Below are 57,671 nucleotides of genomic sequence, written 5' to 3'. Positions count from 1 at the left end.
CTTTATCTTTTGGAAGATTCGGAAAAGGCACATTTTCGTACTGAATTTTTGGTGGATTTTCCAAAAAAGCATTCACTAAATTCTGAATTCGGCTGTCGTCAAAAAAATCATCTCCAACAATTTCATTGGTTTCGTCTTCAACCCCCACCACAATATAAGAATTATTACTAGGATTGGAATTAGAAAGCGCACAGATGTGCTTTAAAAACTTGGCTTTCCCTTCTTTAGTGTGTAAGTTCAATTGCCGCTTCTTATCATAAAAACTATTCTCATCATGATGAGCTAAAAGATTTTTGATAAGAAGTCGCTTGTTGATCATTGTTTTGGTTTGCAGTCTCAGTCTCAGTTTACAGTGCTGTTCTGCGACTGAAAACTGCGACTGAAAACTAAATTAAGGCACTTTATTTCCCATACTTTCCGTCCAGATAGCAAACCAATCTTGTTTGTCTAAAACTAATGATTTTGCTTTCATCAATTGCTGAATTCTTCCCGAATTAACCGTTCCTGCCACTGGAGAAATTCCAGCAGGATGTTGCATAATCCAAGCCAATAAAATAATATCAGAACCTATATGATATTTCTCCACCAACTTAGCCAAAAGCTGACGCAATCTAAAGGTTTGATCCGTATTTTCTCTAAAAACCGTTCCTAGCGGATTCCAAGCCATTGGTTTAATATTGTGAATTTGCATGTAATCGAAACTTCCGTCTAACATCGCTTCATGATGGGTTGCCGAAAATTGCACTTGGTTAAAAGAAATTTCGGTTTTCTGACGTAATAATTCGGTTTGAGAAGATGTAAAATTTGAAACTCCAAAAGATAGAATTTTTCCATCTGCTTTTAATTTAGAAACCGCTTCTGCAATTTCATCAGCTTGCATTAACGGACTTGGACGATGAAGTAATAATACATCCAAATAATCGGTTTGTAAATTTTTTAATGAATTTTCGGCTGACCAAATAATATAATCTTTAGAATATTCGTAATGTTTAATCCAATTGTTAGGTCTATTTTCAGTAGTATATTGAATACCACATTTAGTAATCAACTGAATTTTTTTGCGATCAATTTTACTTTCAGAAAGCGCTTTTCCAAAGGCAGCTTCAGTAGTATAACCTCCATAAATATCCGCATGATCAAAAGTGGAAATACCATTTTCAACAAATAAATTAATTAAATGAGTAAACTCTTTGGTATTTAGGTTTTTATCCCAAATACCCCAATTCATAACTCCTGCAATAACAGGCGATAATTTTATAGGCATAATAGTTGTATTTTAAATTTTTTCTTAAAATTATAAAATAGAATCATAAAACACTCATAAAATCAACCTTTTTTATGCATTTTTAACGCAATGTTAACAACTTAAAACCAAAAAAAAATTCAATTTGCAGCGTCAAAAAATGTTGTTAATTTCACAGCGTAAAAATTTAACCAAAATGGAAGAAAATATAGCCACCTTAGACATTAGAGCAATTAATGAAAAGATTGAAAGAGAAAGTGCTTTTATAGACTTACTTACAATGGAAATGAATAAGGTAATCGTAGGTCAAAAACACATGGTCGAACGATTATTAATAGGTTTGTTAGGTCAAGGACATATTTTATTGGAAGGTGTTCCTGGATTGGCTAAAACCTTAGCCATTAATACGCTTTCACAAGCTGTTCATGGTTCGTTCAGTCGTATTCAGTTTACACCTGATTTGTTACCTGCCGATGTAGTAGGAACTATGATTTACAACATCAAACAAAATGACTTTACCATTCGTAAAGGACCTATTTTTGCCAACTTCGTACTAGCAGATGAGATTAACCGTGCGCCAGCAAAAGTACAATCGGCTTTGTTAGAAGCCATGCAAGAAAAGCAAGTTACCATTGGTGACGAAACGTTTAAGTTAGACAAACCATTCTTGGTAATGGCAACGCAAAACCCTGTTGATCAAGAAGGAACCTATCCATTACCAGAAGCACAAGTTGACCGTTTCATGCTAAAAGTGGTGATCGATTATCCAAAAATGGAAGAAGAGCGTCACGTAATTCGTCAAAATTTAAAAGGTGCTTTTGAAAAAGTAAACCAAGTGGTTTCGTTAGAGCAAATTTTAAGAGCGCAAGAAGCCGTTCGTGAAGTATACATGGACGAGAAAATCGAGAAATACATTTTAGATTTAATTTTCGCAACACGTTATCCTGAAAAATATAAATTAGAAAGTCTAAAACCATTAATCAGTTTTGGAGCTTCGCCTCGTGGAAGTATCAACTTAGCCACTGCTGCTAAATGTTACGCTTTCATCAAACGTAGAGGGTATGTAATTCCAGAAGACGTTCGTGCTGTAGTGTACGATGTATTACGTCACAGAATTGGAATCACCTACGAAGCAGAAGCTGAAAATGTAACCACAGAAGACATTATTAGCAGAATTGTTAACGAAGTTGAAGTGCCTTAATTTAGTTATCAGTGTTCAGTCTCAGTGTTCAGATAATTCTATTCTTAAACTGCGACTGTTAACTGCGACTGCCAACTAATAGAAATGGATACCAAAGAAATTCTAAAGAAAGTTCGAAAAATTGAAATCAAAACCCGAAGATTGAGTGATCATATCTTTTCGGGAGAATATCACACGTCGTTTAAAGGACGCGGGATGACGTTTTCAGAAGTGCGCCAATACCAATACGGTGATGACGTAAGAGCTATCGATTGGAATGTAACCGCACGCTATAACGAACCTTTCGTAAAAGTATTTGAAGAAGAACGCGAATTAACCATGATGTTGATGGTAGATATTTCGGGTTCAGAAAGTTTTGGTACAAAAAATCAACTAAAACGCGATATGGTTACTGAAATTGCTGCCACATTAGCGTTTTCGGCAACTCAGAATAATGATAAAATAGGTTTGCTTTTGTTTTCGGACCAAATCGAATTGTTTATTCCACCTAAAAAAGGAAAATCGCATGTTTTACGAATCATTCGCGAGTTAATCGAATTCGAATCGAAAAGCAAAAAAACCGATTTATCGCAAGCTTTGAAATATTTATCAAGCGTTTTGAAAAAGAAAGCCATCGTGTTTTTAATTTCCGATTTCATGGTGAAAGATTACGAACACACGTTGAAAATCGCTTCAAAACGACATGATGTAACCGGAATTCGAGTTTTTGACCAAAGAGAAGAAAGTATTCCAAATATTGGTATTGTAAATATGTTAGATGCTGAAACAGGCGAAACGCTTTTAGTTGATACCACGTCAAAAAAAGTGCGAATGGATTACGAAAAATACTATCGTGAAAACGTAAATTATTTCAAAGATATTTTTTCAAAATGTGGAGCAGGAACGATTAGTTCAAGAGTGGATGAAAGCTATGTAACCAAATTATTAGGTTATTTTAAAGCGCGTAATTAAGAAAAATGAAAAATAAACTTTACTTATATATTGCTTTATTGTTCGGATTTTTTGGGTTTGCCCAACAAATCTCGACTTCTATTGACTCAACTCAAATTAAAATTGGATCGCAATTCAATTTAACCATCAAAGCAAAAGTAAACGCAAAAGATAAAGTCGTTTTTCCAGATGGGAAGTTTTTTGGTGCTTTGGAAATATTAGAATCGTATCCAATTGACACAGTTAAGAACGACAACCAATACGAATTAATCAAAAAGTACGGGTTAACCCAATTTGATTCCGGACGCTATGTAATTCCTAAGTTATTGGTGAAAATCAATCAGAAAGAATTCCGTACCGATTCACTTTCGATTTTGGTAAACGATGTAAAAGTTGATACTACAAAGCAACAAATGTACGACATCAAAGACATCATCGCCACCGAAGAAAAACCGATGAGCGAATGGTGGAAACTTTTGATTTTATTGGTTTTGATTGTGGCTTCTGGATTTGCATCGTACTTCATCATCAAAAGATTACAAAAAGACAAAGAGCAAAAAGAAGAATTTTTCGCTTCGCCAATTGAAAAAGCGATTGCGTATCTTCAAAACTTAGATAAAAAACAATTAGTACAACGCGGTGATGTGAAAGAATACTATTCTGAAATGACCGATATCACCAGAACGTACATCGAAGAATCCATCCATATTCCAGCAATGGAAAGTACTTCTAGTGAATTGCTAGAAGCCTTAAAAAAAGCAATTGCCGACAAAAAAATGTTTGTCAATCGTGAAGAATTAGACAAATTCAAGAAAGTGTTAGAAAATTCTGATTTGGTAAAATTTGCTAAATCGCAACCGCTACCTTTCGAAATTGAAACCGATAAAAAAATCATCGATAAATTCTTATTGGTAATTGACAAAGCTTTACCACGAACCGAAGATCAAGCGGCTATTTTATTTGCAGAGGAAGTACGTAAGAAAGAAATGCAAAAGCAAAAATTCAAACGTTTGGTGATGTCAATCGGAATTTCCGCTTTTTTATTGGTGGCTTCAATCGTAATTTTTGCTTACACTGTGGGATTTGATTTTATCAAAGACAATTATATTGGTCACTCAACAGAAGAATTATTGGAAAAAGAATGGATAACTTCCGAATACGGAGAACCAGCAATAATTATTTCAACACCAAAAGTGTTAAAACGAACCATCGATGAGAAAATCCAAAATAACTTACCAGAAAACGTAAAAGCAACCAGTCGTTTTGCATACGGAAGTATTATTGATAATTTTTCAATTGTTTTAAATACAACAGCCTTCAAGGACACTACAAAAATAGATTTAGATGTAGCTCTGGAAACTGATTTGCGAGAATTAGAAAACTTTGGAGCTAAAAATATTATCGTAAAAACGGGTGAATTTGAAAATGTAAAAGGACTTTCGGGCAAAAAAGCATTTGGAACCTTTACTGCTTTTGATCCAGTAAGAGAAGAAGATGTAAAAATGGAATACGATATTATGGTATTATCTCAACCTGGAGGTGCTCAAGAATTCTTCTTTATTTTCAAAGAACAAGATGAACACGCAAAAGAGATTGTAGAAAAAATTCAAAATTCAATTGAACTAAGAAAACCTAAAAAATAATGGGAAAAGTATCTTTTTTAAATCCGGAATTTTTATGGTTGTTTTTGGTGATACCAATAGCAATAGGTTGGCTATTTTACAAAAGAAACCAACTTTCGGCAACGGTAAAAATGAGTTCATTAGAGCCATTTAAACAAAATAGAACGTTCTTAGCTAAAGCCAAACCCTTTTTACACGTGTTGCGAATTTTAGCTTTAAGTTCTATCATAATCGCCTTAGCCCGACCAAGAAGTGTTGACGTAACTTCAAAATCGAAAACCACTAAAGGAATCGATATTGTAATGGCAATTGACGTTTCGAGTAGTATGTTGGCCAATGATTTAAAACCAAATCGGTTAGAGGCGCTTAAAAAAGTAGCTTCAACCTTTGTACAAGATAGAATTAACGACAGAATTGGATTAGTTGTTTATGCGGGTGAAAGTTATACGAGAACTCCTGTAACTTCAGATAAAACCATCATTTTACAATCGTTAAAAACTATTGAATACGATGATTCTATTATTGCTGATGGAACCGGAATAGGTGTTGGTTTAGCAACCGCAATTAATAGAATTAAAGACAGCAAAGCGAAAAGCAGAATCATCATTTTATTAACGGATGGTGTAAACAATTCAGGAACTATCGATCCTAGAACCGCTTCTGAAATTGCCAAAGAATACGGCATTAAAGTTTACACTATCGGAATTGGAACTAACGGTCAAGCCTTGTTTCCTGTTGCAAAAGATAATAATGGAAAGTTAGTATTTAGAAAAATGCCTGTTGAAATTGATGAAAGCTTAATGAAAGAAATTGCTAAAACTACTGAAGCAAAATATTTTAGAGCTACATCAAATAAAAAATTACAAGCCATTTACGACGAAATCAATAAGTTAGAAACTACCGAAATTGATGAAAAGAAATTTTACAACTACGATGAGAAATACAAAACGTTTGTATTAATCGCTTTTATATTGTTAGGCGTTGAGGTATTATTACGAAATTCAGTTTTTAGAGGAATCGTTTAGAAAGAAAAACAATGTTTGAATTAGAAAGTCCAATATATTTTTACTTATTAGCGCTATTACCCATAATAGTGGCACTTTTTCTATTCAATTTGTTTTGGAAAAGAAAAAGACAAGCTGTTTTTGCCGATCTGGAATTGTTTAATCAATTGGCACCAGAAAAATCGAGTTTTAAACCTGCTTTAAAATTAGGAGTTTTGTTATTAGCATTGGCTTGTATTATTATTGCTTTGGTGAACCCAAAAATGGGAACAAAAATGGAAACGGTAAAACGTCAAGGAATTGATATTGTGTTTGCGGTTGATATTTCAAAAAGTATGCTTGCCGAAGATGTTGCACCAAACCGATTGGAAAAAACCAAGCAAATCGTTTCGCAAATCATTAACCAATTAGGAAACGATAGAGTTGGAATTGTAGGTTATGCCGGAAGTGCCTACCCAGTTTTACCCATGACCACTGATTACAGCATTGCAAAAATGTACTTGCAAAGCATGAATACCAATATGGTGTCTTCGCAAGGAACTGCATTTAGTGATGCCATTCAATTAGCTGTTGATTATTTTGATGTTAAAGATACCAGTAAGTTAATTGTCTTAATTTCAGATGGAGAAGATCATGGTGATGGAGTAGATGATGCAATTGAAATGGCAAAAGAAAAAGGAGTTCGAATTATAAGCATTGGTGTTGGAACTGAAAAAGGAGGTCCAATTCCGCTTCGTGATGACAAAGGAACTATCGCTTCGTATAAAAAAGATCAAGAAGGACAAACAGTAATTACGAAGTTATATCCTGAAGTTTTAAAGAAGTTAGCCGATAACACAAAATCAAAATATATTCTAGGAACCACTACAAAAAATGTGGTTGAGGAAATAAAAAAATCCTTAGATAAAATTGAAAAATCTGAATTCGAATCACAACAAATTGCCGATTTTGAATCGCAATACCAATGGTTTTTAGCTTTAGGATTTTTATTGTTGTTAGTAGATGTTTTCCTTTTGGAGAAAAAAACAGCATGGGTGCAAAAGTTAAACTTATTTAATGAAAAGAAACATGCGTAAGATAGTTTACCTATTAGTAGTATTACATTCTTTTTTTCTTTTTGGACAAGAAAAAGACAAAAATTTGTATAATGGAAATCAGTCCTTTAAAGAAAAAAAATACGCTGATGCTGAAGCTGATTTTCGTGTAACCGAATCGAAAAAATCACCTAAAAAAGCCACTGCGGGATATAATTTAGGAAATAGCGTATATCGTCAAAACCAACAAGGTGAAGCACAAATCAAATATATTCAAGCCTTAGAGCACGCAAAAACAAAAGAAGAAAAACACCGAATTTATCATAATTTGGGCAACACATTCATGTTAGAAAAAAAATATGATTTAGCGGTGGATGCTTATAAAAACGCGCTTAGAAACAATCCGTATGACGAAGAAACGCGTTATAATTATGCATTGGCAAAAAAGAAAAAGAAAGAAAATCCACCTCCAAAAAACGATAAGAAAGATAATAAAGATAAGAATGGTGGCGGAGGCAATCAGAATAAACCGCAACCAGAAAATAACAAAAACGACAAAGGGAATAATAACAAAGACCAAGACAAAAATAAAGGCGACGACAAGAAAGAAAATCCTAGTGATGGAGATAAAAAAGAGGATAAAAAAGAAAATCCAAAACCAAGCGGAGCCGATAAACAACGCATCGATAATATTTTAGATGCGGTTAATAATGCTGAAAAGAAAGTTCAGGACAAAGTAAATGCAAAGAAAGTAAAAGGGCGTCCCGTTTCTAATGAAAAAGATTGGTAAAAAATGAAAAAGATATTTTTAGTTTTATTCGTATCCATTTTTTATACCACTGTTTCCGCTCAAGTTAAATTTGAAGCGCAAACAGAAAGAAGTTCGTATGGACTAAATGAACGTATTCAATTGGTTTTTACCATAAACAATGAAGGAGATAATTTTGAACCGCCAAAATTTCCTAGTTTTAAAGCAGAAGGCCCTTTCATTAATAGAGGAAATCAAACTGCGATTACGATTGTAAATGGAAAAGTAACACAAAAAAGAGAAATTTCTACTCAAGTTATTTACTATTTAACACCTACTAAAAAAGGGACATTCACCATTGGTGCTGCTTCAATTGAATATGATGGAACGGTATATAAATCGGCACCAATAAAAATCACGATTACTGATCCTATTCAAATGCCAACGTATCCAGGACAGCAACCTACTAATGTCAATTATGGAGAAGGAATTCATCTAGTAGCCGAATTATCCACAAAAAATCCGTTTGTAAATGAACCAGTTACAGTAGTTTACAAATTATATTTCGAACCTCGTTCGACTGTTGGGAATTTCAGAAATTTCAAAGCGCCAAAATATGATGATTTCTGGAGTCAGTATATCGACATGAAACAATTGCGCGCTGAACGTGGAAAATACAATGGAAAAGATTATAGCATGGTGGTGCTTCGAAAAGTAATTTTATATCCATTAGAAGCAGGCGCTAAAACTATAGAACCATTTAAAATTGATTTAGATGCTGAGGTACCAACAGGCCGTCGCGATTGGTTTGGTGAATATGAAATGCGAGTAATTGAAAAATCTCTTTCTACAGGAACGCAAACTATAAATGTAAAATCACTTCCTGAAAAAGGAAAACCAGAAAGCTATTCAGGCGCTGTTGGAAATTTTGATTTTAATGTAATTCCATCCAAAACAAAGTTAAAAGCAGGCGAATCTTTAGATTTAGAGGTAAGTGTTTCGGGTAAAGGAAATTTAAAATTATTTACGTTACCAAAACCTGTTGCCCCTAGTGCTTTGGAAATGTACGAACCTTCTCATACCGAAAATGTACAAACACCATTAACGGGAATGACGGGTAAAATTTCGGATAAATACACCATAATTCCTCAATTTAAAGGAAAATATACCATCAAACCATTAACGTTTTCATATTATGATTTGGCAAGTAAATCCTATAAAACGATTACTTCAAAAGAAATAACAATAGAAGTTGAAGAAGGAGATGGAACAGTAGTAGCCAATGTGCCAAGTTCGAACAAACAAGTCATCGAGAAAAAAGAAGTATTCCAATACAATAAGCTGAAAACCGAGTTTGTTTCAAAATCAAGAGAAGATTTCTTAGGTTCAGGATTGTTTTATAGTTTGTTATTTGCACCATTATTATTGATTCCAATTGTGATGATTGCTAGAAAACAAAAAGAAGCTAAAGATGCCGACGTGGTTGGAAACCGAGTTAGAAATAATAACCGATTAGTAAAGAAATATTTGTCGGAAGCGAAAAAACAAATGGGCGACAAAGTACCGTTTTATATGGCTATGGAAAAAGCATTGCATAATTTCTTAAAGGCAAAGCTACATATTGAAACGGTTGAAATGAGTAAAGAAAATATTGTAGAGTTATTGCAACAAAGAAATGCTTCAGAAGAAAGTATTAATCGATTTATAGAATTAATGAACGATTGCGAGTTTGCTCGTTATGCTCCAGCAACCGATATTGCCATGACCAATGATTTTGAACGAGCTGTGGAACGAATTTCAGAACTTGAAAAACAAATCTAACCACAAAGGACACAAAGAAGGCACAACGAACACCAAAAAATGAATTATGACGGAACAAGAAATTTCTAAAATAGTATTTGATTGTGCTTTACGAGTTCATAAAGCATTAGGTCCGGGTTTACTTGAAAGTGCATATGAAGAATGTTTATATTACGAGTTAAAAAAATCGAATCTTAAAGTTGAAAAACAAAAACCATTACCTCTAGTTTATAAAGAAGTAAAGTTAGATGTTGGTTATAGAATAGATATTATTATTGAAGATAAATTTATTGTTGAAATCAAAGCAGTTGAAACATTAAACGAAGTTCATTTAGCACAGTTATTAACCTATTTAAAATTGACCGATTGTAAATTGGGGTTGTTAATTAATTTTAATGTCAAACTTTTAAAAAACGGAGTACAAAGAGTCATCAACGGAATATTATAGCTAAAGCTTAGTGACCACTTAAGTGGTTAATTTTTGAAATAAAAGCATAGTGCTCATAGTGCCTTCCTTGTGCCCTTTGTGGTTAAAAAAGATTAAAAATGAAAAAATACATTCTCCTTTTCATATTCACATTTCAATTCGCCAATGCAAGTGAATCCATTGATGTTACCTTCAAAAAAGCAAACGATTTATACAACAAAGGCGATTATGAACAAGCTTTACAATCTTTTGAAAGTATTGTAAACCAAGGCAACGAATCGGCCGATTTATATTTTAATTTGGCCAATTGCTATTACAAACTAGGAAAAGTAGCGCCATCGATTTACAATTACGAAAAAGCATTGCTTTTAAACCCAGATGACGAAGCCATTCACATCAACTTATCTTTTGCGCAAAAAATGGCAATAGACGACATTAAAGTGCTTCCAGAAGTCGGTTTTAAGAAAATGGTAAAAGAGTTCACAAGCATATTTCATTATGATACTTGGGCTTGGAATGCTGTTTTTATGGCTTTATTGACTTTGCTTACTTTTCTTGGATATTATTTTGGAAATACCGTGTTTTTAAAACGCACTTTTTTCAGTTTGTTTCTATTGTTTTTAGTCGGAATTGGCGTAACCGTTTTTTCGGCTTTTTTACAGAAGAAATATGATGCGAATTACAATCCAGCCATCGTTTTTGCAGAAGCAACAACTTTGAAAGCCGAACCAAAAAACAGTTCTGAAGATGTGGTAACGCTTCACGAAGGAACAAAAGTCTTCGTCTTAGAAGAATTAGGCAACTGGAAACAAGTTGAACTAACCGACAAAACCAAAGCGTGGATTGACAAAGAAGCGATTAGGGAAGTGAAGGAATAGTGTTCAGTGTTCAGTTGAAAGTGTTCAGAAAATAGGATGAAAGAACCAATCGTTTTTGAAGCAAAAGGCTATCCAATTATTAAAGTATATACTGATTACTTTGAGATAAAAGCTATTGATTATTGGGAATTTAGAACTTTTAATTTTTCAGAAGTAAAATCAATTGAAATAATTGATTCAAGAAAAAAATGGTATTTTCAATTGTACCAAATTTTATTTTTCAACGCTCGAATTTTTGCTAAAGAAGAACCTATTTTATTTAAAATTACCTTACAAAACGAAGGTAATTGGGAATATTTAAGTTCTAATAAATATAATGAAGATTTTAATAAAATAATAAGACTAATAAATAGTAAAATTTAATTTTTACTTTCCTCCTCTGATGACTGCAATTGTTCACCATCACCATTATCCTTTTTACTTTTACCTTTTGCCTTTTCACTTATTTCAGTATACCACCCTTCAATCGTAGGATAAATCGCTTTTGAAATATTCTGAATTGGATTATAAAAAATGGAACTCTCTTGTGTCTCTTTTGAAAGCAGCATGTTGTCAATATTGATTTTCTCCAAAATAAAAAGCACAACACTCAACGCTAAAATGGTTTTCAACAAGCTAAAAATCACACCGGCTAATTTGTTAATCCAACCTAAAAATGCAAAATCTGCTAATTTGGTTAGAATTTTTGCGCTTAAATGAATGCCAATTACTACCAATAAAAAAGTAATGATAAAAGCTGTGATTTCTAAATATTTTGGATTCCAAGTTGGGAATGTTTCTGAAAAAAACGCACCCACAAAACCTGAAAACTTAATGGCAACATAAACTCCTAATATCAAAGCCACAAAAGAAGCTACTTCAACAAAAAGTCCGTTTTTCAACCCTTTATAAACCGCAAAACCTAATAAAACCGCAAAAACAATATCAATAAAACTCATTTGAAAGAAAATAGAATAAAGAACAAAGATAAAAGAATTGTTGAAAGTGGTTTTCTGTTGTTATCTTTGCAAGAAATTTGGTAATTGGTTATCGGTAATTGGTCATTGGAACCCATCACCCATCACCCATCACCTTAAACCCAAAAACATGTCAAGAGACGAACAATTAAAACAGCGTTGGGAAAGCGTTGTCACTATATTATCAAATAAATTCGCAGATGGTGAAACCCTTGATTTAGAGGGAATCATCTATTTAATTGGCGTACAAGAATTAGGAAAAATTCATGCTACTTTCAAAAAAGACGAAAAAGTAAACCTAATGCATATTGCCATTTGTCGTTTGTTAGAACCTTACGGTTACTACGAATTTGAATATTTCGACAACGATGGTTGGCCGCATTATAAAGTAAAAGAAGAATTACCACCACTAAAAGCAGGCGAACAAGCCGTACTAATGAAAGAAGCGATAGTGAGTTACTTTTTAGAGAAAGAATTGATAGATTAGTTTTCAGTCGCAGTCGCAGTTGGCAAATTTGTAAATTCTGAAAACTGTGACTGAGACTGTTTACTTTCATTAAAAATCCATAAATTTGCACCTTTATACAACGAGTGATGATAGAAACGATTAAAGCCCATATTGAAGAAGTAAAAGCTTTTCAAACCGATAATAAAGAACAATTAGAAGCTTTCCGAATCAAGTATTTAGGAAGTAAAGGCTTGTTGAAAGACTTTTTTGCCGAATTCAAAAATGTTCCAAACGAACAAAAGAAAGAATTTGGTCAAGTAATCAACGAATTGAAAACTTCGGCAGAAGAAAAGGTAAAAGCCATTCAAGATGCTTTAGAAAATAAAGAAGAAGCAAAAGGAATTTACGGCGACACAACGCGTCCGGGAGAAGCAATGAACATTGGTTCGCGCCACCCAATCTCTATTGTAAAAAATCAAATGATTGATATTTTTTCAACCATTGGTTTCAACGTGTCTGAAGGTCCAGAAATCGAAGACGATTGGCACAACTTTACAGCATTAAATTTACCAGAATATCACCCAGCAAGAGATATGCAGGATACGTTTTTTATTCAAACGAATCCAGATGTTTTATTGCGTACCCATACGTCATCAGTACAAGTGCGTTACATGGAAAACAACAAACCGCCAATTCGTACAATTTCTCCAGGAAGAGTGTTCCGTAACGAGGCTGTTTCTTCGCGTTCGCACTGTATTTTTCATCAAGTGGAAGGATTGTATATTGATAAAGACGTTTCCTTTGCCGATTTAAAACAGACGTTGTTGTATTTCACGAAAGAAATGTTCGGAAAATCAAAAATTCGTTTACGTCCTTCGTATTTCCCATTTACAGAACCAAGTGCTGAAATCGATATTTATTGGGGATTAAAAACAGAAACCGATTACAGAATCACCAAAGGAACCGGTTGGTTAGAAATTGGTGGTTGTGGAATGGTAGATCCAAACGTATTGAAAAACTGCGGCATCAATCCTGATGAACATACTGGTTTCGCTTTCGGAATGGGAGTAGAGCGTATTGCCATGTTGTTATACCAAATTGGCGATATCCGTATGTTTTACGAAAACGATGTGCGTTTCTTAGAGCAATTTAAATCATCAATTTAGTCATTGCAAGGAACGAAGCAATCTCACTTACTATTATGAAAAAAGACATTATCATCCCAAAAGTTGAAGGCGTTCACATTGTAGCTTTTCAAGAATGGAACGACGATTTTATGGAGAATTCTTGGTACGCTTACTTAGTAAACGATACCGATAATTTATTGGAAATGGCTATGGTAGTTTCTCGTGCATATGGTTTAATCAATGGAGAAGAACGCAAAACAGGAACATTCCGTCATGCGTTTGCTAAAGTTGAACCAAGAACCGCCGTTAAAGTTGAATTGTTAGAAAATAATGTTTTACAATTGAACAACGAATTCCTATTGTCGTATTTCGCAAACGGACAATTATACGATAAAACCTTCGTGTTCCGAGTAAACACCATCAACGAAAAAGCTACTGCCGATTTGCCAATCATAAACAAAAGAGGCGTTTTCGCGAATTAGATTTTAAAAAGATTACCGCAGATTCGCAGATTAAATACTAAATCTGCGAATCTGCGGTTTTAATTTTTATCTTTTCGATAATCCATAAAATCTGAGTTATCAGACGTAAAAAAAGAAAATATTTTTACCTTTAAGAAATTTTTTCAACACCACAACATGAAACCATTTCTTATCGCTTTAGCCTTTTTAACTACTACTATTTCCCAAGCGCAAGATTATGCCAAACATGTAAATCCATTTATCGGAACAGGAGGTCATGGACACACGTTTCCTGGAGCTACTTTGCCATACGGAATGGTGCAATTGTCTCCTGATACTAGAATTGACGGCAGTTGGGATGGTTGTGGTGGTTATCATTATTCCGATAATGTGATTTACGGATTTTCGCATACGCATTTGAACGGAACCGGTGTTTCGGATTATGGCGATATAATGTTGATGCCTACAATGGGGGAACCTTCATTTGATAACAAAGTGTATTCTTCTACTTTTTCACATGCGAATGAAAAAGCTTCCGCTGGATTTTACTCCGTAAAATTAGACAAACACAATATCGATGTGCGTTTAACTACTTCAACTCGGGTAGGTTTTCATGAATATACGTTTAATAAAGCAGGACTAGCCAATATTATTTTAGATTTGAATCATCGAGACAAATTATTAGAAGGAAGAATTCGAGTAATCGATGATAAAACTATAGAAGTATTACGAAGAAGTGAAGCTTGGGCAAGAGATCAATATGTTTATGCAAGAATCGAGTTTAATGTTCCTTTAGAAATGACTTTAATACCTAAAAAAGGGGTAGATTTTCTTAATGAATTAGAAAATAGCGGGGTGTTCTTTTTCAAAAAAGTCAAAAAAGGAGAAAAAATTCTCGTAAAAGTATCACTTTCACCAACAAGTTATGAAGGAGCTAAATTAAATAGTTCTGAAATTAAACATTGGGATTTCGATAAAGTTCATAAAGATGCTATTGCGGCTTGGAACAAAGAATTATCAAAAATTGAAGTCACATCTGATGATAAAGATAAATTAGCGATTTTCTACACGGCTTTATATCACACCATGATGCAACCAAATATTGCACAAGATTTAGACGGAAAATATCGCGGTAGAGACAACAAAATTCATGTTGCAGAAGGATTTGATTACTACACGGTTTTTTCGCTTTGGGACACGTTTAGAGGCGCGCATCCGTTGTATACTTTGATTGATAAAAAACGTACAGCTGATTACATCAACACCTTTATCAAACAATATGAACAAGGAGGAAGATTACCGGTTTGGGAATTAGCTTCCAATGAAACGGATTGTATGATTGGCTATCATTCGGTTTCTGTAATTGCTGATGCGATGGTAAAAGGAATAAAAGGTTTTGATTACGAAAAAGCCTTTGAAGCGAGTAAAGCTTCTGCTATGCGTGATGTTTTAGGCTTGGATGCCTACAAGAAAAACGGTTTCATTTCGATTGACGACGAACACGAAAGCGTTTCTAAAACTTTAGAATATGCTTATGACGATTGGTGTATTGCTCAAATGGCAGCAATTTTAGAAAATCATGAAGATTACCAATATTTCATGAAACGCTCTCAAAACTGGAAAAACATTTTCGATTGGGAAACCGGTTTTATGCGTCCAAAGAAAAATGGCGGTTGGGACAAACCTTTCGACCCAAGAGAAGTCAATAATAATTTTACCGAAGGTAATTCGTGGCAATATTCTTTTTTCGTACCACAAGATATTGAGGGAATGATTCAAGCTTATGGCGGACCCGAAAAATTTGAAGCCAAATTAGACGAAATGTTCAACAGCGAAAGCAAAACTACCGGTAGAGAACAAGTAGATGTTACCGGTTTAATCGGACAATATGCACACGGGAACGAACCAAGTCATCACATGGCGTATTTGTACAATTATGTAGGAAAACCAGAAAAAACGAATGAAAAAGTCAAGTATATTTTAGATAATTTTTACACCAATACACCCGATGGTTTAATTGGAAACGAAGACTGCGGACAAATGAGCGCTTGGTATGTATTGAGTTCGATGGGAATGTATCAAGTAACACCTGGAGGAAATGCTTGGGATAAAACAAAACCTTATTTTGAAAAAATTAAATTAAACTTTGAGGATAATACATCTATTGTAATTTTAAAAGATTCAAAAGTCAATACAATTGAATATTTCGATTCGGAGGCTATAGAAATATTAGCATTTGCAGCTGATCCTACTATTGTTGAGGTTCCAGTAATTCAAGCTGAAAGCAAAGCTTTTAAAGATAAATTGAAAATTGAAATGAAATCTCAAAATAATGATAAAATATACTATTCATTCACAAATACAGAAGATTTTGTAGAATATACTTCGCCTTTTGAAATTTCTAAATCAATAAAAATTTACGCTTATTCAATCAATAAATATAGAGAATTAAGTAACACCATTTCTGCAACGTTTTTCAAAAAACCAAACAATTACAGCATCAATATTAAATCGGTTTACAATCCGCAATATCATGCCGGTGGTCCAGAAGGGTTGTTAGATGGTATTTTAGGAACCGAAAACTGGAGAAAAGGCGATTGGCAAGGCTATCAAAGTCAGGATTTTGAAGCGGTGGTGGATTTAAAAGAAGTGAAAGAGTTAAATTCGTTTAAGGCAAATTTTCTACAAGATAGTCGTTCTTGGATTTTGATGCCTACTTATTTGGAGTTTTTTATTTCAACAGATAATGTCAATTTTACTTCTGTTGGAAGTCTTGATATTGCTAAAAATAGTGGAATTGATCCTAAAGATGAAAATTCATTTACTAGAGAATTTGGAGTTCTTTTAGACAAGAAGAAAACAGCACGTTACGTAAAAGTAATCGCAAAAAACTTTGGTAAATTACCAGATTGGCATCAAGGTGCTGGTGGTGATGCCTTTATTTTTATAGACGAAATAACAATTGATTAACAACTTGGCGCTCTTTTTAGTTTTATTTTTACAATAATAAAAAAATGAAAAATGAAAAGAGCGCTTTTTTGTATTGTATTTTTAGTTTTATCAGGCACCATTTCGGCACAAGTTGTTTTTGAATCTTCTTTACAAGAGGCATTTATAAAGGCTAAAGAGCAAAACAAGATTGTTTTTATCGAATATTACAATTCCGATTGTCCGGTTTGTAAACGATTAGGCGATTTACTTAAAAACGATTCTTTAGTAGCGGCTTATTACAACAAAAATTTCATCAGTTATGCCATGGATACCAATGGTGCTTTAGCTGAAGATGAGGAAACCTTTTTAAACCAAGCGAATTTACATTTTACTAGTGTTCCGGTGCTTTTGTATTTTGATGCTAAGAAAAATTTTTTGCATCATAGTGGTGTTAATGTTGATACCGATCATATTATCAATGAAGGTAAAAAAGCAAAACATCCCGATTATAGAACTTCAAGTTTAAAAGCTAAATACGATAAAGGTGATAGAACTGTTCGAACACTTTATGCTTACTGTGATTTTTTATTGATTCATAAAGACGAAACAATGTTAAAAAAGGTATCTCAAGAACTTTTTGAATCGTTTAAAAAAGAAGAATTACCTACTAAAAAAAGCTATATTGTTTTAAAACAAGTTATTATATCAACAGATAACGGTTTTTTTCAATATTGGATAAACAATTTGGATAATCTAAAAGATTTTGAAACAGGCTATAAAGCCGGAACCGAAAAATCGTATTTAGAAAAAATCGTACTGAAAGAATTGAACGATCCAACCATAAAAAAATGGGATACCGCTAAAAAAGAAAAATACAAAGAATATATCCTAAAGTTAAAAATTACAGATAATCCGGAAGTCTATTTCGAATAAGAGTTAATCCTTGTCAGGAAATACCAAAGAAGCGATTACAGACAATAAAAGCGTGCATCCTACTACCATTAAAGAAAACGAAGTTTCAATGTGGTAAAATGGCGCTATTATCATTTTGATTCCAATAAAAGCCAAGATAAAACCTAAGCCGTATTTCAACTTGCTAAACATATACATAAAGTTGGCCAACAAGAAGTACAACGAACGCAATCCTAAAATCGCGAAAATATTAGAAGTGTATAAAATAAACGGATCGTTGGGAGCAATAGCAAAAATGGCTGGAATACTATCAACCGCAAAAAGCAAATCTGTAAATTCTACAATAGCAACAACAACAAATAAAGGGGTAGCTAACTTAACTCCGTTTTCAATAGTGAAAAATTTATCGCCATCAAATTGATGGGTTACATTGAAAAATTTGTAAACAAACTTGGCTCCCGGGCTTTTGGTAAAATCTTTGCTTCCTTCGTCTTCTTCTTGACTAAAAGCCGATTTAATTCCGGCAACAATTAATATCAATCCAAAAACGGTTAGTAAATAATTGATTTTAACGGTTTGTCCAAAAAGTTCCATTTCGGGCAAATAGGTGTAATTCAAAATCCAAACACCAGCAAAAATAAAAATGGCTCTAAAGACCAAAGCACCAATTACTCCCCAAAACAAGACTTTGTGTTGGGCTTCTTTTGCCACATTAAAATAACCAAAAACTAAGATAAAAACGAATAAATTATCTACCGAAAGCGCTTTTTCAATCCAATAAGCACCTTGAAATTGCATGAATTTTTCGGCCCCCATGAAATGATAAATAATACCACTAAATCCCATGGCAAGGGAAATCCAAATCACTGACCAAATGGCGGCTTCTCTGTTAGAAACCACATGACCTTTTTTGTTTAAAACACCTAAGTCTAACACCAACATTGCTATAATAGTGATAGTAAAAGCGGTGATGATTCCAGGATGATCAACCAACTGATCTATTGAACCTGTTTTTAATGAAAACAGCATGTATTAATTTAATTTATCCGTTAAGGCTTTGAAAACAGTTTTAGCGTCTTTGTTTTCGTATAAAATTTTGTAAACAGCATCAATAATTGGAGTATCTGCTCCGTATTCTTGATTTAATTTATACGCACTTTTTACAGCATAATATCCTTCGGCAACCATACTCATTTCCATTTGAGCTGATTTTACGGTGTAGCCTTTTCCAATCATGTTTCCAAACATTCTATTTCGAGAAAATACCGAATATCCAGTTACCAATAAATCGCCCAAATATGCCGAATTATTGATGTTTCGCTTCATGCGATGTACTTTTCGGATGAATTTCTTCATTTCGCGAATTCCGTTACTCATCAATACTGCTTGGAAGTTATCACCATAGCCTAATCCATGAGCAATTCCGGCTGCAATAGCATAAATATTTTTTAAAACGGCCGCATATTCAGTTCCAATAATATCATCTGTAGTTTTGGCGTTGATGTAGTGCGAACTTAAATTTTTAGCCACAAATTTGGCTTTTTTCTTATCACTGCAAGCAATTGTTAAGTACGATAAACGTTCCATTGCCACTTCTTCCGCGTGACATGGACCCGTAATAACACCAATATTTTCAAAAGGAATATTATATTTGGTATGAAAATGTTCACCTACAATCAAACTCGATTCTGGAACAATTCCTTTAATTGCAGAAAAAATAACTTTTTCTTCTAAACTCTCAGTTAAACTTTCTAGTTCTTTACTCAAAAAAGCAGATGGAACTACAAAAATTACATAATCAGCATAAGCTACTGCTTCGTTGATATCGTTTGTAAGTTTTAATTTATTGGTGTCAAACGCAACCGAACTCAAATAGTTTGGATTGTGTTTTTGGTGTTTTAAATGTTCTATAGCATAAGTACTTCGCATGTACCAAGCAATTTCGTCTTGGTTTTCACAAAGCATTTTCGCAATTGCAGTAGCCCAACTTCCTCCTCCAATGACGGCAAATTTTGGCTTTTTTTCCATTTTACGATTTAATTTAGAACATCAAAAATAGGCATTTAAAAAGGATTTACAAAAAACGTTTGCGAAACTCTTTTTAATACAAAGGCACGAAGAAAAACTCCGCGCCTTTATTATGATGAATAGGTGCTTTTAATAACTCATTTCTACAATAGCTCTCACTTTTTCTAAGGTGATGTTTTGCTTTTCACCCATCGCTTTCCAACCTCTTTCTTCGAAACGATTTACGATAAAATCGGCCGTTTTTTCAATGTTTTCAGCGTTTTCAGAAATTTTGGTTTTCATGCCCATTTTGTGGAAGAACTCAACTGTTTTTTCAATTGCTTTTTCTGCAATTTCTTCGGTTGAATTACCTTGAATATTCCAAACGCGTTGCCCGTATTGTGCTAATTTGTCTTTTTTCGTGTCGAACATTACGCGGTATAAATTTGGACCAATGATTGCCAATGTTCTCGCATGGTCAATTTCGTATAAAGCGGTTAATTCATGACCAATCATGTGCGTTGCCCAATCGGAAGGAACTCCTTTTTGAATTAAACCATTCAACGCCATAGTGGCACTCCAAACAAAGTTGGAAGCCAATTTATAATCGCTCGGATTTTCTACTACATCTGGACCAATTTCAATTAGCGTTTGTAAAATACTTTCAGCAATTCGGTCTTGCAACAAAGCATCATGCGTATAGGTTAAATATTGCTCCATTACGTGTGTGAACGCATCTACAACACCATTTTGCAATTGTCTTTTTGGTAACGAAGTAATGACTGTTGGATCTACAATTGAGAATACTGGAAATAAAGCGCTTCCGCCCAAAGTAAGTTTCTCTTGTGTGGCTTCAATAGTAACTACAGCTCCTGAATTCATTTCTGAACCTGTTGCTGGTAAGGTTAAAACCGTTCCAAAAGGAATAACTTTGGTAACATCTTTGAATAAAATTCGCTTTTTTAGAATATCGGCTTCATCGCCTTCAAAATTCACAGCTGCCGAAATAAATTTCACGCCGTCAATTACGCTTCCACCACCAACAGCTAGGATAAACCCGATTTTTTCAGCACGGATAATTTCAACGGCTTTCATTAAAGTTTCAAAACGAGGATTCGGTTCAATGCCACCAAATTCTATGATATTATGATTGGGTAGAGCGGCTTTTACTTGGTCGTAAACACCATTTTTAAAGATACTTCCGCCTCCATAAGCCAAAAGAATTTTAGCGTTATTGGGAACTAAATCAGTTAGTTTTGCAATTTGTCCTTTTCCAAAGACATAGTTTACAGGATTGTATAATTCGAAGTTTAGCATAATTATTGTCATGCTGAATTTAGTTCAGCATCTATGCAAAGTTAAGCAATGAGATTGGGAACGAATGGTAAAGGAATGTTAAGGCTTTAATAATTTAGCAATTTCAGTGTGGTTGTTTGCAATGTAAGTTATCAAATATTGATGATCCTCATTTTCAAAAAAGACATACCAAGTTGTTCTTGAATTGCTATTATAGAAGATGTATTTTGAACCTAATGAATAAAGAGGTAAAGGCGTATTTTTGTATGGAAAATTCGAAATGTTTTCTTCAATAAAATCAATGATTTTATCTTTATAATCAATGGCATTTTCTAGATATGAAAAGTAATTTTCCTTGTAAAGGATATAAATTAATTCGTTTAAAAAATGTTCTACTTCGGGTTTGAATAAAACTTTTACTTCTTCCATTCTAAACTTTTAAGAAAAGAAGTTGTTCGTTTTTTTAATTCTTCAGCAGTGATGGCAGTTTCTAATTCCTTCTTGAAATTAAAAGTTTTATGTTGTTTTCTAAAATTATCCAATTGATTAATTGTGGTTTCATCTTCTACAGAAGATAACCATTTTAACAATTCCGATTTTTTAGATACAACACTCATGTTTTCAATTGTTTATTCAAAAATACAAAATTTTTCAAGAAATAGATTTGTTAGTTTCAAATTTCTTATTGAAATAATTCAAGTTTTTTAAGATTTCATCTTTATCACTTTGAAAACTGAATAAGCTGTACGTTTTTTTTCCTTTAGCTTTTGAAAAAACAATCAATTCATAGTAGGTAATATGTCTCGAAGGCTTTACTAAAGCGCCAAAATCATAAATATCATCCCAATCATATTTGATATTCTCTATTTCAAAACCTATTTTATCAATTTTAATTTGCTTACTTTTTCTTTTTAAAGTAAAAAAGTAACCAAGAGTCATTACAATTACAATAATAATTATGGCAGAATAGGTGATAATTGATTCTTTAAATCGAAAAGAAACGCCAATTGCTGCAGTTCCTGCTAAAACAAAATTTCCAATACTCGATTTTTTACTTTCAAAAATAATTTCTTCTTTTTCAGTTGTTGAAACACCAAATTCAGTTGAACGCAAAAAGTAATCTTTATTGAAAAGTTTATCTTTTATTGAGTTACCTTTTTTGGGTAAATTTTCGATTTGTTTTTCAAAATCAGTATTCATATTCTATTTAAGTTTACTTCTTATAAAACAAATTATGCTCCACATATTCCCAAACTTTATTCGGCAACATTGGCACTACATTTTTACCGTTTTTAATGCTTTCGCGAATGAAGGTTGAAGATAATTCAATTACAGGCGCACCCACTCGGTGAATTTTTGGATGATTTATAAATTGCTCATCAATTTCGCCTGAATTTAATCGCGGATAGACATAAATATGGTGGTTTTGCAGAATGACTTCGTAGTTTTTCCATTTGTGGAGCGAGTTCAAATTGTCTTCTCCCATTATTAAAGAAAACTCATGTTTTGGAAACTTTTCTTGTAAATGCGCTAAGGTATTTACGGTATAATTTGGTTGCGGTAATTTGAATTCGATATCCGAAGGTTGGATTTTCGGGAAATCTTCTGTTGCCAAATGTACCATGTGTAAACGATGGTAATCATCTAACAAAGTACTTTTCTTTTTATGTGGATTATGCGGTGTAACCACCATCCAAATTTGGTCCAAATCAGAATGCTCTGCCATGTGATTGGCAATAATTAAATGCCCAATGTGAATGGGATTAAACGTTCCGAAATAAAGACCTATTTTCATTTTGTTACACAGAGTTTCACGAAGTTTTACACAGAGTTTCACGAAGTTTTACACAGAGTTTCACGAAGTTTTACACAGAGTTTCACGAAGTTTTTGTGCTACTTTGTGCTATACTTTTTATTTACTAATAAAATCCTTTACCAATTTGTACGCTTCTTCTTTTGCCACATCTAAATCGTAATTTTTGATGATGGTATCAAATTGAGGTGCAGTTGCTAATTCAACGTGTGCTTTTGCAATTCGCATGTTGATTTTGTCGTCACTTTCCGTTGAACGTTGTTTTAATCTGCGTTTAAGTTCGTCAACGCTTGGTGGTTTTACAAAAACAGCTAACGTTTCTTCAGGAAATTTTCGTTTAATGCGCAAACCTCCAGCTACATCAATATCAAAAATTACATGTTTCCCTTGTGCCCAAATGCGTTCCACTTCCGTTTTTAAAGTTCCGTAGAAATTATCGGTATACACTTCTTCCCATTCCACGAAATCTTCTGATTTAATGTGTTTTTTGAATTCATCCCAAGAAATGAAATAGTAATCTTTTCCATCAACTTCTTCTCCTCGAGGGGCACGCGTTGTACACGAAATCGAAAATTCTAAATTCAAATCGGGTTGGGCTAATAAATGTCGTACTATAGTGGTTTTTCCTGAGCCTGATGGCGCAGAGAATACTAATAATTTTCCTTTTTGCATTGTGTTGTTATTTTTGCCACGGATTAAAGGATTATAACGGTTTTAATCCGTGAAAATTTGTGTAATCTGTGGTTTAAACTATAAAACGTTTAATACCTGTTCTTTGATTTTTTCCAGTTCATCTTTCATCATCACTACCAATTTTTGCATTTCGGAATGATTGGATTTAGATCCCATGGTATTGATTTCTCTTCCCATTTCTTGTGTAATGAAACCTAATTTTCTTCCGTTAGCTTCGGTTCCGTTTAAGGTTTCTAAGAAATAGTTTAAATGGTTGCCCAAGCGTACTTTTTCTTCGGTAATATCGTATTTTTCTAGATAAAAAATCAATTCTTGTTCAAAGCGATTTTCATCTACATTTACTTGTAATTCTTCTAAAGCTGTTCTTAAACGAGTTTTTACAGTTTCAATGCGTTCGGCATCGTAAGAAACCGCTTCATTCATTAAATTATTGATGTTGGCAATTCGTAATTGGAATTCTTTTTCTAACGAAGCACCTTCATCTTTTCTAAAATTAGCGATGTTTTCCAAGGCTTCATCAATCACGGTTTGGATTTGTTTCCATTCGTTTTCATCTATTTCATCGCGCTCGGTTTTTAATGCGTCGGGCATGCGAACTGCCATTTTCATTAATTCCGTTTCATCTGCAGTTGGAATCACGGCTTTCATTTGATTAATGTAGCCTTTAACAATTGGCACATTGATTTTTGAAGTCGTTTCTTCACCAGTAACTTCCACATAAAGCGAAAAATCAACTTTTCCACGCTCTAAACGTTGCGAAATTTGATTGCGTAGACCCAATTCCATTTCACGGAAAACGGATGGCATACGTGTATTTAAGTCTAAACCTTTACTGTTTAGCGATTTGATTTCTACGGTAATTTTTTTGGTTGGTAATTGCAAAGAAGCTTTCCCAAAACCCGTCATGGAGTGTATCATACGTTATAAAAATGTCTTCAAAGATATGAAAAAGTTTTCAGTCACAGTCCCAGTTTTCAGTCCTAAACTGTGACTGTAAACGAATACTGCCTACTTTTTCTGCGTTACTAAATAAACACCAACAAATATCAACACAGCTGATATCAATTTTACTAAACTCAAGTCGTCTTTTCCTAAACTTACGGCGAAAATAGTGGCAAAAAGTGGTTGTAAATAGATAAAAACTGCTACGGTTGTGGGTTTTAGTTCGCGCATGGAAACTAAATTCAGTAAATACGTTAAGAAGGTTGAAAACACCACTACAAAACCAATTTTCCAAATAATATCTATTGGTAAATTAGCAAAATCCACTGCTTGAAATTCGTTCCAACCAAAAGGCAACACCATCAAGAATCCAAACGTATAAATCCATTTTACAAAGGTGAAGGCGTTGTATTTATCCATTAATTTCTTAACGATAATTAAGTAAAATCCGTAGGAAACGGCATTAACGAAAACCAATAAATTCCCTAAACTTGCATTGGTCGCGTTTACCAATGATTTTCCGTACAAAATCAACGTTACCGTTCCAGCTAAGCCTAAAATGATTCCTAAAACTTTTCGGTTTTCCATGCGTTCTTTCATGATGAAAGCGGATAAAACGAGGACGATCATAGGTGTAGTGACCATTAAAACGGCTCCCATAATAGGCGATGTGTAACTCAATCCTTTGAAAAAAGTCAGCATGTTGAAAGCTACCCCGAAGAATGCCGCTGCAACAATACGAGGAAAATCAGCTTTTGCAATTTTTTCTTTTGGTCCAAAAAACGAAATCATCCAAAACAATAAAACCGACCCACCAACACGCATCACAATAAATCCGAATGCATCGACATATTTTGGCATAACATCTTTGGCAATAGTAAAAGTAACGCCGTAAATGATGGAAACTAGGGTAGCGGCAACTAGTGCCCAAGCTCTTTTACTCATTCGATAAAAATTCAATGACTTTTTGAACTGTTTTTGGACTATTACCCACAAAAATAGTTTCGTTATCCATAATTACTGGGCGCGCCAAGAAAGTGTAATGTTCTAAGATGTAACGTTTAAAATCGGCTTCCGTTAGCACTTCATTTTTTAAGCCCATTTCTTTGTAAAGCTTGGCTTTCTTGCTAAAAAGAACTTCATAACTTTTGGTCAAAGTATGCATTTCTTCTAATTGTTTTACGGTGATAGGTTCTTCTTTAATATCTTGAAAAAGAAATCCATCAGTATTTGGTAATGACTTGATGATTTTTTTACAAGTATCACAAGTTTTTAAGTAATATATTTTCTTCATCTTAGGTAAGATTAGCAATTTTAAGATTTGATTTGCAAAAATAAGGTCTTTTCAATTCTAAAAATCAGTAATTTTATAAAAAAATTATTCATGGAAACAACTTTTACAATTTGGCAAACAGGCCGAGGATTATTCAAGAATTTTTTAGATAATTATTCATTAGAACAATTAAATACAATTCCAGATGGTTTAACTACTAATTTAATTTGGAATGTGGGTCATATTATTGTTTCCCAACAAAAATTGGTTTATGCATTATCAGGATTACCAATGCATATTTCGGATTCTTTTTTTGAAAAATATCAAAACGGTTCCCGTCCAGATGGGAAAACTACACAAGCAGAAGTAGATGAAATTAAAAGTTTACTTTTTAACATGGTTGAAAAAACGAAATCTGATTTTGAAGCAGGTGTTTTCAAAGAGTTTCATCCGTACCAAACCAAAACAGGTTTTTATTTGGGAACTTTAAATGAAGCAATGGAGTTTAACAATTATCATGAAGGGATTCATTTAGGAATTATGATGTCGATCAAAAAATTTCTTTAATCTTATTACCTTTGTAAAAATTTTTAAAAATGAAATTCAATACAAAAACAATACATGGTGGTCAACATCATGAAAAAGTAACAGGAGCAGTTATGCCACCTGTTTTTCAAACTTCGACTTACGTACAATCAAGTCCTGGAAAACCAGTAGGCGATTACGAATACAGTAGAGCAGCCAACCCAACAAGAACCGCTTTAGAAGATGCTTTAGCAAGTATTGAGAATGGAGCAAAAGGTTTGGCTTTTTCTTCTGGATTAGCTGCAACTGATTGTTTGTTACGCATGTTCAAAGCAGGAGATGAAATCATCGCTATGGATGATTTATATGGTGGAACTTACAGATTGTTCACCAGATTATACAAAGATAGCGGCATCAAATTTCATTTTGTGGATATGAATGATTTGGAGAAATTCCAATCGTTAATCAATGAAAACACAAAATTGGTTTGGGTGGAAACACCAACAAATCCATTAATGAAATTGGCGGATATTGGAGCAATTGCACAAATTACTAAAAAGCACAATATTTTATTTGCTGTAGATAATACCTTTGCAACACCATACTTACAAAAACCTTTGGACTTAGGTGCCGATATTGTGATGCATTCGGCAACTAAATATTTGGGAGGACACTCCGATGTTATTGCTGGAGCTTTAATTATTAAAGACAAAGCTTTAGGAGATGAATTACATTTCAAACAATTTGCAACAGGAGCAACTTTAGGTCCGATGGATTCTTTCTTGGTTTTAAGAGGAATCAAAACGTTGCATTTACGTGTACAACGCCATTGTGAGAATGGTGAAAAAGTAGCAGCATATTTAAACAATCATCCTTTAGTAGAAAGAGTGTATTATCCTGGTTTAACTTCACATCCATTTCATGAAATTGCTAAAAAACAAATGAGTGGTTTTGGAGGAATGGTAACCTTTACATTTAAATCAGGAAAAAAAGAAGATGCTATCAAATTCTTAGAGAATTTAAAAGTGTTCACTTTGGCTGAATCTTTAGGAGGAGTAGAATCATTAGCGAATCATCCTGCATTAATGACACACGCTTCTATTCCAGAGGATAAAAGAAAAGAAGTGGGTATTTCAGATGATTTAGTTCGTTTGAGTGTAGGTGTTGAGGATATTGAAGATTTGCTTGCAGACTTAGAACAAGCATTAAAATAATTCTAGAAACATTGTCAATAAAAAAACCGGATTCATAGAATCCGGTTTTTATTTATTATTTGATTTTTATTAGTCTAAGTAATAAATGTAACCAACGTGGAACCATAAGTTCCAATCGTTTGCTTTGTTTTCAGTGTAAATTTTTGGATCAGGATTCAAACCATCCACCCAGTCAGAAAAATAATATTGCCATCTTAATTCAGCAAATAAATCTGAAAGTTCTGTTAATTTGTATCTAGTTCCAATACTTGAAACAACTGACCAAGTACTACCACCTTCAGAAGATGTAGCACCATAATATTTAATAGGTGTAGAAAGAGGAGTTTCTAATGGTCCTAATTCTGAATATGTTCCGTTTTGAAAAAATGAATAATGAGCACCAAGTCCAATGAAAGGAGCCCAAGCGCCATCAGTAGCAGTAAACTCACGAATACTTAAAGGGAAAAACTCCAATTGCATACCAATATCAGTAACTTTAGCCTCTCCTTTCATAGCTCTTAATTGAGCAGCAGTGAAAGAGTTTCTGTCAACCCATTTTCCAAAGTGTTGTAATTGTGTACTGTTGTATGATAATTCGGTACGAACTTTAAAGTGATCATTAAAATAAGTCTCAGGCGTATAACAGTTACATTCTGCACGGTAAGCAAAATTCATATAGTGTACTAAACCAATACCAAATCCAGTGTTTCCAGCATTAGTTTCAAAGTCATGTCTTACTCCAAAATCAGATTGAAAAGCAACTCCTCCTATAAAAGCACCAACCTCATGAGAGAAGCCAAATTGAGCCATCATGGAGAAATTTACTCCTAAAAGCATTATTAGTAGGGTTTTAATTTTTTTAGTCATTTGTAAAAAATTTCCATTATCGGACAAATATATAAAAACAAAACACACTTCAAAAAAAAAAGATTGTTTTTCTGAATATTAATTAGGAGAACCTATTATTTTTTTATCACAACAGTCATAATTTTTTACTAAAAATATAACAAGTAACTTTTATAATGTATATTTGTCGACTTAAATTTTTAGGAAAAACTATTATTTAAGTAAAAAACACATTAATTGTATAAGTTTATTTACAAGTTTTAAAGAATAATGGAACAAAAAATTAATGATTTTATGGCTCTTGTTGAAGCCAAAAATCCAAATGAGCCTGAATTTTTACAAGCAGTTAGAGAGTTTGCTGAAACAGTTATGCCTTTCATTGCTAATGAAAAAAAGTACGATGGAAAAAACGTGTTGTTACGAATGGCAGAGCCAGAACGATCAGTTATTTTCAGAGTGCCATGGGTTGATGATAAAGGAGAAATCCAAGTAAATAGAGGATTTCGTATCCAAATGAATTCTGCCATCGGTCCTTATAAAGGGGGAATTCGATTCCATCCAACAGTAAATCTGTCGGTATTAAAATTTTTAGCCTTCGAACAAGTATTCAAAAATAGTTTAACTACACTTCCTATGGGTGGTGGTAAAGGAGGTTCTGATTTTGACCCACAAGGAAAATCAGATTCTGAAATCATGCGTTTTTGTCAATCGTTTATGACGGAGTTATGTCGTCATATTGGTCCAGATTTAGACGTTCCTGCTGGAGATATTGGAGTAGGTGCTAGAGAAATCGGATATATGTTTGGTCAATACAAAAGAATCAGAAATGAATTTACTGGAGTATTAACTGGAAAAGGTTTAGCTTATGGAGGTTCATTAATTCGTCCTGAAGCTACTGGTTATGGTGTGGTATATTTTACACAACAAATGCTAAAAACTGTTGGAGAATCAATTGAAGGAAAAACTGTTGCTATTTCTGGTTTCGGAAACGTAGCTTGGGGTGTAGCATTAAAAGTAAATGAATTAGGTGGAAAATTAGTTACAATTTCAGGACCTGATGGTTACATTTATGATGCAGATGGAATTTCTGGTGAGAAAATTGATTTTATGCTAGAAATGAGAGCAAGTGGAGATAATAGAGCAGAAGCGTATGTAGAAAAATTCCCAACAGCTGTTTTCCATAAAGGTAAAAGTCCTTGGGAAGCAAAAGTAGATGTTGCTATTCCATGTGCTACTCAAAATGAATTAAACGAAGAAGATGCTAAAAAATTAATTGCTAATGGTGTAATTTGTGTTACCGAAGCGGCTAACATGCCTTGTACCTTAGAAGCTATTAAACAATTCTTAGATGCAAAAGTTTTATTTGCTCCAGGAAAAGCGGCAAATGCCGGTGGAGTAGCAGCATCTGGTTTAGAGATGACGCAAAACTCTATTCGTTTAAATTGGACAAGTGAAGAAGTTGATGCTCGATTAAAAGACATCATGGTTGGAATTCACGGCCAATGCAAAAAATATGGTACTGAAGAAGATGGTTATGTAAACTATGTAAAAGGAGCCAACATTGCTGGTTTCGTTAAAGTAGCTGATGCTATGTTAGCACAAGGTGTAGTATAATCATTCACTATAATAGTATAAAAAGCTCTTTTGGTTATCCAAAAGAGCTTTTTTCTTTACTAATTATATCAAAACGCAAATTAATTTCGTTTGTAGTATATTTGTATTAAATACTTGTAATGAAAAAGACAATTTCAATTTCACTTTTTTTTGTTTTCCAAATCTTTTTTGGACAACAGTCTACTCAGTTATGGAAAGGATATTTTTCTTATAATGAAATTGTAGATGTTGAATCTGCAACCGATAAAGTATTTGCAGCAACACAAAATGCTCTTTTTTCTAAAGCAGTAGCATCAAGTGATTTAGATATTTATAATTCCATAACGGGTTTAAAATCAGATGTTATTACTTCAATTCATCATTCCGATTTGTTTAATAAAACCTTTGTAGGAAATGCCAATGGGCTTCTATTAGTTCAAAATGCTGACGGATCAGTGACAACAAAAGTGGATATTATTGAAGAAGTTCCTGTTGCGCCGAATAAGAAAAAAATAAACGATTTTTATGAGCATGAGGGGCGATTGTACTTAGCAACTGATTACGGTATTTCGGTTATTGATTTAGCAACTTCAGAATTTATCATTACTTATTTTATAGGACCTTCAGGTGAAGAAACAGAAGTTTTACAAACTACCGTATTAAATAATGAATTGTACGCTGTTACTAGAAGTTTCGGTATTAGAAAAGGAAATTTAAATAATCCTAATTTATATGATTTTAGTCAGTGGCAAACTTTTGATGCCAATTACTGGAATGGAATAATAACTTTTAACAATCAATTGGTTGCTACCAATATTAACGGAAGAACTTATCGCTATAACAGCTCGGTTTTTCAAGAAATTTTAAACCAAAATCAATTGAGTGTAAAATTAAAAACGAATAACACCCAAATAATTGTTACCACTCAAAATCATGTGTATGTGTTGGATCAATCATTAAATACGGTTGCACACATTACTCAAATACCTGATTATGCAGTGCAATTTACAGCAGCATCAGTTGTAAATGGCACACTATATATAGGAACTTTAAAAAGTGGTTTGTTTTCTACTATGTTAAATAACCCAACAGAATTTATTCAAATGTCTCCTAATGGACCTCTTCAAAATTATACTTTCAGAGTAAAAAAAGGACCAAATAAGCTGTGGGTGGTTCATGGCGATTATACCCAACAATTTAATCCTTATCCTTTGGATGAATTAGGAATTAGTATATTTAATTCAGAACTTGGTTGGATTAACAAACCTTATGAAGATTTATTAGAAGCTAAATCACTATCTGATATTGCGATTCATCCTACACGACCTAATGAAGTTTATGTTACATCGTATTTTTCTGGAATGTTGAAATTTTCAGGTGACCAAGTCGAAATACTAAACAATACGAATACAGGTCCTAACGGTCTTGAATCTTTGGTTATTCCTGGAAATCCTTCTTATGTTGATATTAGAATTAATAGTCCTGCTTTTGATAAAGATGGTAATTTATGGGTAACCAATGGATTGGTAAACAAAGGAATAAAAGTTTTAAGAGCTAATGGCCAATGGCAATCTTATGATTTAACCGGAATAACAGCCAATTTAGATACCGGAAGATATGGTTCAATGGCTATTGATAAAAACAGTACTAAATGGATAGCAGCTTATAATGATGGGGTTCTCGCTTTTAACGAAAATTATAACAATAAATTTATTGTAATTACTCAAGATAATGCAGACCTTCCTACTGCAGTTGTTAATTGTGTGGCAGTTGATAATCGTAATCAATTATGGATTGGAACAGCTGCAGGATTACGAATTTTATCTAGTGTGGATAGATTCATTAGCGAAACAGAATTAAGTGTTTCTTCCATAATTATTCAAGAAGGAGATTTAGCGCAAGAATTGTTTTATCAACAACCTATCCTAGATATTGCAGTTGATGGTGCTAATAGAAAATGGATTTCAATAGCCGATGGCGGTGTTTTTCTTGTTTCTTCAAATGGGCAACAAACAATTTACAGATTTGATAAAAGCAATTCGCCTTTGCCAAGTAATAATATTGTGGATATAGAAATTGATGGTGTTTCTGGTGAAGTGTTTTTTGCAACAGATAAAGGATTGGTTTCTTTTTTAGGAACTTCAACAAAACCAAGTGATGGATTAGGAGAGGTATATGTGTATCCAAATCCGGTGCGACCTAATTTTACTGGAACTGTAAAAATTAGTGGATTAACCGATAAAGCCAATATTAAAATTACAGATATCGAAGGGAATTTAGTACACGAAACCACTTCATCTGGCGGAACTATTGAATGGGATACAACTGCTTTTGGAAAATATAAAGTAGCATCAGGTGTTTATATGATTTTTGTGGCATCTCAAGACGGATTAGATTCTACAGTTAAAAAGGTAATGATTGTCAGATAATGCTAGTTAAAACTAAAGCTATCGTAATTTCGGCCTTAAAATATCAAGAAAAAAGCTTGATTGTTAAATGCTTTACACAATCCGATGGTTTAAAAAGTTATTTTGTTCCAAGTGCTTATTCCAATAAAAAAGCGAATCAAAAAATCGCTTATTTTCAGCCGTTAACCATAATTGAAATCGAAGCCAATCACAAAAATAAAGGCACACTCGAACACTTCAAGGAAATCAAATTAGCACATAGTTTTCATTCGATAAATACGGATATTGTAAAAAGCACAATTGTCATTTTTCTATCCGAAATTCTGCATCACAGCATACACGAAGAAGAGAAAAACGAAAACCTTTTTTCCTTTTTGGAAACCGCTTTACTTTGGTTAGACACACATGAAGAAGCGGCCAATTTTCATTTGATTTTACTCATGGAAATGACCAAGTTTTTAGGTTTTTATCCTGATGTTTCCGAAATAGATTTCGATTTTTTCGACGTAAAAGAAGGTTTTTTTACTCCATTTCAATCGGTAAACACACTTTCGGCGCATGAAACGCAATTGTTCAAACGATTAATCGAATTAAAATTTGATTCTAGTCAGAAAACTTTTGCCGGAATAGAACGCCAAATCTTGCTAAAAATTCTTTTAGATTTCTATATGTTACATCTTGAAGGCTTCAAAAAACCAAAATCCTTAGAAGTTTTAAAAGAAGTTTTTTCATAAAATAATAAAAAATCATCTTTCTTACTAAATTTTCAATAAAAGTCTATTCTCTTTTGTCTATTTTCTGTTCTCTTTTATGAAAATTCATTACTTTCGCAAATTGATTTAAGAAAGCGACAAAATGAGTACAAAATTTACTGAATACAAAGGACTTGACTTGCCAACAGTAGCATCAGAAGTTCTTGATTTTTGGAAAAAAAACAACATCTTTGAACAATCGGTAACTTCTCGTGAAGGAGCAACTCCTTACGTGTTTTTTGAAGGACCACCATCTGCAAACGGATTACCTGGAATTCACCACGTAATGGCGCGTGCAATTAAAGATATTTTTTGTCGTTACAAAACTCAAAAAGGCTACCAAGTTAAGCGAAAAGCAGGTTGGGATACGCACGGATTACCCGTAGAATTAGGTACTGAAAAAGAATTAGGTATCACTAAAGAAGACATCGGAAAAACGATTTCGGTAACAGAATACAACGAAGCGTGTAAAAGAACCGTTATGCGTTACACCGATGTATGGAACGACCTAACTGAAAAAATGGGCTATTGGGTTGATATGGAAGATCCTTATGTGACGTACAAATCCAAATACATGGAAACAGTTTGGTGGTTGTTAAAACAAATTTATAATAAAGATTTACTATACAAAGGCTACACGATTCAGCCTTATTCTCCAAAAGCGGGAACAGGTTTGTCATCTCACGAGGTAAACCAACCAGGTTCTTATCGTGATGTTACCGATACAACGATTGTTGCGCAGTTTAAAGCAAAAGACGAAACGTTACCTAGCTTTTTACAAGGTTTTGGAACGGTTCATTTCTTGGCTTGGACTACCACTCCTTGGACGTTGCCATCAAATACAGCTTTAACCGTTGGTCCAAAAATCGATTATGTTTTAGTAAAAACTTTTAATCAATATACTTTTGAACCAATCAATGTTGTTTTAGCTAAACCTTTAGTTGGAAAACAATTCGGAGGAAAGTATTTTGTAGTTGAGTCAGAAGAAGATTTTGCTAATTATAAATCTGAAGATAAAAAGATTCCATACCAAATTTTAGCAGAAGCTAAAGGTGCTGATTTAGTTGGAATCAAATACGAGCAATTATTGCCATTTACATTACCATACCAAAACCCAGAAAATGCATTCCGTGTAATTTCTGGTGATTTCGTTACTACGGAAGATGGAACTGGTATCGTTCATACTGCGCCAACATTTGGTGCTGATGATGCTAAAGTAGCAAAAGAAGCAACGCCAGAAGTGCCGCCAATGTTGGTATTAGACGAAAATGGAAATCCAGTGCCTTTAGTAGATTTACAAGGTAAGTTTGTAGCTCAAATGGGTGATTTCGCTGGAAAATATGTAAAGAACGAATATTACAACGATGGTGAAGCTCCTGAAAAATCAGTTGATGTTGAAATCGCTATTCGTTTAAAAGAAGAAAATAAAGCCTTTAAGGTTGAAAAATATGTACACAGTTATCCACATTGTTGGAGAACTGACAAGCCAATTTTATACTATCCATTAGATTCTTGGTTCATCAAAGTAACTGAAATCAAAGATAGAATGTTCGACTTGAATGACACCATCAACTGGAAGCCAAAAGCAACAGGAGAAGGTCGTTTTGGAAATTGGTTGAAAAATGCGAATGATTGGAACTTATCGCGTTCAAGATATTGGGGAATTCCATTGCCAATTTGGAGAACGGAAGATAAAACGGAAGAAATCTGTATTGGATCAGTAGAAGAATTGTACAACGAAATTGAAAAAGCGGTTGCGGCTGGTTTCATGACAGAAAACCCATATAAAGGGTTCCAAATTGGAAATATGGATGAAACGAACTACGATTTAGTGGATTTACACAAAAATATTGTAGATAATATCGTTTTAGTTTCCGCTTCTGGAAAACCAATGAATCGCGAAACAGATTTAATTGACGTTTGGTTCGATTCAGGAGCAATGCCTTATGCACAATGGCATTATCCGTTCGAAAACAAATCGTATATTGATAATAATGAAGCATTCCCAGCTGATTTTATTGCAGAAGGTGTTGACCAAACTCGAGGTTGGTTCTACACGTTACACGCAATCGGAACTTTAGTTTTCGATAAAATTGCTTATAAAAACGTAGTTTCAAATGGATTGGTTTTAGACAAAAACGGACAAAAAATGTCGAAACGTCTAGGAAATGCAGTAGATCCATTTAAAACTTTGGAAGAATATGGTCCTGATGCTACACGTTGGTACATGATTTCCAATGCAAATCCTTGGGACAACTTAAAATTTGACATCGAAGGTGTTGCTGAGGTAAGAAGAAAATTCTTCGGAACTCTTTATAATACGTATTCATTCTTTGCGTTATATGCTAATATTGACGGTTTCAAATATAGTGAAGCCGAAGTTCCATTAAACGAAAGACCAGAAATCGACCGTTGGATTTTATCAGAATTACATTCGTTAATTCAATTAGTAGATGAAGCGTATGCGGATTACGAACCAACGAAAGCCGCTCGTGCTATTTCTGATTTCGTTCAAGAAAACTTGAGCAACTGGTACGTTCGTTTGTGTAGAAGAAGATTCTGGAAAGGCGATTATGCGCAAGATAAAATTGCGGCTTATCAAACACTTTATACATGTTTGGTAACCGTAGCGAAACTTTCGGCTCCAATAGCACCATTTTTTATGGACAAACTTTACAGAGATTTAACACAAGCTACAGGTTCTGAATCTTTTGAAAGCGTACATTTGGCCGGGTTTCCAAAAATGGTTGAAAACTTTGTTGATAAATCACTAGAAAGCAAAATGATGAAAGCACAAACGGTTTCATCTTTAGTTTTATCACTTCGTAAGAAGGAAATGATTAAAGTGCGTCAACCGTTGCAAAAGGTAATGATTCCGGTACTTGACAATAATCAGCGTGCTGAAATTGAAGCGGTTTCTGATTTAATTAAAGCAGAGGTAAACGTTAAAGAAGTGGAGTTGTTAGACGATGCTTCGGGTGTTTTAGTGAAACAAATTAAGCCTAATTTTAAAACATTAGGACCGCGTTTTGGTAAAGATATGGGATTGATTTCCAAAGAGATACAAAACTTTGGGCAAGAACAGATTGCTACGATTGAGCGCGAGGGCGAATTAATTATGGAAATTGCTGGAAAAAGTATAACTTTATCACAAGATGATGTTGAAATTTCATCGCAAGATATCCCAGGTTGGTTAGTAGCCAATTCAAACGGAATTACAGTAGCGTTAGACATTACGATTTCCGATGAATTAAGAAAAGAAGGAATTGCAAGAGAATTAATCAACAGAATCCAAAATATCAGAAAAGATTCTGGATTTGAAGTAACAGATAAGATTACTGTTAAAATGGATAAAAATTCGCAAGTTGAGGAAGCCGTTTTAGCAAATGAATCATATATTAAGTCTGAAACTTTAACCGAAAACTTAATTTTTGTTGAAAACCTTGAAAATGGTATAGAAATTGAGTTTGATGATATTAAAACAAGTATATTAATTTCAAAATAAAAGCCAAAAGCTTTTAATCGACGTATAACTATAAAAACATTGAAATTATGGTAGAGGAGCAAATTAGATATTCAGACGCCGATTTAGCTGAATTCAAAGCGTTAATTCAAGCTAAATTAGAGAAAGCTAAAAACGATTTAGAGCTAATTAAAAGTGCTTATATGAATGATTTAAATAATGGAACTGATGATACATCGCCAACATTTAAAGCATTTGAAGAAGGAAGCGAAACGATGAGTAAAGAAGCCAATTCGCAGTTAGCAATTCGTCAAGAAAAATTCATCAGAGATTTAAAAAATGCCTTGATTCGTATCGAGAACAAAACCTATGGTATTTGTAAAGTTACTGGCAAATTAATAAGTAAAGAAAGATTAAAAATTGTTCCTCATGCTACAATGAGTATCGAAGCAAAAAACTTGCAACGTTAATCTTTTTACAAAATTATACTAACGCTCCGTTTGGGGCGTTTTTTATTTGATAAATTCCACTATTTTTGCAAAAAAAATGAACATGTCGTTAAAGAAAGCCTATTTATTAATCATTGCTATTTTATTAATTGATCAGATTTCGAAAATCTATGTCAAAACGCATTTTTTTATTGGAGAATCTATAAAAGTAATGGGTTTAGAATGGTTTCAAATTCATTTTATAGAAAATGAAGGTATGGCTTGGGGCGCTGAAATTCCTGGCGAACATGGGAAATTAATCTTAACCTTATTTCGAATTTTAGCCGTTGGCGGAATTGCTTGGTGGTTATGGGATTCAGTAAAGAAGAAAGCTTCTAATTACTTAATTGTAGCGATTGCTTTGATTTTTACCGGCGCATTAGGTAATATTATCGATTCAGTTTTTTACGGTGTCATTTTTAACGATAGTTATCATCAAGTAGCAACTGCCTTTGCTGACCAACCTTATGGTACTTGGTTTCACGGAGAAGTTGTAGATATGTTCTATTTTCCAATGTGGGAAGGAAACTTACCTTCTTGGTTGCCAATTTGGGGTGGCAAACATTTCACTTTCTTCAACGCCATTTTCAACGTAGCCGATGTAGCGATTTCAACGGGTGTTGGGATTTTAATCGTATTTAACAAAAGAGCTTTTGCTCATGCGGATAAAGAGGAAAAAACTATTCAAACCCAAGAATAATGTTTCCTACAGATTCTGAATATATACTTTTGTACTTTGTATATTTTTCGGTATTTATATATTTCTTTTGGGATTAATTTTTACTAAAAGAACTACTTATAAAGTGAATTTGATTATTTTTTTGATCTATTTCTTTCTGATGTTTTATGTTTTTTTAGATGAAGATAATTTCAAAGGAGGAAATTCATTAGCAGTTCTTTTATCAGGTGGATTTTTTGTTATAACCCATATTTTCATCTATGGCTTAGTAGAATTGATTATGAATTTTAGAATGAGATAACTCCCTCAGGCGTCACACAAAAATCTAATTTTACATCACTTTCTGAAACATCATTAATTTTTTCTTCTGGAGGAAAGAACGATAATCCAATTTTAATAGTTTCTGGCTTGCATTTGCTAAGAAAGTTGTCATAAAAACCTTTTCCGTAACCCACGCGGTTTCCTTGCTTATCGTAAGCTAAAAGCGGGACAAAAACCACATCAATTTTTGCATCAGGAACTTCTAAACCATCAACGGGTTCTGGAACGTTGTAACTGTTCTTTTTAATTTTGGTATTATCCGTTAATAAAAAATGCGTCATTCCTAAAGTAGCAAACTCGCACTTCGAAATGACGATTTCTTTATCTTTTCCCGCTAAAATTTGCAGAATATATTCGGTATTGATTTCTTTTTGCTCTTCAATCGTTAAAAACAAATGAAAATACAATTTGTCCCAAATATCCATACGCAACAATTGGTTCGCAATCGCTAAACTTTTGTCTTCGATTTCCTCTTGAGAAAGTTGTTTTCTTGCTTCTTTGCTCTTTTTTCTTGCCTCTTTCTTATCCATTTACAGACGCTTTCAATTCGTCTATAAATTTAGTCAAATGTTCTATTTCTACGTGATCCATTAACACAATTTTGTACCATCTGTTGTGTTCATTGTGTTGTTGTGGTACCAAATCATACTTTTCAGCGATTTTCTCTGGAATGGATTCCGAATGAATCGTTACAATATTCATAAACGGTTCACGAAAATATTGAATGTTCAATTTGTCTAATTCCTCGCATAAAAATTGAGTACGCATTTGTAAAATACTTACTTTTTCATACCAACCATAAGCTCCGTACGTGAATAAAATCATCCAAACCGCAACTGCATTTGCGCCAGAGCGACTTCCGCAAAGGGTTAAATCCATTCCTTCTACGTATTCGGCTTCTTTGGTTAATACGTTTTCGATTAAACCTTTTCGGCAAACAAAAATTCCTGTTCCATAAGGAGCTTGCAACATTTTGTGTGCATCAATGGTAATCGAACTAATTTTTGGATTACTGAAGTTGATATTCGATTTTTGATTGCTAAACGGATATACAAATCCGCCATAAGCGCCATCAATATGCAAACGATACATCGCATTATGTTTTTCCAATGCCGAAGTATACACATCAGGATTGTCAACTGAACCAAACATGGTTGTCGCCATATTAGAAACAGCGATGAAGTATTTTTTACCTTTATTTTTCGCTTCTAAAATGATATTGTCTAAAGCAACTGCATCAATTTCTCGGTTTTCAAACCCAACCGGAATTTTCAACCAATCGATTTGCAATAAATTTGAAGCTTTTGGAATCGAATAATGCGTATCTTCCGAAGCTAAAATGGCTATTTCGTCTAATTTTGCATCGAATTTATGCATAAATTCATTTCTAAAAACCCAAATCGCTTGAATATTGGCCTCTGTTCCACCAGGAGCAATGTAACCGTCGAATTCGTTTTCTTCAGCTTTAAAAATATCAACTGCGATTACGTTTAAAACTTCGCGTTCAATTTCTTGAGTGCCATAAAATGCTTTTTCAGAAGTTCCAAAAGTATGACAACCAATATTATTTGGATTGGCAACATAAGTTTGAAGCGTTGGTGCATCTTTTAAAAATGGCGCATCGTCATAAAAAACGCGATTGTCTAATTTAGATGCAGGATAACCCAGTGAAGCATCTTTTGAGAAGTTAACATTATCGTGTAAAGCCTTTTCAATACGGGCTTTTCTTTCTTCGTGTGTTAGTTTTTTCCAGAAATTCATACCTTAAAGTTTTGGCGAATTTACAGTTGAAAAACCAATAAAAACATGATAATTGTTAGTTTTCTGATTCTAAATGGGTAGAAACGTGAAAAATAGCATCTCCTTGATATACAATCGGTGCATCGTTTACGTTAATAACATAACCGTCATGAGGAGCTTTCATTTTGTGTTCGACTTTTCCGTATGGGTCGGAAATAGTAGCGATTAATTCCCCTTTTTTGATAAAACTACCAATTTTTACTAAACCATGAAACATGCCTGAATATTTAGCTCTTACCCAATTCGATTTTTCAATATAAATAGGTTTTTTCGATTTAATATTGGCTTTTTTTCTTGGATTTAGCATGTCCAAATGATCCAAAAATCGCTTGGTACCTTCAATGGCATCATTCGTAACTTCTTCGTTAATATCTAATGATTTTCCGCCTTCAAAAAGCAACATTTTAACCCCTAATTTATCACAAGAATTTCGAAACGAACCCGAAATATTCTTCGAAAACAAGGTAAAAGGAGCATTGAAAACATCGGAAAGTTCTTTTAATTCCGGATTTTCAGGCACAATTCTAATTTGAGGAGCATTAAATCGGCTGGCACCACCGGCATGATAATCAATAACATAATCCACATGTGGCATAATTTCTTTCAAAATGTAATACGCAAACCGACTGGCTAAAGAACCTGTTTTACTTCCAGGAAAAACCCGATTCAAATCGCGCCCATCTGGAAATTCACGTGTTTTATTGATGAATCCGAAAATATTGATAATTGGAATACAAATAATGGTACCGCGTTTTGGTTTGTTGATTTTTTGGACAATTAACTGGCGTACAATTTCGGTTCCGTTGATTTCATCACCATGCAAACAAGCGGTGAACAAAACCGTTGGACCATCAAGTTTTGAACGTTCCACAATTATAGGAACTTTCAATTTGTTCATGGTGTGCAACTTGGCAATTTCCATGTTAATGGTCTTGCTTTCGCCCGCTAAAATGGTTTCTTTAAGGATTACAAGTGGTTTTGAGGCTGTCATTTGGTTGATTCTAAGGTGTTAAAAATACGAAAAGTTCAAGAACAAGGGCAAGAACAACTTCAAAAATCAATTTTTTATTGGAATACAAATTGTAGAAATGAAAAGTATAAAAGTAAAACGTTCGAAGTTTCGGACTCTGTGTAACTCTTTTCAACAGCATCAAAATCAAAAAAAGCTCCGTGACCCGAGCGTTAGCGAACAGACGAAGTACTCTCTGTGTAAAAATAACGCTATAATCAGCGCAGCAAAGCATCCGTTTCATACGCGTGCCAATTAAATCAAATCTCTTATCTTTGTTCTATCATCTTTCAAAAAAATGCAAACACCATTAGAACTTCAAATCCAAACCTTGCCTGATAATCCAGGTGTGTATCAATATTATGATAAGGAAGGAAAAATTCTATATGTTGGGAAGGCGAAAAACTTAAAAAAACGCGTTCAATCCTATTTTACTAAGAATCATGATAATTATAAAACATCGGTTTTAGTAAAGAAAATTGTTACGATAAAACACATTGTTGTTCCCACGGAAACCGATGCATTATTGTTGGAAAACAACCTGATTAAAAAGCTGCAACCGCGTTACAATGTTTTACTACGCGATGATAAAACTTATCCTTGGATTTGTATCAAAAACGAACGTTTTCCCAGAATATTTTCTACTCGAAAAATGATCAAAGATGGTTCGGAATATTTTGGGCCGTACACAAGTTTTAAAACCGTTCATACCATTTTGGATTTGATTAAAGAATTGTATCCATTGCGAACTTGTACTTATGATTTATCGAAGACGAACATCGATTCAGGTAAATTTAAAGTGTGTTTGGAATATCATATTGGCAATTGCAAAGGCGCTTGTGAAGGTTATGAAACGGCTGAAAACTATCAAAATCAAGTCGAAAAAATCCGTCAAATTTTAAAAGGAAATTTCAAAGAAAGTTTGAAAGATTTCAAAAAATTAATGACCGATTTGGCAATGGAAATGAAGTTTGAAGAAGCGCAAAAAATCAAAGAAAAAATTGAAGTTTTAGAAAATTACCAATCGCGTTCTACGGTTTTGAATCCGAAAATCACCAATTTAGATGTGTTTTCGATTATTTCTGATGAAACCATGGCATATGTGAATTTTTTACAGATTTCACATGGAGCAATCGTTCGTTCGCATACATTAGAATTAAAGAAAAAGCTAGATGAAACTAACGAAGAATTGTTGGAATTAGCAGTTGTTGAGTTGCGCGAACGTTTCCATTTGAATGCCCGAGAAATTGTGGTTCCGTTTGCGATTGATTTAGGCGAAAATATCAAAGTTACTGTGCCACAATTGGGCGACAAAAAGCAAATTTTAGATTTATCAGAACGCAATGCCAAATATTATCGATTAGATCAATTAAAACAAATTCAGATAGTCGATCCTGAGCGTCATACCAATCGCATCATGGCACAAATGCAAAAAGATTTGCGTTTATCGGTTGAGCCACGACATATCGAATGTTTTGACAACTCGAATATTCAAGGAACGAATCCGGTTTCGGCTTGTGTGGTTTTTAAAGATGGGAAACCGAGCAAGAAAGATTACCGTCATTTTAATATCAAAACAGTTGAAGGTCCAAATGATTTTGCTTCGATGGAAGAAGTCGTGTATCGTAGATACAAAAGGATGTTAGATGAAAATCAACCTTTACCACAGTTGATTATTATTGATGGTGGAAAAGGACAACTGTCTTCTGCTTTAAAAAGTTTGGACGATTTAGGTTTACGAGGCAAAATTGCTATAATTGGAATTGCAAAACGCTTAGAAGAATTGTTTTATCCTGGCGATTCAGTGCCTTTGTATTTGGATAAAAAATCGGAAACGCTAAAAGTAATCCAGCATTTACGTAATGAAGCGCATCGATTTGGAATCACGCATCATCGCGACAAGCGAAGTAAATCAGCTTTGACTAATAGCTTAGAAAGCATCCCTGGCATTGGAGAAAAAACGATGATTACATTAATGAAACATTTCAAAAGCGTTAAAAGATTGCAAAATGCCGATGAAAAAGCCATTTCTGAAGTGGTAGGTGTTTCAAAAGCCAAAAAAATTTCCGACTTTTACAAGACAATTCAATCTGAAAATAAATAATGAAAAAACTATTCTTGTTTGTAAGCTTACTATTTTTAATCCAAATTAGCTTAGGACAAGAAAATGCGCGACCAAAAGTTGGACTTGTACTTAGTGGTGGTGGCGCAAAAGGTTTGGCTCATATTGGTGTGCTAAAAGTAGTGGATTCACTAGGAATAAAAGTAGATTACATTGCCGGAACTAGTATGGGAGCCGTTGTCGGCGGATTATATGCTTCTGGTTATAATGCTAAACAATTAGATTCTATTTTTTCTAGTGTTGATATTGATGCTTTACTTCAAGATTATACTCCAAGAGATTCTAAGTCCTTTTACGAAAAGAGAAATGATGAAATTTACGCTTTGTCACTTCCTTTTAATAAGTTTAAGTTAGGCTTGCCTTCGGGTTTATCTAAAGGACTTTACAATTTTAATTTACTTTCAACTTTAACCCAGCATGTAAGTCATGTTCGTGATTTTAGTGAATTACCAATTCCTTTTCTTTGTATTGGTACTGATGCTGAAACAGGAGAAAAAGTGGTTTTAGATAATGGCGTTTTAGCTAAATGTATTATTGCAAGTGGAGCACTTCCTACTTTGTATAGTCCAGTTGAGATAAATGGGAGATTATTGATAGATGGCGGAGTGGTTGATAATTATCCTGTGGAAGAATTAAGAGCAAGAGGAGTAGACATTATAATAGGAGTTGATGTTCAAGACGGATTAAAATCAAGTGAAGAATTAAAAGAGGTTACTGCTGTTTTATCTCAAATTAATAATTTTTCCATGATTGAAAAAATGGAAGGAAAACAAAAAGCTACCGATATTTACATAAAACCTGAAATTAAAGGATTCTCAGTAGTTGATTTTGAAAAAGGAAAAGAAATAATTGAAATTGGAAAACAAAAAGCAAAAGAGTTTTCCAATGAACTTATAAAATATAGTTATCCCGAAAAAATTCAAAGGGACAAAGTTGTAATTCAGGATTCAATTTATATCAAGGAAGTTAGCTTTAATAAACTTGAAAATTATACGCGAGCTTATATTTTGGGTAAATTAAAGTTTAAAAGAAACATTAAAATTTCCAAGGCTCAATTTCTTAAAGGAATTTCAAATTTAAATGCTACCCAAAACTTTAGTGCAATCAATTATTCTTTTGAGCAAGTGGATGATGGTGAAAATCTTGTTTTAGAATTAAAAGAAAATCCAAATAATACATTTTTAAAATTTGGATTGCATTATGATGATTTATTTAAAAGTGGCATTTTATTAAATTACACCAAAAAGAAATTATTAGTAAAAAATGATGTGGTTTCTTTAGATGTTATTCTTGGCGATAATATTCGTTACAACTTTGATTATTATTTGGACAATGGATTTTATTGGAGTTTAGGGTTTAATTCCAAGTTGACTACCTTCAATAAAAACATTTCTGCCGGTATAGCAAGAGATTTAAACATCAATTCTAGTATTAATACGTTAAACATAGACTTTTTAGATTTAAGTAATCAGGCGTATTTGCAAACTATCTTCGCTCAAAAATTTTCAATTGGTGGCGGTTTAGAATTTAAGTTTTTACGATTAAAATCAGAAACCTTGCAAAATACAAATTCAATTTTTGAAAGCAGTAATTATTTATCCTTCTTTGGATTTTTAAAATACGATTCTTTTGATAAAAAATACTTTCCAAAATCAGGATGGAGTTTTAATTCAGAGATGCGTTACTTTGCTTATTCATCAGATTATAACAACAATTTTGAACGATTTTCAATTGCAAAAGCAGATTTTTCCTTTGTTCAACCTGTAGTTAAAAATACTACTTTCAAACTTCAATCTGAAGGCGGTTTTTCAATTGGCGAAAGAGGTGTTTCTTATTTTGATTTTATTTTAGGAGGATATGGTTTTCAACAAGTAAATAATATTAAACCTTTTTTCGGGTATAATTTTTTATCTTTAACTGGCGAAAGTTATTTAAAATTGTCGTTAACTGCAGATTATCAGTTTTATAAAAAACATCATTTTAATATAATTGCTAATTTTGCCAACATTGGGAACAATATTTTTGACACATTAGACACTTGGTTTATTAATCCAAAATATTCAGGATATGCTATAGGATACGGAATGGAAACCGTAATTGGTCCGGTCGAAATTAAGCACTCTTGGTCACCCGAAACAAAAAATCATTACACCTGGTTTTCAGTAGGATTTTGGTTTTAAAAAAAAATTACGATATTTGTAAAGATGAAAAATTGGTTAGGCTTATTAGCACATTTAAAATTCCTCATCAAGAGAAATCCTGAGTGAGTTTTTATTATTGTGCCTATTTTATACTTCATTATATTGCCGGCACTTCGACATAATACTTATTGTCAAATAAAAATTTAACATCATGCCAATATATCACAAATTGGGTAATATCCCACATAAGCGTCATATTCAATTCCGTAAACCAAACGGTGAATTGTATTATGAACAATTATTTGGTACAGTAGGTTTTGACGGAATGTCAACCAATATGTATCATGAGCATAGACCAACACAAGTAAAAGAGATTAGAAAACAATACAGTGTTGCTCCAAAGATTGCTAAAGCAAACAACATTCAGTCTTATAGATTAAGAGGTTTTGAAGTAGCACCACAAGATGACTATTTAGAAAGTAGAAAAATTGTTCTTACAAATTCTGATTGTCATATTGTTTTAGCAGCTCCAAAAAAGTCAACAACCGATTATTTTTATAAAAATACAGATTCTGACGAAGTAATTTTCATTCACAAAGGAACGGGTAAATTAAGAACCATGTTAGGAAACTTAGATTTCAAATATGGTGATTATTTGGTAATTCCAAGAGGAATGATTTATAAAATGGATTTCGATACTGAAGATAACCGTTTGTTTATTGTAGAATCTCATTCACCAGTTTATACTCCAAAACAATACAGAAACTGGTTTGGACAATTATTAGAACATTCTCCATTTTGTGAGAGAGATATTCGTCGTCCTGAAGAATTAGAAACATATGATGAAAAAGGAGAATTCTTAATCAAAATCAAAAAGAAAGACGAAATTTTCGAATTGATATACGCAACGCATCCTTTTGATGTTGTGGGTTATGATGGTTTTAACTATCCGTATGCATTTTCAATTCACGATTTTGAACCTATTACAGGAAGAATCCATTTACCGCCACCAATTCATCAAACATTTGAAACAAACGCTTTTGTGATTTGTTCTTTTGTTCCAAGGTTGTACGATTATCATCCATTATCAATTCCAGCACCTTACAATCACAGTAATATTGATGCAGATGAGGTGTTGTATTATGTAGATGGTGATTTTATGAGCCGTAATGATATTGAAGCAGGTCATATTTCATTACACCCTGCAGGAATTCCTCACGGACCACACCCAGGAGCAGCTGAAAGAAGTATAGGTAAAAAAGAAACACTAGAATTAGCCGTAATGGTTGATACTTTTAAACCGTTAATGGTTACAGAAGATGCAATGAATATTGCTGACGAAAAGTATTATCAATCTTGGTTAGACGAATAAAAAATTAATAAAACACAACATGGTAGTATTACCATCAAAAATAGTTAAAAAACATGGCACAAGAAATAAAATCAGTAGAATACGGATTAGAAAAAATATTTGAAGGAGCACAAGACTTCTTACCTTTATTAGGAACAGATTACGTAGAATTATATGTAGGTAACGCAAAACAAGCGGCTCATTTTTATAAAACAGCTTTTGGATTTCAATCTTTAGCATATGCAGGTTTAGAAACAGGAGTAAAAGATAGAGCGTCTTATGTATTAAAGCAAGATAAAATCCGTTTGGTTTTAACAACGGCTTTAAATAGTAATTCGCCAATTGGAGAACATGTTAAAAAACATGGTGATGGCGTTAAAGTTATTGCTCTTTGGGTAGAAGATGCTCGTCAATCTTATGAAGAAACAACGAAACGTGGTGCAAAATCATATTTTGAACCAGTAGTTGAAAAAGATGAAAATGGAGAAGTAGTTCGTGCGGGTATTTATGGCGCTTACGGAGAAACTGTTTTCATTTTTGTAGAACGTAAAAATTACAATGGTATTTTTATGCCAGGTTATAGCGAATGGAAATCGGATTATAACCCAACACCAGTAGGATTAAAATATATCGACCACATGGTAGGTAATACAGGTTGGAACAGAATGAACGAAGCTGTAAAATGGTTTGAGGATGTAATGGGATTTGTAAACTTCTTATCTTTTGATGACAAACAAATTACTACTGAATACTCTGCTTTAATGTCGAAAGTAATGTCTAATGGTAACGGAAGAATTAAATTCCCTATTAATGAACCTGCAAACGGAAAAAAACGTTCGCAAATTGAAGAGTATTTAGATTTTTACGAAGATGAAGGTGTTCAGCATATTGCTGTTGCAACAGATGATATTATTTCAACTGTAGCAGAAATGCGTGCTAGAGGTATAGAGTTTTTAAGTACTCCACCTCAAGCATATTATGATGCAATTCCTGAAAGATTAAAAGATCACATGTCTAAATTTAAAGAAGATATTAATGAACTTCAAAAATTAGGTATCATGATTGATGCTGATGATGAAGGGTACTTGTTACAAATTTTTACAAAACCAGTTGAAGATCGTCCAACACTTTTCTTTGAAATAATTCAAAGAATGGGGGCAAGAGGATTTGGTGCAGGTAACTTTAAAGCCCTTTTTGAGTCGATTGAGCGTGAGCAAGAATTGCGAGGTACATTATAAAACCGACTATTTATTAACAAATCATTAAAATACATCGTTGTAGAAGTGAGATTTTTGATAAAAATATGTTAAAGTTAAAAATTAACTAAGAATAATTCAAAAATATCTTTACCTTTGCACTCGCAAATAAAGGAGGTAGTTTGCCTTAATTTGTAATAAATTTTCATAATTTATAGTTTTTTGGTTGGTTAATAGCATAAAAACTCAGTCATATTTTTGACTGGGTTTTTTTGTTTTAGTATTTTTGGAACAGAAATTGCATTTTCATTTCTAAAAAGAATAAATCATGAAAAAAATTATCTTACTATTAGTTCTTTTTGTTGCCACGAACTCATTCGTAGAACAAGAAAATGCATATACAACTGGGGAATGGTTTAAACTTCGAATTCATTACGGAATTGTCAACGCAGGTTATGCTACTTTGGAAATTAAAGAAGCAACAAAAAACAACAAAAAAGTACATCATGTTGTTGGAAAAGGTTGGACCGTAGGTATGACTAAATTTTTCTTTGAAGTTGATGATAATTACGAAAGTTATTTTGACAAACAAACGGGTAAGCCATACCAATTTGTAAGAAAAATTGACGAGGGTGGTTACACTAAAAATCAAGAAGGTTTTTTTGATCAAGATAAAAACACGGTTTTAGTAAAAGACTACAAAAAGAAAACCGAAAAAACATTTTCAGTTCCAGAAAATGTGCAAGATATTGTGTCTTCGTTTTATTATTTAAGAAATCATCCTAAAATTGATAAACTTAAAGTAGGAGAATCAATTGCAATTGATATGTTCTTTGATGATGAAACTACAAAATTTAAACTTAAATTTGTGGGAAGAGAAGACGTTAAAACAAAGTTTGGAAAAGTACCTTGTATGATTTTTAAACCTTATGTGCAAACAGGTAGAGTTTTTAAAGAAGAAGAAAGTTTAACGGTTTGGATTTCTGATGACGATAATAAAATTCCTGTGAAATTAAAAGCCAGTTTACTGGTAGGTTCTTTAAAAGCTGAATTAGATGGTTTTAAAGGATTAAAAAATTCATTTAAAGTTAAAGTAGAAAAATAATAGAATGGAAATTACTCCTAAAATTCAAGAACAATTAGATCAACTTCATGAAAAATTTGAAGGAATAAATCAAAATACATCAACTCATTTAGAAGGATTGCTTTGGGCTAAACCAATCACCTATTGGGATTATATTCAAACGGATGCCCTATTGAGTCTTCAAACACAGAGGACTACTTTGCCAGACGAAATGGTGTTTGTGATGTACCATCAAGTAAATGAATTGTTATTCAAAATGATCCTTTGGGAAATGGACCAATTGTGTCATAATGAAAACCCGTCAACTGAATATTTTACAGAAAAATTAGGTCGAATTAGTCGCTATTTTGATATGCTAACCACTTCTTTCGATATTATGAAAGATGGAATGGAACCGGAACAATATTTAAAATTCAGGAATACATTAACTCCAGCCAGTGGTTTTCAATCAGCTCAATATCGCTTAATTGAATTTAGTTCAACCGATTTAATCAACTTAATCGATAACCGCTTCAGAGCTACCATTGATAGAAACACGCCATACGAACATGCTTTTGAACATTTGTATTGGCAAGCAGCTGGAAAAGATTATCATACGGGTGAAAAGTCATATCTGATTCTAGAATTCGAAAGAAAATACAAAAAAATGTTCTTAGATTGGATGGAAGAATACAACACGATTAACTTGTGGAGAAAATTCAAACAATTACCTGAAAATGATCAAAAAAATCCAGATTTAGTTGCAGCTATGCGTCATTATGATAAAACAGTTAATATTACTTGGGTTATGGGACATTTTAACGCAGCTAAAAAATATATAGAAAGTGTTCCAGGAAATCATGAAGCCACAGGAGGAAGTGATTGGAAAAAATACATGTTGCCAAAATACCAAAAAAGAATTTTCTTTCCAGAATTATGGACAAAAGAAGAACTAGATAACTGGGGAGAATAACCGCTTTTAGCATAAAATTAAACAAAATTGAAATACCTATCAGTAGCCATTTTATTTGTAACTATTTTTTTTACATCTTGTAATTCTAAAGAAGAGCAAGAAAAAACAAATAATGTAATTGCCAAAAAAGAACCAATAATTAAAGAATACGGTTTTACTTTTAACGACTATAAAGTAGTAAGAGATACCATTCGTTCTGGAGATACTTTTGGAAAATTACTAGAAAAATATCCATTAAAAGATAGTTTACGAGTTTATGATGTTACTGAAAAAGTTAGAGATTCATTTAATGTTAGACGTATAAAAGCTGGAAAACCGTATATATTGTTTTTAGATAAAAAACAACCTAATACTTTACAAGCTTTAGTTTACATTGAAGACAGAATTAGTTATACAGTAATTGATTTTAGAGATTCTATTGCGGTGTATAATAAAAAGAAACCCACAAAAGTAAAAAGAAGAATAATAGCTGCCGAAATAGAAGGTTCTCTGTCTGAAACACTTAATAATGAAGGCGTAAGCGGAGGATTAGCAAATAAGTTAGCAAATATTTATGCCTATACAGTAGATTTCTTTAAAATTCAAAAAGGAGATAAATTTGCTGTTACTTTAAACGAGCGCTATATTGATGATACTATATATGTTGGTGTTGAAAGTATTGAAGCTTCTTATTTTGAGCACAAAGGCAAGAAAATTTTTGCTTTTCCATATAAATTAACTGAAGATCAAAAATATGCCGATTATTACGATGAAAATGGTAAGGGTTTGAAAAGTATGTTTTTAAAAGCACCTTTAGATTATTTTAGAATTTCCTCTCGTTTTTCTGGAAGACGTTTTCATCCTGTTCAAATGCGATTTAAAGCTCATAATGGAACCGATTATGCAGCACCACATGGTACGCCAATTAAAACTACAGCCTCAGGAGTTGTTGAAAGAACAGGCTATACTTCTGGAAATGGAAATTTTGTAAAAGTTCGCCATAATTCAACATATTCGACACAATATTTACACATGTCAAAAATTTTAGTTAGAAATGGACAACGTGTAACTCAAGGACAAGTTATTGGTAAAGTTGGAAGTACTGGTTTAGCAACTGGGCCCCATGTTTGTTATCGCTTCTGGAAAAACGGAGTCCAAGTGGATCCACTTCGTCAAAATTTACCAAATGCAGAACCTTTGAGTCCTTCAAAAATAGAAAAATACTTACTACATATTGCCCCTTTAAAAAAAGAATTGGATAGTATAACCGCAGTAAAATTTAAAGAGTAATGACATTACCAAAGATTAATCCGTCACAAACTGCCGCATGGCAAAGTATTCAATCGCACTTTGCAACTATGCAAGCGACATCAATGAAAGAATTATTTGCTTCAGATGCTGATAGAGCAGAAAAATTCCATATCCAATGGAATGATTTTTTAGTAGACTATTCTAAAAACATCCTTAATCAGGAAACACTAGATTTATTATTAAATTTAGCAAGTGAAGTTCAGCTAAAAGATGCCATTTCAAGTTATTTTAAAGGTGATTTAATTAATCAAACCGAAAATAGAGCCGTTTTGCATACTGCGCTTCGTGCAAAAGAAACCGATACCATATTAGTAGATGGTATTAATGTTATGCCAGAAGTGTATTCGGTAAAAAATAAAATTAAAAACTTCTCTCATGAAGTTATTTCTGGAAACAAGAAAGGATATACCGGAAAAGCATTTACCGATATCGTAAATATTGGAATTGGTGGATCTGACCTAGGGCCAGCTATGATTGTAGAAGCCTTACAATTCTATAAAAATCATTTAAACGTTCATTTTGTTTCCAATGTTGATGGTGATCATGTTAACGAAGTAATCAAGAAATTAAATCCAGAAACGACTTTGTTTGTAGTAGTATCTAAAACTTTTACTACACAAGAAACACTTTCAAATGCAGAAACTATTAGAAGTTGGTTTTTACAATCAGCTTCACAAGAAGATGTAGCTAAGCATTTCGTAGCGGTTTCAACCAATATTCAAAAAGTAACAGAATTTGGTATTAATCCCGAAAATGTTTTTCCTATGTGGGATTGGGTTGGAGGTCGTTTTTCATTGTGGAGCGCTGTTGGACTTTCTATAAGTTTAGCAGTAGGTTTCGATAATTTTGATGATTTATTGAAAGGGGCTAATGAAATGGACGAACATTTTAAAAATGAATCTTTCGATAAAAATATTCCGGTAGTATTAGCATTGTTAAGTATTTGGTACAACAACTTTTTTGGTGCCGAAAGCGAAGCATTAATTCCTTATACCCAATATTTACAGAAGTTAGCACCTTATTTACAACAAGGAATTATGGAAAGTAATGGGAAAAGTATTGGTAGAGATGGTAAACCAGTAAATTATCAAACAGGAACCATTATTTGGGGTGAGCCAGGAACTAATTCGCAACACGCATTTTTCCAATTGATTCATCAAGGAACTAAATTAATACCAACCGATTTCATCGGGTTCAAGCATTCGCTTTACGGTAATAAAGATCATCATGATAAGTTGATGTCTAATTTCTTCGCCCAAACCGAAGCATTATTAATGGGTAAAACCGAAGCCCAAGTTAAAACCGAATTTGAAAAACAAGGCATTTCGGGTGAAAAAGCTGATTTTCTATTGCCTTATAAAGTCTTTTCTGGCAACAAGCCTACAAACACCATTTTAATCAATAAACTAACTCCAAATACTTTAGGGGCTTTAGTTGCAATGTACGAACACAAAATATTTGTACAAGGTGTAATTTGGAATATTTTCAGTTATGATCAATGGGGAGTAGAACTTGGAAAACAATTAGCCAATTCAATTTTAGAAGAAATTGAGAACAAACAAGTAAAAAATCATGATAGTTCAACATCATTTCTATTGAAAAATTTTATAAAATGATCAAAGTCACATAATTTTATTTAAAAATTTCACATCTTTTTGTGAAATTTTTTTTTATTCTAGTTTTTTTACCGATAAAATGTAAAAAAAATCGCCAAAAGTTATAGTGTTGATATTTAATCTAGTAAGCTATTTTTGTTAACATTAACTTAACATTCAAAACAAAATCTTAAGTCAAATTTGCAAAAATTTTAACAAAAATAAATAAAATGAAAATTTTTAAAAATGTATTACTTATTGGGTTTATGTTTTTATCAACCCTGACTGCTTTCTCACAGTCTAAAGTAACAGGTACTGTAATTGATGGCGATTTAAATCAGCCTTTAGCAGGTGCAAATGTAGTAGTTAAAGGAACTTCAACAGGTACTGTTACTGATTTTGATGGAAAATTTGAGATTTCAACAACTGAAAAATCAGGTCAAATCGTTGTGTCTTATTTAGGATTTGTGACAAAAACAATTTCTTTTACAGTTACTGGAAATTCAGTTAATTTAGGAAACATTGTTGTTGCTCCTGATGCAAGCCAACTTCAAGAGATTGTGGTTGTTGGTAAAGGAATTATCGATCTTGCTGCAGATAGAAAAACACCTATTGCTGTTTCTACAATTAAAGCAATTGAAATTCAACAGAAATCAGGAAATTGGGATTTACCAGAGTTGTTAAAATCTACACCTTCTATTCAAAATGTAAAAGGCGGCGGATTTGGAGATGGTCAAATGTTCTTGCGTGGTTTTGATCAAACTAATACAGCTTTTCTATTAAACGGACAACCTATTAATGGAATGGAAGATGGAAGAATGTATTGGTCAAATTGGTCTGGTGTTTTAGATATTGCAAATGCAATTCAAGTACAACGTGGATTAGGTTCTTCAAAACTTGCAATTTCTTCTGTTGGAGGTACAATAAATGTTGTAACTAAAACATTAGACAAAAACCAAGGAGGTTTTGTTCAACAAATGTTAGCTAATGACAATTACACTAAAACTACAGCATATTATTCTACAGGATTGATGAAAAACGGATTTGCCTTCTCAGGAATGTTAGGACATTGGCAAGGGAATGGTTATATAGATGGTACACACGGACAAGGTCAAACATATTTCCTTTCTTTTGGTTATAAAGCAGGCGAAAAAGATGTATTAAACTTTTTAGTAACTGGAGCTCCTCAATGGCACGGTGCAAACAATCATATGAGCCTTTCTACTTTATTAGAAAAAGGCAGAGATTATAGTGATAACTATGGTACTTTAAATGGTGAATATTATGCTGGTGGAAGAAACTTTTATCATAAACCAGTATTAAACCTAAACTGGGACCACACTTTTAACCAAAATGTATCTTTGTCAACTGTGTTATATGGTTCATTTGGTAGAGGTGGTTTTGAGTTTTTATCAGGTGTAGGAAGAAATGCAGATGGATTATATGATTTTGATACTGCAGTATCAAGTGGAGTAGGATACTCTAAAGCATCTGTTAATGCTCATAATTGGTTTGGATTAGTTTCTAATTTAGATTATAAATTAAATGATAATTTTTCATTTAATGTTGGTTTTGACGGAAGAATGTATAACGGACAACATTACAGAAATATTGTAAATTTCTTTGGTGCTTCTTCTGTTAATGTAACTAATAATGACCAAGTAGGTTCTTATACTATTACTGAATCCTATGGTTATAATCCTTGGGACGCATTATTTGGAAGTACACCAAGAAATCAAAGATTAGATAGAGATTATGAAGAACAAATTAATTACATTGGAACATTTGGTCAGTTAGAATATGCTAAAGATAATTTCACTGCATATTTTCAAGGTGCTGTATCTACACAGTCTCATCAAAGAGAAGGATTCTTTTTTGCAGAAGAAGTTGGAAAATCTAAAAAAGTTAACAATTTAGGTTATAATTTGAAAGCAGGGGGATCTTATAAAGTAGGAGATAATCATAATGTTTTTGCTAATGTAGGTTTTTATTCTCGTCAACCTTATCATGATGATTTATTTACTAATGCTGCGGCTTCAAATGAATTGAATCCTTATTATGATCAAAATCAAGAAATTACAGGTTTAGAAGCTGGTTACCAGTTTAAAAGTCAATATATTTCTGCTAATTTAAATTTATATCATACTATTTGGGATAATAGAGTTTTGTTTGATGCTAATGACATAGATGGTGATGGTGTTTCAGATGTATTTACACAATCTTCACCTGCTAAACAAGTACATCAAGGTGTAGAGTTAGAATTATTTATTAATCCAACAAATAAACTGAAAATGCAAGGTTTTGTTTCAGTTGGTGATTGGAAATATGTAGGTAATGTAACTTCTTCTGATTATGATGATGCAGGAAATCTATTGTCAACTGGTGATACAAAATATATTGATGGTGTTGAAATAGGAAATGTTGCCCAATTTACTGCTGGCTTTAGTGCTAATTATGAGGTTTTAACAAGGTTTAATATTGATGCAAATTGGAATCACTATAACAGAATGTTTGGTAATACTGACTTAGCTTCAAGTGAATGGAATGATTCAGCTAACAGAGGCGCTATAAAATTACCTTCTTATAATACTGTTGATGCTGGTGTATCATATAAGTGGTTGTTGGGTAAAGAAAAACAAAATAATCTACAATTCAGAGTTAATATTAATAACTTATTTGATGAATTGTATATTGAAAATTCAAGAGATAACAAACATGTTGATGCAGGAGATGATGTTTGGAATGGAGTTGATACATCAAATAGAGTTAAATTAGGATATGGTAGAACATGGAATTTCTCAATCCGTTATAATTTCTAAGAAAAATTAAAGTTAATTACTAAAACCTCATTTTCATTTTTTTGAAGATGAGGTTTTTTTATTTCATATATTTGTATTTCACTTTAAAAAATTAGGTATGTACGAAACTATTCAATCTGTTCACTCTTTATTAGCGTATGTTGCTTTAGCACTATTAGTGTTGGCCTCAATTAATGCTATTTCTGGATTAACTTCTAAAAGGTTATTTAAAGAAAAAGATTTAAGAATTTCTTTATTTACATTAATTATTTGTCACATTCAATTGTTAATTGGTTTAGTATTATATTTTATATCTCCTATGGGATTTGACCAATTAGGAAATATGAAAGATGCGGCAATGCGCTTAACTTCTTTAGAACACCCATTAATTAACATTATCGCTTTAGCGTTAATCACAATTGGTTGGTCTAAACACAAAAAAGAAGAAAGCTATAATGGAAAATTCAAAAAGATTGCTGTTTTTTACACTTTAGGCTTAGTTTTAATCTTGTCAAGATTGCCTTGGGCTAATTGGTTCAACTAGTATTCAAAATAACTTTGGTAATAAGTTTATAGATATTTATTTTGAAGAAATATAGCCTTATAATAGCATTTGTATTACTTATTACTGCTTTAGTAAGCTTTTCTAATAGAACTCATAATGGTTTTGTTAGAAAAGCTTTTTTATATGATACCATTAAGAAAAAAGACTCTATTCAGATTTTAGATTCCATTAAAAAATCAGATTCAATTAGAGTCGTAGATTCTTTAGCTAATTTAAAAACAAAATTATATAAGAAAAATGTAGAAGCTTCCCATTATTCTGATAAATTAAATGGAAGAAGAACCGCAAGCGGACAAGTTTTTAGTAATAAAAAATACACTGCCGCACATAAAACATTAAAATTTGGAACCAAAGTTAAAGTAACTAATTTGGCTAATAATAAAAGTGTTATTGTAACTATAAATGACAGAGGACCTCATACTAGAGGAAGAGAAATAGATTTAGCAAAACGACCATTTTTAGACATTTCTCACAATAATGGACGCTCTCTTTTACGAGTAAATATCGAAATCGTAGAATAGGTTTATTTCCAATCGTTAAACGGATGATGACTTAAATAAGCATTATAATAGCGTTCATCTGAAGTTACTTCTTCGCCTAACCAATTCGGTTTTTCAAAAGATTCAATTTCTGATTGCAATTCAATTTCTGCCACAATTAAGCCTTCATTTTCACCAAAAAACACATCAACTTCATAAGTATGTTTACCTAGTGGTATTTCATAACGGATTTTGTCTATAACGCCTTTTTCGCACAATAACAGTAAAGATTCAGCTTCTGTAGTTGAGATTTCTTTTTCCCATTCAAATCGGCTTATTCCTGATTCGTTTCCTTTGCCTTTAATGGTTAGATAACCTTTATCGCCTTTAATTCGAATTCTAACGGTTCGTTCAGGGTTTGAATTCAAATACCCTTGTACAATTCTATATTGATTTTTACTTTCCGAAATAAAATCTGTCGAAGACACTAAAAATTTACGCTCTATTTCTAACAAAATATCTATTTTTTATACTACTAAAATATAAAAAATACTTTCTATTTGTATCTTTACTTTAGAAAATAGCCACTTTAATTTCTAATGGGAATTAAATTTCTTTTTTTATGACAAACTACCGAAAAATAATTCACGTGGACATGGATGCGTTTTATGCATCGGTAGAGCAAATGGACAATCCTGAGCTTAAAGGAAAACCTTTAGCTGTTGGCGGAAGTGAAGTTCGTGGTGTGGTTTCTGCTGCTAGTTATGAGGCTAGAAGATTTGGTGTTCGAAGTGCGATTAGCGGTATTCAAGCGAAGAAATTGTGTCCCGATTTAATTTTTGTGCGACCAAGATTTGATCGTTACAAAGAGATTTCGAAGAAAATTCGAAAAATTTTTCACGATTACACCGATTTGGTAGAACCTTTATCGCTGGATGAAGCATATTTAGACGTTACCGAAAATAAAAAAGGCAATCCTAGTGCCACATTAATCGCTCAAGAAATCAGAAAGCGCATTTTTGAAGAAGTTGGATTAACCGCTTCGGCAGGAATTTCTGTAAATAAATTTGTAGCCAAAATCGCTTCTGATTATAACAAACCCAACGGACAAAAAACGGTAAACCCAGATGAGGTTGAAGCGTTTTTAGAAAAGTTAGATATTAAAAAGTTCTACGGAGTAGGAAAAGTAACGGCTGAAAAAATGTATCAATTGGGCATTTTTACGGGTTTCGATTTAAAACAAAAACCATTAGAATATCTAGAAAAACATTTTGG

The 57,671-nt window shown here is 33.0% G+C and carries 55 protein-coding genes (2 of these 55 running past the window's edge); 36 read left to right on the top strand and 19 right to left on the bottom strand.

Annotated features, from left to right (window positions below):
* Both LOS86_RS13550 and LOS86_RS13545 read right to left on the bottom strand, forming a co-directional pair.
* On the bottom strand, nucleotides 1–319 hold the beginning of the coding sequence (locus tag LOS86_RS13550; RefSeq protein WP_231842604.1) for an ATP-binding protein. Its footprint begins 833 nt before the window's first position; only the first 319 of its 1,152 coding nucleotides appear in the window; it begins with the start codon at nucleotides 317–319; the stop codon falls past the left edge of the window.
* A 72-nt stretch (nucleotides 320–391) separates the two neighbouring features.
* The gene (locus LOS86_RS13545; protein ID WP_231842603.1) at nucleotides 392–1,264 is read right to left on the bottom strand and encodes an aldo/keto reductase; all 873 of its coding nucleotides are present in this window, start codon (nucleotides 1,262–1,264) and stop codon (nucleotides 392–394) included.
* A gap of 175 nt (nucleotides 1,265–1,439) precedes the next feature.
* Here LOS86_RS13545 and LOS86_RS13540 point away from each other — a divergent pair, with 175 nt between their 5' ends.
* The 10 genes from LOS86_RS13540 to LOS86_RS13495 all read left to right on the top strand — a co-directional run bounded on the left by LOS86_RS13540 (nucleotide 1,440) and on the right by LOS86_RS13495 (nucleotide 11,250).
* Nucleotides 1,440–2,444, top strand: a complete 1,005-nt coding sequence (locus LOS86_RS13540; RefSeq protein ID WP_231842602.1) for an AAA family ATPase — start codon at nucleotides 1,440–1,442, stop codon at nucleotides 2,442–2,444.
* 84 nt (nucleotides 2,445–2,528) lie between these two features.
* Nucleotides 2,529–3,395, top strand: a complete 867-nt coding sequence (locus LOS86_RS13535; RefSeq protein ID WP_111566576.1) for a DUF58 domain-containing protein — start codon at nucleotides 2,529–2,531, stop codon at nucleotides 3,393–3,395.
* A 5-nt stretch (nucleotides 3,396–3,400) separates the two neighbouring features.
* Nucleotides 3,401–5,017, top strand: coding sequence for a BatD family protein (locus LOS86_RS13530; RefSeq protein WP_231842601.1), 1,617 nt, complete (start codon nucleotides 3,401–3,403; stop codon nucleotides 5,015–5,017).
* Nucleotides 5,017–6,021 (top strand): vWA domain-containing protein, encoded by a 1,005-nt coding sequence (locus LOS86_RS13525; RefSeq protein WP_231842600.1) that lies wholly within the window; start codon nucleotides 5,017–5,019, stop codon nucleotides 6,019–6,021. Before LOS86_RS13530 ends, LOS86_RS13525 begins: the two co-directional genes overlap by 1 nt.
* 11 nt (nucleotides 6,022–6,032) lie before the next feature.
* Nucleotides 6,033–7,076, top strand: a complete 1,044-nt coding sequence (locus tag LOS86_RS13520; RefSeq protein WP_231842599.1) for a vWA domain-containing protein — start codon at nucleotides 6,033–6,035, stop codon at nucleotides 7,074–7,076.
* Nucleotides 7,069–7,824 (top strand): tetratricopeptide repeat protein, encoded by a 756-nt coding sequence (locus tag LOS86_RS13515; protein ID WP_231842598.1) that lies wholly within the window; start codon nucleotides 7,069–7,071, stop codon nucleotides 7,822–7,824. The genes LOS86_RS13520 and LOS86_RS13515 overlap by 8 nt, the downstream gene beginning before the upstream one ends.
* Nucleotides 7,825–7,827: 3 nt before the next feature.
* Nucleotides 7,828–9,603: a BatD family protein gene (locus LOS86_RS13510; RefSeq protein WP_231842597.1), complete on the top strand. Its 1,776-nt coding sequence runs from the start codon at nucleotides 7,828–7,830 to the stop codon at nucleotides 9,601–9,603.
* Between the two features lie 46 nt (nucleotides 9,604–9,649).
* Nucleotides 9,650–10,030 (top strand): GxxExxY protein, encoded by a 381-nt coding sequence (locus LOS86_RS13505; RefSeq protein WP_231842596.1) that lies wholly within the window; start codon nucleotides 9,650–9,652, stop codon nucleotides 10,028–10,030.
* Nucleotides 10,031–10,128: 98 nt separating this feature from the next.
* Nucleotides 10,129–10,887, top strand: coding sequence for a tetratricopeptide repeat protein (locus tag LOS86_RS13500; RefSeq protein ID WP_231842595.1), 759 nt, complete (start codon nucleotides 10,129–10,131; stop codon nucleotides 10,885–10,887).
* 36 nt (nucleotides 10,888–10,923) lie between these two features.
* Nucleotides 10,924–11,250, top strand: a complete 327-nt coding sequence (locus tag LOS86_RS13495) for a hypothetical protein (RefSeq protein ID WP_231842594.1) — start codon at nucleotides 10,924–10,926, stop codon at nucleotides 11,248–11,250.
* Here LOS86_RS13495 and LOS86_RS13490 read toward each other — a convergent pair.
* Entirely contained in the window at nucleotides 11,247–11,825 is a 579-nt protein-coding gene (locus tag LOS86_RS13490; protein ID WP_231842593.1) for a CvpA family protein, read from the bottom strand. The two genes, LOS86_RS13495 and LOS86_RS13490, sit on opposite strands and share 4 nt — an antisense overlap.
* 148 nt (nucleotides 11,826–11,973) lie before the next feature.
* Between LOS86_RS13490 and LOS86_RS13485 the strand changes: the two genes are divergently transcribed.
* From LOS86_RS13485 to LOS86_RS13465, 5 genes are all read left to right on the top strand, one after another.
* Nucleotides 11,974–12,330, top strand: a complete 357-nt coding sequence (locus LOS86_RS13485; RefSeq protein WP_194093791.1) for a hypothetical protein — start codon at nucleotides 11,974–11,976, stop codon at nucleotides 12,328–12,330.
* A 107-nt stretch (nucleotides 12,331–12,437) separates the two neighbouring features.
* The gene (pheS, locus tag LOS86_RS13480; RefSeq protein WP_231842592.1) at nucleotides 12,438–13,457 is read left to right on the top strand and encodes a phenylalanine--tRNA ligase subunit alpha; all 1,020 of its coding nucleotides are present in this window, start codon (nucleotides 12,438–12,440) and stop codon (nucleotides 13,455–13,457) included.
* 35 nt (nucleotides 13,458–13,492) lie between these two features.
* Nucleotides 13,493–13,900, top strand: coding sequence for a hypothetical protein (locus tag LOS86_RS13475; protein ID WP_231842591.1), 408 nt, complete (start codon nucleotides 13,493–13,495; stop codon nucleotides 13,898–13,900).
* 156 nt (nucleotides 13,901–14,056) lie between these two features.
* The gene (locus LOS86_RS13470) at nucleotides 14,057–16,849 is read left to right on the top strand and encodes a GH92 family glycosyl hydrolase (protein ID WP_231842590.1); all 2,793 of its coding nucleotides are present in this window, start codon (nucleotides 14,057–14,059) and stop codon (nucleotides 16,847–16,849) included.
* A 51-nt stretch (nucleotides 16,850–16,900) separates the two neighbouring features.
* A complete protein-coding gene (locus LOS86_RS13465; protein WP_231842589.1) occupies nucleotides 16,901–17,743 on the top strand; it encodes a thioredoxin fold domain-containing protein in 843 nt (280 codons plus the stop codon).
* A 3-nt stretch (nucleotides 17,744–17,746) separates the two neighbouring features.
* Here LOS86_RS13465 and LOS86_RS13460 read toward each other — a convergent pair whose 3' ends face one another.
* The 11 genes from LOS86_RS13460 to LOS86_RS13410 all read right to left on the bottom strand — a co-directional run bounded on the left by LOS86_RS13460 (nucleotide 17,747) and on the right by LOS86_RS13410 (nucleotide 25,767).
* Entirely contained in the window at nucleotides 17,747–18,751 is a 1,005-nt protein-coding gene (locus tag LOS86_RS13460; RefSeq protein ID WP_374107575.1) for a TerC/Alx family metal homeostasis membrane protein, read from the bottom strand.
* A gap of 3 nt (nucleotides 18,752–18,754) precedes the next feature.
* On the bottom strand, nucleotides 18,755–19,750 hold the full coding sequence (locus tag LOS86_RS13455; RefSeq protein WP_231842588.1) for an NAD(P)H-dependent glycerol-3-phosphate dehydrogenase: 996 nt from the start codon (nucleotides 19,748–19,750) through the stop codon (nucleotides 18,755–18,757).
* Nucleotides 19,751–19,879: 129 nt separating this feature from the next.
* Complete coding sequence (locus tag LOS86_RS13450; RefSeq protein WP_231843948.1) at nucleotides 19,880–21,046, bottom strand: iron-containing alcohol dehydrogenase; 1,167 nt, start codon at nucleotides 21,044–21,046, stop codon at nucleotides 19,880–19,882.
* A gap of 78 nt (nucleotides 21,047–21,124) precedes the next feature.
* Complete coding sequence (locus LOS86_RS13445) at nucleotides 21,125–21,454, bottom strand: hypothetical protein (protein ID WP_231842587.1); 330 nt, start codon at nucleotides 21,452–21,454, stop codon at nucleotides 21,125–21,127.
* Nucleotides 21,442–21,642 (bottom strand): hypothetical protein, encoded by a 201-nt coding sequence (locus LOS86_RS13440; RefSeq protein ID WP_231842586.1) that lies wholly within the window; start codon nucleotides 21,640–21,642, stop codon nucleotides 21,442–21,444. Before LOS86_RS13440 ends, LOS86_RS13445 begins: the two co-directional genes overlap by 13 nt.
* A gap of 34 nt (nucleotides 21,643–21,676) precedes the next feature.
* Entirely contained in the window at nucleotides 21,677–22,225 is a 549-nt protein-coding gene (locus LOS86_RS13435) for a hypothetical protein (RefSeq protein WP_231842585.1), read from the bottom strand.
* A 13-nt stretch (nucleotides 22,226–22,238) separates the two neighbouring features.
* The gene (gene nadD / locus LOS86_RS13430) at nucleotides 22,239–22,820 is read right to left on the bottom strand and encodes a nicotinate (nicotinamide) nucleotide adenylyltransferase (protein WP_231842584.1); all 582 of its coding nucleotides are present in this window, start codon (nucleotides 22,818–22,820) and stop codon (nucleotides 22,239–22,241) included.
* Nucleotides 22,821–22,937: 117 nt separating this feature from the next.
* Nucleotides 22,938–23,510: a guanylate kinase gene (gene gmk, locus LOS86_RS13425; RefSeq protein WP_231842583.1), complete on the bottom strand. Its 573-nt coding sequence runs from the start codon at nucleotides 23,508–23,510 to the stop codon at nucleotides 22,938–22,940.
* A gap of 78 nt (nucleotides 23,511–23,588) precedes the next feature.
* Nucleotides 23,589–24,449: a YicC/YloC family endoribonuclease gene (locus LOS86_RS13420; RefSeq protein WP_231842582.1), complete on the bottom strand. Its 861-nt coding sequence runs from the start codon at nucleotides 24,447–24,449 to the stop codon at nucleotides 23,589–23,591.
* 90 nt (nucleotides 24,450–24,539) lie between these two features.
* Nucleotides 24,540–25,418 carry a DMT family transporter gene (locus LOS86_RS13415; RefSeq protein WP_231842581.1) on the bottom strand — a complete coding sequence of 293 codons (879 nt, stop codon included), beginning with the start codon at nucleotides 25,416–25,418 and terminating at the stop codon, nucleotides 24,540–24,542.
* Nucleotides 25,411–25,767 (bottom strand): arsenate reductase family protein, encoded by a 357-nt coding sequence (locus LOS86_RS13410; RefSeq protein WP_231842580.1) that lies wholly within the window; start codon nucleotides 25,765–25,767, stop codon nucleotides 25,411–25,413. Before LOS86_RS13410 ends, LOS86_RS13415 begins: the two co-directional genes overlap by 8 nt.
* Nucleotides 25,768–25,857: 90 nt before the next feature.
* Here LOS86_RS13410 and LOS86_RS13405 point away from each other — a divergent pair, with 90 nt between their 5' ends.
* Together LOS86_RS13405 and LOS86_RS13400 are read left to right on the top strand one after the other, a co-directional pair.
* Entirely contained in the window at nucleotides 25,858–26,313 is a 456-nt protein-coding gene (locus tag LOS86_RS13405) for a DinB family protein (RefSeq protein WP_231842579.1), read from the top strand.
* 29 nt (nucleotides 26,314–26,342) lie between these two features.
* Complete coding sequence (locus tag LOS86_RS13400; protein WP_231842578.1) at nucleotides 26,343–27,485, top strand: cystathionine gamma-synthase; 1,143 nt, start codon at nucleotides 26,343–26,345, stop codon at nucleotides 27,483–27,485.
* Between the two features lie 69 nt (nucleotides 27,486–27,554).
* Here LOS86_RS13400 and LOS86_RS13395 read toward each other — a convergent pair whose 3' ends face one another.
* The gene (locus tag LOS86_RS13395) at nucleotides 27,555–28,331 is read right to left on the bottom strand and encodes a THC0290_0291 family protein (protein WP_231842577.1); all 777 of its coding nucleotides are present in this window, start codon (nucleotides 28,329–28,331) and stop codon (nucleotides 27,555–27,557) included.
* 249 nt (nucleotides 28,332–28,580) lie between these two features.
* Here LOS86_RS13395 and gdhA point away from each other — a divergent pair, with 249 nt between their 5' ends.
* The 7 genes from gdhA to LOS86_RS13360 all read left to right on the top strand — a co-directional run bounded on the left by gdhA (nucleotide 28,581) and on the right by LOS86_RS13360 (nucleotide 37,994).
* Nucleotides 28,581–29,924, top strand: a complete 1,344-nt coding sequence (gene gdhA / locus LOS86_RS13390) for an NADP-specific glutamate dehydrogenase (RefSeq protein WP_231842576.1) — start codon at nucleotides 28,581–28,583, stop codon at nucleotides 29,922–29,924.
* A 119-nt stretch (nucleotides 29,925–30,043) separates the two neighbouring features.
* Nucleotides 30,044–32,332, top strand: a complete 2,289-nt coding sequence (gene porZ / locus LOS86_RS13385) for a type IX secretion system anionic LPS delivery protein PorZ (RefSeq protein ID WP_231842575.1) — start codon at nucleotides 30,044–30,046, stop codon at nucleotides 32,330–32,332.
* Nucleotides 32,332–33,045 carry a DNA repair protein RecO gene (recO, locus tag LOS86_RS13380; protein ID WP_231842574.1) on the top strand — a complete coding sequence of 238 codons (714 nt, stop codon included), beginning with the start codon at nucleotides 32,332–32,334 and terminating at the stop codon, nucleotides 33,043–33,045. Before porZ ends, recO begins: the two co-directional genes overlap by 1 nt.
* A gap of 121 nt (nucleotides 33,046–33,166) precedes the next feature.
* Entirely contained in the window at nucleotides 33,167–36,568 is a 3,402-nt protein-coding gene (gene ileS, locus LOS86_RS13375; RefSeq protein ID WP_231842573.1) for an isoleucine--tRNA ligase, read from the top strand.
* Between the two features lie 47 nt (nucleotides 36,569–36,615).
* Complete coding sequence (locus LOS86_RS13370; RefSeq protein WP_026725150.1) at nucleotides 36,616–36,996, top strand: TraR/DksA family transcriptional regulator; 381 nt, start codon at nucleotides 36,616–36,618, stop codon at nucleotides 36,994–36,996.
* 82 nt (nucleotides 36,997–37,078) lie between these two features.
* Nucleotides 37,079–37,714 (top strand): lipoprotein signal peptidase, encoded by a 636-nt coding sequence (locus LOS86_RS13365; protein WP_231842572.1) that lies wholly within the window; start codon nucleotides 37,079–37,081, stop codon nucleotides 37,712–37,714.
* 139 nt (nucleotides 37,715–37,853) lie between these two features.
* The gene (locus tag LOS86_RS13360; RefSeq protein ID WP_231842571.1) at nucleotides 37,854–37,994 is read left to right on the top strand and encodes a hypothetical protein; all 141 of its coding nucleotides are present in this window, start codon (nucleotides 37,854–37,856) and stop codon (nucleotides 37,992–37,994) included.
* Here the strand turns inward: LOS86_RS13360 and LOS86_RS13355 are convergent.
* The 3 genes from LOS86_RS13355 to LOS86_RS13345 are packed head-to-tail and all read right to left on the bottom strand — an operon-like array spanning nucleotide 37,981 to nucleotide 40,805.
* On the bottom strand, nucleotides 37,981–38,544 hold the full coding sequence (locus LOS86_RS13355) for a 5-formyltetrahydrofolate cyclo-ligase (RefSeq protein WP_231842570.1): 564 nt from the start codon (nucleotides 38,542–38,544) through the stop codon (nucleotides 37,981–37,983). The two genes, LOS86_RS13360 and LOS86_RS13355, sit on opposite strands and share 14 nt — an antisense overlap.
* A complete protein-coding gene (locus tag LOS86_RS13350) occupies nucleotides 38,537–39,775 on the bottom strand; it encodes a pyridoxal-dependent decarboxylase (RefSeq protein ID WP_231842569.1) in 1,239 nt (412 codons plus the stop codon). The genes LOS86_RS13355 and LOS86_RS13350 overlap by 8 nt, the downstream gene beginning before the upstream one ends.
* A gap of 55 nt (nucleotides 39,776–39,830) precedes the next feature.
* The gene (locus tag LOS86_RS13345) at nucleotides 39,831–40,805 is read right to left on the bottom strand and encodes a succinylglutamate desuccinylase/aspartoacylase family protein (RefSeq protein ID WP_231842568.1); all 975 of its coding nucleotides are present in this window, start codon (nucleotides 40,803–40,805) and stop codon (nucleotides 39,831–39,833) included.
* A gap of 316 nt (nucleotides 40,806–41,121) precedes the next feature.
* Here LOS86_RS13345 and uvrC point away from each other — a divergent pair, with 316 nt between their 5' ends.
* The 11 genes from uvrC to LOS86_RS13290 all read left to right on the top strand — a co-directional run bounded on the left by uvrC (nucleotide 41,122) and on the right by LOS86_RS13290 (nucleotide 56,438).
* Nucleotides 41,122–42,927: an excinuclease ABC subunit UvrC gene (gene uvrC, locus LOS86_RS13340; RefSeq protein WP_231842567.1), complete on the top strand. Its 1,806-nt coding sequence runs from the start codon at nucleotides 41,122–41,124 to the stop codon at nucleotides 42,925–42,927.
* Nucleotides 42,927–45,125, top strand: coding sequence for a patatin-like phospholipase family protein (locus tag LOS86_RS13335; RefSeq protein WP_231842566.1), 2,199 nt, complete (start codon nucleotides 42,927–42,929; stop codon nucleotides 45,123–45,125). Before uvrC ends, LOS86_RS13335 begins: the two co-directional genes overlap by 1 nt.
* 172 nt (nucleotides 45,126–45,297) lie before the next feature.
* A complete protein-coding gene (locus LOS86_RS13330) occupies nucleotides 45,298–46,458 on the top strand; it encodes a homogentisate 1,2-dioxygenase (protein ID WP_231842565.1) in 1,161 nt (386 codons plus the stop codon).
* A gap of 53 nt (nucleotides 46,459–46,511) precedes the next feature.
* Nucleotides 46,512–47,675 (top strand): 4-hydroxyphenylpyruvate dioxygenase, encoded by a 1,164-nt coding sequence (hppD, locus tag LOS86_RS13325; protein WP_231842564.1) that lies wholly within the window; start codon nucleotides 46,512–46,514, stop codon nucleotides 47,673–47,675.
* Nucleotides 47,676–47,961: 286 nt separating this feature from the next.
* Nucleotides 47,962–48,738: a DUF3108 domain-containing protein gene (locus LOS86_RS13320; RefSeq protein ID WP_231842563.1), complete on the top strand. Its 777-nt coding sequence runs from the start codon at nucleotides 47,962–47,964 to the stop codon at nucleotides 48,736–48,738.
* Nucleotides 48,739–48,742: 4 nt separating this feature from the next.
* Nucleotides 48,743–49,669, top strand: coding sequence for a tryptophan 2,3-dioxygenase family protein (locus LOS86_RS13315; protein ID WP_231842562.1), 927 nt, complete (start codon nucleotides 48,743–48,745; stop codon nucleotides 49,667–49,669).
* A gap of 27 nt (nucleotides 49,670–49,696) precedes the next feature.
* Nucleotides 49,697–50,938 carry a M23 family metallopeptidase gene (locus tag LOS86_RS13310; RefSeq protein WP_231842561.1) on the top strand — a complete coding sequence of 414 codons (1,242 nt, stop codon included), beginning with the start codon at nucleotides 49,697–49,699 and terminating at the stop codon, nucleotides 50,936–50,938.
* Nucleotides 50,938–52,575, top strand: coding sequence for a glucose-6-phosphate isomerase (gene pgi, locus LOS86_RS13305; RefSeq protein WP_231842560.1), 1,638 nt, complete (start codon nucleotides 50,938–50,940; stop codon nucleotides 52,573–52,575). The genes LOS86_RS13310 and pgi overlap by 1 nt, the downstream gene beginning before the upstream one ends.
* A 209-nt stretch (nucleotides 52,576–52,784) precedes the next feature.
* Nucleotides 52,785–55,373 (top strand): TonB-dependent receptor, encoded by a 2,589-nt coding sequence (locus LOS86_RS13300; RefSeq protein ID WP_231842559.1) that lies wholly within the window; start codon nucleotides 52,785–52,787, stop codon nucleotides 55,371–55,373.
* A 97-nt stretch (nucleotides 55,374–55,470) separates the two neighbouring features.
* Nucleotides 55,471–55,896: a hypothetical protein gene (locus LOS86_RS13295; RefSeq protein ID WP_231842558.1), complete on the top strand. Its 426-nt coding sequence runs from the start codon at nucleotides 55,471–55,473 to the stop codon at nucleotides 55,894–55,896.
* Nucleotides 55,897–55,937: 41 nt separating this feature from the next.
* On the top strand, nucleotides 55,938–56,438 hold the full coding sequence (locus LOS86_RS13290) for a septal ring lytic transglycosylase RlpA family protein (RefSeq protein WP_231842557.1): 501 nt from the start codon (nucleotides 55,938–55,940) through the stop codon (nucleotides 56,436–56,438).
* Nucleotides 56,439–56,440: 2 nt separating this feature from the next.
* Here LOS86_RS13290 and LOS86_RS13285 read toward each other — a convergent pair whose 3' ends face one another.
* A complete protein-coding gene (locus LOS86_RS13285; protein WP_231842556.1) occupies nucleotides 56,441–56,911 on the bottom strand; it encodes a CYTH domain-containing protein in 471 nt (156 codons plus the stop codon).
* Between the two features lie 107 nt (nucleotides 56,912–57,018).
* On the opposite strand from LOS86_RS13285, the gene dinB reads away from it, so the two are divergent.
* Nucleotides 57,019–57,671, top strand: the 5' portion of a protein-coding gene (gene dinB / locus LOS86_RS13280) for a DNA polymerase IV (protein ID WP_231842555.1). 442 nt of this gene lie beyond the right edge of the window; 653 of the gene's 1,095 nt are visible here — the first part of the coding sequence; its start codon is at nucleotides 57,019–57,021; its stop codon lies beyond the right edge, outside the window.

Source organism: Flavobacterium cyclinae (assembly GCF_021172145.1).
Classification (GTDB): domain Bacteria; phylum Bacteroidota; class Bacteroidia; order Flavobacteriales; family Flavobacteriaceae; genus Flavobacterium; species Flavobacterium cyclinae.
This window is presented reverse-complemented; position numbering and strand designations above follow the sequence as displayed.

What these genes read in the sequence shown, in the direction of transcription:
- LOS86_RS13520 (WP_231842599.1), top strand. Translation starts at nt 6,033, where the DNA reads ATGTTTGAATTAGAAAGTCCAATATATTTTTACTTATTAGCGCTATTA.
- LOS86_RS13500 (WP_231842595.1), top strand. Translation starts at nt 10,129, where the DNA reads ATGAAAAAATACATTCTCCTTTTCATATTCACATTTCAATTCGCCAAT.
- LOS86_RS13315 (WP_231842562.1), top strand. Translation starts at nt 48,743, where the DNA reads ATGGAAATTACTCCTAAAATTCAAGAACAATTAGATCAACTTCATGAA.
- gdhA (WP_231842576.1), top strand. Translation starts at nt 28,581, where the DNA reads ATGGAACAAAAAATTAATGATTTTATGGCTCTTGTTGAAGCCAAAAAT.
- LOS86_RS13415 (WP_231842581.1), bottom strand. Translation starts at nt 25,418, where the DNA reads ATGAGTAAAAGAGCTTGGGCACTAGTTGCCGCTACCCTAGTTTCCATC.
- LOS86_RS13450 (WP_231843948.1), bottom strand. Translation starts at nt 21,046, where the DNA reads ATGCTAAACTTCGAATTATACAATCCTGTAAACTATGTCTTTGGAAAA.
- LOS86_RS13370 (WP_026725150.1), top strand. Translation starts at nt 36,616, where the DNA reads ATGGTAGAGGAGCAAATTAGATATTCAGACGCCGATTTAGCTGAATTC.
- LOS86_RS13460 (WP_374107575.1), bottom strand. Translation starts at nt 18,751, where the DNA reads ATGCTGTTTTCATTAAAAACAGGTTCAATAGATCAGTTGGTTGATCAT.
- gmk (WP_231842583.1), bottom strand. Translation starts at nt 23,510, where the DNA reads ATGCAAAAAGGAAAATTATTAGTATTCTCTGCGCCATCAGGCTCAGGA.
- LOS86_RS13455 (WP_231842588.1), bottom strand. Translation starts at nt 19,750, where the DNA reads ATGGAAAAAAAGCCAAAATTTGCCGTCATTGGAGGAGGAAGTTGGGCT.
- LOS86_RS13345 (WP_231842568.1), bottom strand. Translation starts at nt 40,805, where the DNA reads ATGACAGCCTCAAAACCACTTGTAATCCTTAAAGAAACCATTTTAGCG.
- nadD (WP_231842584.1), bottom strand. Translation starts at nt 22,820, where the DNA reads ATGAAAATAGGTCTTTATTTCGGAACGTTTAATCCCATTCACATTGGG.
- recO (WP_231842574.1), top strand. Translation starts at nt 32,332, where the DNA reads ATGCTAGTTAAAACTAAAGCTATCGTAATTTCGGCCTTAAAATATCAA.
- LOS86_RS13295 (WP_231842558.1), top strand. Translation starts at nt 55,471, where the DNA reads ATGTACGAAACTATTCAATCTGTTCACTCTTTATTAGCGTATGTTGCT.
- LOS86_RS13515 (WP_231842598.1), top strand. Translation starts at nt 7,069, where the DNA reads ATGCGTAAGATAGTTTACCTATTAGTAGTATTACATTCTTTTTTTCTT.
- ileS (WP_231842573.1), top strand. Translation starts at nt 33,167, where the DNA reads ATGAGTACAAAATTTACTGAATACAAAGGACTTGACTTGCCAACAGTA.
- LOS86_RS13535 (WP_111566576.1), top strand. Translation starts at nt 2,529, where the DNA reads ATGGATACCAAAGAAATTCTAAAGAAAGTTCGAAAAATTGAAATCAAA.
- LOS86_RS13410 (WP_231842580.1), bottom strand. Translation starts at nt 25,767, where the DNA reads ATGAAGAAAATATATTACTTAAAAACTTGTGATACTTGTAAAAAAATC.
- LOS86_RS13540 (WP_231842602.1), top strand. Translation starts at nt 1,440, where the DNA reads ATGGAAGAAAATATAGCCACCTTAGACATTAGAGCAATTAATGAAAAG.
- LOS86_RS13360 (WP_231842571.1), top strand. Translation starts at nt 37,854, where the DNA reads ATGTTTTATGTTTTTTTAGATGAAGATAATTTCAAAGGAGGAAATTCA.
- LOS86_RS13435 (WP_231842585.1), bottom strand. Translation starts at nt 22,225, where the DNA reads ATGAATACTGATTTTGAAAAACAAATCGAAAATTTACCCAAAAAAGGT.
- pheS (WP_231842592.1), top strand. Translation starts at nt 12,438, where the DNA reads ATGATAGAAACGATTAAAGCCCATATTGAAGAAGTAAAAGCTTTTCAA.
- hppD (WP_231842564.1), top strand. Translation starts at nt 46,512, where the DNA reads ATGGCACAAGAAATAAAATCAGTAGAATACGGATTAGAAAAAATATTT.
- LOS86_RS13400 (WP_231842578.1), top strand. Translation starts at nt 26,343, where the DNA reads ATGAAATTCAATACAAAAACAATACATGGTGGTCAACATCATGAAAAA.
- LOS86_RS13510 (WP_231842597.1), top strand. Translation starts at nt 7,828, where the DNA reads ATGAAAAAGATATTTTTAGTTTTATTCGTATCCATTTTTTATACCACT.
- LOS86_RS13445 (WP_231842587.1), bottom strand. Translation starts at nt 21,454, where the DNA reads ATGGAAGAAGTAAAAGTTTTATTCAAACCCGAAGTAGAACATTTTTTA.
- LOS86_RS13440 (WP_231842586.1), bottom strand. Translation starts at nt 21,642, where the DNA reads ATGAGTGTTGTATCTAAAAAATCGGAATTGTTAAAATGGTTATCTTCT.
- LOS86_RS13335 (WP_231842566.1), top strand. Translation starts at nt 42,927, where the DNA reads ATGAAAAAACTATTCTTGTTTGTAAGCTTACTATTTTTAATCCAAATT.
- LOS86_RS13490 (WP_231842593.1), bottom strand. Translation starts at nt 11,825, where the DNA reads ATGAGTTTTATTGATATTGTTTTTGCGGTTTTATTAGGTTTTGCGGTT.
- LOS86_RS13395 (WP_231842577.1), bottom strand. Translation starts at nt 28,331, where the DNA reads ATGACTAAAAAAATTAAAACCCTACTAATAATGCTTTTAGGAGTAAAT.
- LOS86_RS13300 (WP_231842559.1), top strand. Translation starts at nt 52,785, where the DNA reads ATGAAAATTTTTAAAAATGTATTACTTATTGGGTTTATGTTTTTATCA.
- LOS86_RS13545 (WP_231842603.1), bottom strand. Translation starts at nt 1,264, where the DNA reads ATGCCTATAAAATTATCGCCTGTTATTGCAGGAGTTATGAATTGGGGT.
- LOS86_RS13530 (WP_231842601.1), top strand. Translation starts at nt 3,401, where the DNA reads ATGAAAAATAAACTTTACTTATATATTGCTTTATTGTTCGGATTTTTT.
- LOS86_RS13525 (WP_231842600.1), top strand. Translation starts at nt 5,017, where the DNA reads ATGGGAAAAGTATCTTTTTTAAATCCGGAATTTTTATGGTTGTTTTTG.
- LOS86_RS13330 (WP_231842565.1), top strand. Translation starts at nt 45,298, where the DNA reads ATGCCAATATATCACAAATTGGGTAATATCCCACATAAGCGTCATATT.
- LOS86_RS13355 (WP_231842570.1), bottom strand. Translation starts at nt 38,544, where the DNA reads ATGGATAAGAAAGAGGCAAGAAAAAAGAGCAAAGAAGCAAGAAAACAA.
- LOS86_RS13475 (WP_231842591.1), top strand. Translation starts at nt 13,493, where the DNA reads ATGAAAAAAGACATTATCATCCCAAAAGTTGAAGGCGTTCACATTGTA.
- LOS86_RS13505 (WP_231842596.1), top strand. Translation starts at nt 9,650, where the DNA reads ATGACGGAACAAGAAATTTCTAAAATAGTATTTGATTGTGCTTTACGA.
- LOS86_RS13470 (WP_231842590.1), top strand. Translation starts at nt 14,057, where the DNA reads ATGAAACCATTTCTTATCGCTTTAGCCTTTTTAACTACTACTATTTCC.
- LOS86_RS13465 (WP_231842589.1), top strand. Translation starts at nt 16,901, where the DNA reads ATGAAAAGAGCGCTTTTTTGTATTGTATTTTTAGTTTTATCAGGCACC.
- uvrC (WP_231842567.1), top strand. Translation starts at nt 41,122, where the DNA reads ATGCAAACACCATTAGAACTTCAAATCCAAACCTTGCCTGATAATCCA.
- LOS86_RS13485 (WP_194093791.1), top strand. Translation starts at nt 11,974, where the DNA reads ATGTCAAGAGACGAACAATTAAAACAGCGTTGGGAAAGCGTTGTCACT.
- porZ (WP_231842575.1), top strand. Translation starts at nt 30,044, where the DNA reads ATGAAAAAGACAATTTCAATTTCACTTTTTTTTGTTTTCCAAATCTTT.
- pgi (WP_231842560.1), top strand. Translation starts at nt 50,938, where the DNA reads ATGACATTACCAAAGATTAATCCGTCACAAACTGCCGCATGGCAAAGT.
- LOS86_RS13350 (WP_231842569.1), bottom strand. Translation starts at nt 39,775, where the DNA reads ATGAATTTCTGGAAAAAACTAACACACGAAGAAAGAAAAGCCCGTATT.
- LOS86_RS13365 (WP_231842572.1), top strand. Translation starts at nt 37,079, where the DNA reads ATGTCGTTAAAGAAAGCCTATTTATTAATCATTGCTATTTTATTAATT.
- LOS86_RS13405 (WP_231842579.1), top strand. Translation starts at nt 25,858, where the DNA reads ATGGAAACAACTTTTACAATTTGGCAAACAGGCCGAGGATTATTCAAG.
- LOS86_RS13495 (WP_231842594.1), top strand. Translation starts at nt 10,924, where the DNA reads ATGAAAGAACCAATCGTTTTTGAAGCAAAAGGCTATCCAATTATTAAA.
- LOS86_RS13320 (WP_231842563.1), top strand. Translation starts at nt 47,962, where the DNA reads ATGAAAAAAATTATCTTACTATTAGTTCTTTTTGTTGCCACGAACTCA.
- LOS86_RS13420 (WP_231842582.1), bottom strand. Translation starts at nt 24,449, where the DNA reads ATGATACACTCCATGACGGGTTTTGGGAAAGCTTCTTTGCAATTACCA.